Genomic DNA, 57,671 nt, shown 5'->3' on the forward strand with positions numbered 1-57,671 from the left:
CAATCGTCCAATACTTTCATAGCTCTCTTTCTCTGATAAATAAAGTTCAATCGCATTTATTTTATCGTCTAGTGTAAATTTAACCATAAAAAAACTGCACCTCCAATTGTGGTGAAATGAACCCCGAACAGTGGACACTTTAAAAAGTGAACCTATTCGGGTTTTTTCATTTATATCATAGAACTTAATTGGTAACCCAACATTTAAACGGATTTCGTTTAATATGGAGATTTTGTGAACCCTCCTACGAATAAATATTTGCACTCCGTAATGTGACATTTTCTGCCATGTCTTTTTGCTATTATACTTTTGTACGCTAACTTATCTATGAGGAGTGAAGCAATGAGGAGTGTAACGATGAAGACCGAAAAGAAAGCAGAAGAAAATAAAAATACAGGTCGGTTTTCCGGCTATGGTTTAATCGGTTTTTATTTTAAAGGGAACCAATTTAATGACCTCTTGTTAATAACACAAAAAGGGGACGGTAATCTGTCTTTAGATAAAACTCAAATGACATCGTTACCTAGTATTCAAAACGAAAAGATTCAATCTGCTAGATGGCTGGGGTTTATTAAACCAGAACAAACAGATGAGTATGTATTTTTCACGCCATCTAACTATGAGATGTTAATCCAAATTGATAATCAAATTGTCAATTTAGGAAGTAAAATAGTATTAGAAAAAGATAAAGTATATCCAATTCGCATTGAAAGTCGTTTTGAGAAAGATACAAATCATACAAAAACTTGCGAACTGTGTTGGACGTATTCTGAGAAGAAAGAAATTATTCCTGAGGTTTGTCTATTATCACCAGATTTTAAAAATACAGAATTTTATCCGAAAACTAGCTTGTTTGGTGATGTGGCTGATGATACTACTGATTCAGATCAAGATGGGATATTAGACGATTGGGAAATCAATGGCTATACGTTTGACGGCACAAATGTTGTTCAGTGGAGTCCTGATTATGAAGGAGCGTATACAAAGTATGTATCAAACCCTAAGCAAGCTAGTACAGCGGGAGATCCATATACTGATTTAGAAAAAATCACAGGAAACATGGACCGTGCTACGTCTTTAGAAGCTAGAAATCCATTAGTAGCAGCCTATCCACAGGTGGGAGTTAGTATGGAAAAACTGATTATATCTCAAAATTCTGATTTTACAACCTCTCAAGAAAATTCAACCTCCTCTAGTAAAACAGAATCAAATACGGAAAGCACTACTGCAGAAGCTGGTGCAGAGGGGAAAAAATTTATTGGTAAAATTACTGAGGGCTTCACACACACAACTTCAACAACACAAACAACTGAAGAAAGTACTGGAGAGCAAGTCCATATTAATACTGGTCAAGCTGCATATTTAAATGCGAATGTAAGATATTTTAACACTGGTACAGCTCCTATTTATCAAGTGACACCAACAAATAATTTTATCATAGAAGATGAAACAATTATGACAATTACAGCTCCACCTAGTAACATCGGTAACTCGCTTTCTCCTGGAGCAACATACCCGGATAAATCCTTACATGCTATGGCATTAACCGAGATAGAACCAGGAAAAGACTTTACAATACACTATGATAGTTTACAGAAACTGCAATCTGGTGAAAAATTCCTCATAGAAACAACCCAAATTAGTGGAAATGTAGATGATAATGATACAACTTGGGATAAATATATCACACAAATTGAATCATCTACTGCCTGTCTAATATTAGATACTGGGAATGAAGTATTGGAAAGAAGAGTAGCGGCAAAAAATTATTATGATTCACTTGATTATACGCCAGAAATTACTTTTAGAGATGCAATACAATCTGCTTTTTTAGCTATGAATGATGGAGGTAAACTGTTTTATAATGAAATTCCAATCTATGAAGAGCTCGTACAACTTATTTACGATCAACAGACAGCTGATGATTTTGAGAGCCAACTAGAAGAGAATCCAGATAAATCAATGTTCGATTTACTATTAAAACAAGGGATGAAGATTTTAATCAAAACACCTTGTGTTAGTTTTGACTGTAATGGTTCTGCAAGTGTTACAAGTAACGGAATTACCTGGACAGGTGCAACACACCAAGATAATATTGGAGTAGAAGGTGGATGTTTACAAGGAACTAGTGCTGGCGGAACATTACAAACACGATTAGACCCATATGGAAAATACGTTCTAAGCATGTATGCAAAATCTATAGATACAAATCCAACAGTAGAAATAGGAATGATGTGTTCAACAAATAGCAAGAAAAAAACTTGTGAAGTTCAACTAAATTCCGATTGGCAAAGAATAGATTTTGAATTTACCCTTCTTGATGATGCAACTATAGCTGATCAAATTTGTGTCAGTTCAGACAATGGGGATATTTATTTTGATGACATTACAATCACAAAATTTGAAACGTTAACAAGTGATATAACAGAACAAATCGTACAAAAAGCACATTCTGTTACGCGGTGGAATACATCAACGGTTCCGGGTCATTCATACGTTGATTCCGTAGAATTCAAAATTAATCCAGAGTATATATGTGATTATGAATTAGTTGTTAGCAATACAAGTCATGGAACTGCTAGTTGTGAAATAAAAGAGGATGGTACTCTAACTATAAATTTTTCTAACTACAATATTCAAGATATTGATATTGGATGTAAAATTCAAGTTAATGCTATATATAAGAATGACCCAACAGTTAAATCTATAGTAGCCTTGTGGTACAATCAACAAAATGTAGATATAAAAGGCTGGCAAAGACTTATAATGAATGGAACTATAAATTTTTATGAGGAAGGGGATCCAGGTAATGAAATAGAGCCTTATGGTTGGATTAAGTTTTATTCTACAGACTTAGAAATCCAAAAAGCCAATGAAGTTACTATATGGAGCAAGTCAGATGGTTCTAGTCAAGAACAAGCGTCTATAACGAACTTAGAGTTTTATGCACCTGGTACTGGTAATTATACTTTTTATGGAGATGTAAAAGAAGATGATAGTACAAGTAAAGATGAAGTGCTCGCAGATCCTAATAAACCAGTGAATGTTGGACCACCTGATACGACTGTTGAATTTTATGGTCCTGACGCTGGAAATGATCATGTTAATATTCAATTTTCAATAACTTACCCATAATATTTAACTTTCAAGCCTCAAAAACATCTATTTTTGAGGCTTTTTTATGTGTAAATATACTGATTTTATCAGTCTCAAAACCTATGTAATTGGCACATTGGTTTCTTATTCTTTGGATGGCTCGCCAGCTATGAAAACTGAAGTAGAGAACTTTATTGCCAAGGCTGTAAAGGATGAAATCATTCTGGAATCTCATTTGAAAGATTTACAGAATGGTGTGATGACAAGCGACTGATTGTTAGGTTTGTATATTACGATTCAAAATAACCGCTAAGCGGATAACACAGATTCGTTATCTTCAGCTTAGCGGTTTTTATATAACTACGCCCAAAGAGGTTTAAAGAAGAAATATTTATTAAGTTTAAGCTTGTAAAATTCAGTGCAGTTTGATGTGCGGCAATGATTTCGGTACTAAAACGACTCATCATCATGGTTACGGCAGAAAAAATACTGGTTTCTGCAAATAAAGATACGCCAATTGGTACACCAATCATTAAAATTTCCTTCCAGCGTAGCCATTCAAGCTTTGGCCATTCGTGAAAAATACGGAAACGTTCAAAAGGTATCCGTTTCGCCACAATCCATACTGTGAAAAAGAATATCAACCAGTAGGTAATAGCAGTAGCCACTCCAGCTCCAATACCACCAAGTTCAGGTGCGCCAAACTTACCAAAAATAAATATGTAATTGAACAAAATATTAATCGGTGTTGCGAGCAATGTGATAATCATCGTCACCCTTGTTTGCCCAAGTGCATCGATGAAACAGCGCAGTACAAAAAATAAAAATAACGGTAACAACCCAGCACACATAGCGTAAATATAGGATTTAGCAATGTGATGTACTGTTGTTTCAAGCTGCATAATGCCAAGAATCCTGTCAATGCTTGTTATTAATAAGATAGAAATAATAATGACAATCACAATGGCGACATATCAGCCTTGTTGTACGGCTTTTTTCGCATCCAATGCTTTTTTAGCACCAACAAGTTGGGAGACAATGGGCGTAATGGCTAATAAAATCCCTGAAAGTCCTGTGTAGACAGGCATCCAAATGGATGAACCGATGGAAACGCCAGCTAAATCTGTTGTACCATAGCGGCTTGACATTAAAATATGGAAGAATGAGATTAAATATATGGCCACTTGTGTTACAAAATCGGTACAATCATTTTCAGCATTAACACATATTTTGCTTTCAAGGTCGTTGTTTCGTACATAATGCATCTTCCTTTTACTTTATTCACTTGAAGATCGTGCTGTCCAATATGCCCTTTTTATAATAATCTAAAAGGTTGAATGGCAAAATCCGTCTTGGTCCGTAGGTAAGCAGCACGCCTGTGTGACGATACATTACGAGGTGATACCAGTGGATATACTGATGGGTGTTTAATCATAATGAACTAGTATAGCATATAGATAGTACAATGGAGCAAAAATTAAAGGCTTCATCTATATCTTTTCGTCCGCATATAGTAAAATAAAAGACTGTAAACGAAAAAGTAGCAATTGCTACTATGGCTTTTTAGGAATAGGAGAATTTACGTGAAACAACAAACAATCATTTTAACCGGTGGTGGGACAGCAGGCCATGTATCACTCAACCAAGCGATACTACCGTCTTTACTTGAACTAGGTTATGATGTCCACTATATTGGTTCAGAGCAAGGTATTGAAAAAGAATTAATCGGCGAGGCATTTCCTAATGTTCCGTTTTATGGGATATCAAGTGGAAAATTGCGTCGTTATTTCTCAATGAAAAATTTTACGGATCCTTTTAAAGTACTTGCTGGAATCATGCAGGCTTTTCGTATCATCAAAAAAGTAAAACCCCAGGTCATTTTTTCAAAAGGCGGCTTTGTCTCTGTGCCAGTCGTGATGGCGGCTAAAGTTGCAGGCGTTCCAGTCGTTATTCATGAATCAGATGTAACGCCCGGCTTGGCAAATAAAATTGCCCTACCATTTGCGTCACATATCTTTACTATTTTTGAAGAAACGCTTCAGCATTTACCACAAGAAAAGGCTACTTGTACAGGTTCGATTATTCGTCAAGAGCTATTTATAGGTGACAAAGCGAAGGGGCTATCGCTTTGTGGCTTTACAGCGTCAAAACCAGTACTTCTTGTAATGGGCGGGAGTCTAGGATCGGTTGTCTTAAATGATGCACTCCGTCAAAACTTGCCCGAACTATTACAAACCTTCCAAGTGATACATCTATGCGGCAAAGGAAATAACGACCAAACACTGAGTTCTCTGCCGGGCTACAAGCAATTTGAATATGTTACAACAGAATTACCTGATTTACTGCATGCGGCAGATTTTGTCGTATCGCGTGCAGGATCCAATTCGATTTTCGAATTTTTAGCACTTCATAAGCCGATGTTATTAATCCCACTTTCTGCACAAAAAAGTCGGGGTGACCAAATTTTAAACGCCAAGTTATTTAAAAAACAAGGCTATGCAGAAGTATTACAAGAAGATGAATTAACAAAGGAAACGTTTATCAAGTCCGTGCATACGTTAACAGCACGTAAATCAGCAATGACTGCAACGATGGAAAAAACCCAAAGACCGAAAACGCCAGATGAGATGGCAAAATTAATTTTGCAATATAAAAAATAGAAAAAGCTATGTGTTCTGTCTCAGCTGACAGAATACATAGCTTCTTTTCGTTGAAAGAATGAGATGTACCACTACATCGCTTGTTCTTCGCCTTCTTGCAATTGATTGGCAGTTGTCAGGTAGAACAAATCACGAGGTATTTTATATAGATCGAATTGTGCTTCTCCACCATTCACTTGTGCTAATAAAGTAGGATGACTCTCGTTAGCATTGATGACGTATGGCAATTTTAAAGCAGCTCGATGAGATTTTGTATTTTCAACTCGAATACGGAGAAACACCGTATGGAAATTATAATCAAAGAATAATTCATTCAAAAATAACATTTTAGCCTTTTGGTTATAACCTTTACCTTGATAAGGGAGTCCTATCCACGTTCCGAGAAAGCCAGCACCGTCTTCGACATCATGAATGCTAATGGTGCCGATTGGTTGACCCCAATCATCAGTTATTGTCCTAGATACAGCGAGTCCTCTCGCTTCATCTTCAATCAGTTGTTTTGTCATAAACCAATACTCATCAGCAGTTGCGGCTTTTTGACGAACAAAAGGGAAAACAGAAGGGTGTGATAATAGCTCATAAAGCTCTGTACATTCATGTAGGTCTCGATGTTTAAGCATACGAAACGCCTCCTTTACTAGGGTAGTTAAAACAATTCCGTTGAAGCATAAAGAAGAAAACTAAAATTCGTACTGGAATTAAAAACCCAAAGAACTAGACGTTATAACTATGAAATCCATAATCTCCCGCTGTCTTACTGATTTTGCGACCATACCGAAAAATGGCTAGTTTTTTTAATATAATATAACAAACCTACTGCTTAATGCAATTAATTTACTCGTTAAAACAAAAATTAAGTTTAATAATTATTTAATTCTGAAAATACTAAATATTTGATAAATTTTTTATGGGCATAAAGTACATCATAGTAATTAAATCCAATTAATTGATTAATATAACATTCCATTTGTATTATTTAATATACTTTTAAAATTGGAAATCATTAATTTTTACCCATAAAAGGATAGAAAATTTCTTTTTGAAGAAAGTTAATCTTCTGTAAATATGTTATAATAGTAACATGGATTTTTTTGTATATATCCGTTGTTTTATTGCGATTCTATAGACAACAGCGACTTATTATGGGAGGTGACAGCATGGAGTATTTTTTAAGTGAAGCGCATTTTAATCAGCTATTCATCGGCAAAGATTTTGTCTATCTCATGAAAAGAGTTGAGGACGATTATCAATATATTCGCTTAAATCAAGCAGCGCAATCACTATTATCAAAAGAAGCCATCGGGAAAATGCTTTCTGCAATCTCCTCTCGTCGTAATTTTGCCATTATTCAAGAAAATTATCATCAAGCAATCGCTCTTAATGCGCAGGTCGATTATATGGATTATGCATATTTTGACTCGGAAGTTCGAAAATACGAGACTTCTGTCCGACCAATTCAGTTCGGTAATGACCATTATATTTTAGCTATTACAAAAGAAATCTTATATGACAGAAACATTGAAGATAAGTTTTTGTTTATGCGATCAATGTTTGATCATGCATTTTTTTCAACGGTCATTTTATCAGCGGATGGTGTTATCTATGAAGCGAATGCAAGCTTCATGGAAGACTTTGAGTTAAGTAATGACACATTGAAACATCAACTGTTTATTGATTTACCAATTATTCCGCAAGAAGAAATTGAAAAAATACAACACTATTTAAAAAGAGCTGCTTTGGGTGAAAATATCGGGGAGAAGCTTATCAAGTTTCATACACTGGAAAAAAGACAACGCATGTATTTGGTGTCGCTTTCTCCAGTTATGCAGGGAGATAATTCGTTTGCGATATTTCTCATCATGCAAGATTTCACGCAATTTACTGAGCAAAAGGCGGAATTACGTTCGAAATCCCATGGACTTGAAGTCTTCAAGGCTGCCTTAAATTCGGCAACATCTATTGCGATTTTAGATATTGAAGGTAACATCGTTGAAGTAAATGAATTGTTTTTACAAGCTTCAGGATTTACAGCGAGTGAGCTTATTGGCCAACCCTATAATTTAATTGAACCGCGTTATCATACAGAAAACTTTTTACAAACGATAAACGAAACACTTGATGAAGGGGAGATTTGGCGAGGCGAGTTGTGCTACCGTACTAAATACCATGCGGATTATTGGGTAGAGGCAGCCATTGTACCGTTGAAGAATGAATTTGGCAAAGTTGAACAATATTTATCCATTAACTATGATATTACGGACAAGAAAAGAATGTTAACGGAATTAAAAAATATTGAACGAACATTTCGTCTCATCACGGAAAATACAAATGATTTAATTGTTATTACGAACGAAGATGGCATTATTATTTATGCTTCGCCGTCCTATCGAATTTACCTGGGCTACGAAATTGTGGAATTACAAGGGCAGTTTTACAGTAACATTGTCGATATGGAGAGTAAAAAGGCATGGCAAACATTTTTAAATAATTTTACTGGTCAAACAGATACACAATTAGAACTTTTATTGAAGGCAAAAGATGGTACACCTGTTTGGACAGAAGGGAATGTCACTGTCGTACATGATCCAGAGCGTGAAACGGTTTCTCAAATTATGATGGTTTCACGTGAAATCACACACCGGAAAGAACGAGAAAATGACCTGTTATATTTAGCCTATCATGATAGCTTAACGCAATTACCTAATCGCCGTTATCTAATGAAGGAATTTCCTAAAATATTAGCGGATGCGCATACAAATAATGTGTGTTTAGCCATGCTTTACATTGATGGGGACGATTTTAAAGTTGTAAATGACCAATTTGGGCATGATACGGGTGATGACTTTATTTGTAACTTTGGCCATGTCTTAATCGCATCGGTTCGTAGTCATGATTTAGTTATTCGTATCGGAGGCGATGAATTTATTATCGTTTTAACGGGGTTAACGAGAGATCATGAGGCACGAAATGCACAAATGATGCATATTATTGATCGTATTCGCAATGGATTGAAAAAGGGATGGACCATTAATCATCGTCATTTTGCGCCCACCGCCTCAATAGGCATTGCGTATTTTCCAGATCATGCCAAAACATTGGACGCGCTAATAGACTTAGCAGACCAAGCGTTATATAAAGCGAAAGAATTTGGGAAGAATAAATTATATATAACTGAAACGCACTAGAAAAAGTCTGTACGAACGAGTATTTACTTGTGGTACAGACTTTTTAGTTGGTGTTATGCTATAGCAGAGGTCATAATTGTAGCAGTTATTTTGAAATAGAAGGTGATGACATGCCTAAAAAGATATTATTAGTAGAAGATGAGAAACATATTGCGCGTTTTGTTGAGTTAGAATTACAGCATGAGGGTTACATAGTTACGGTCGCTTTTGAAGGTCGTGAAGGATTGGCACTTGCTTCGTCAGAGGATTTTGATGTGATATTACTTGATGTTATGCTTCCAGGTTTAAATGGAATTGAAATTTGCCGCCGTGTACGCACTCAATCCGCAGTGCCGATTATTTTACTAACTGCACGAGATGCTGTAATGGATCGAGTAGCTGGCTTAGATGCAGGCGCAGATGATTACATTGTCAAGCCATTTGCCATTGAAGAACTACTTGCAAGAATTCGTACAATTTTGCGACGTGTTACACCAGAAGAAAAAACAGGTGGAACATTAGATTTCCGTGATATTGCCATTGACATTGCGGCTTATGAGGTCTTTGTACAAGGTGAAAAGCTTGACTTAACAAAAACCGAATATGATTTGCTAAAGCTATTAATAGAACATAAAAACAAAGTTTGTACACGTGAACTGATTTTAACTTCTGTGTGGGGTTATGATACAGACATTGAGACGAATGTGGTTGATGTATATATCCGCCATTTACGGACAAAACTGCCGGGTGATATGAATGCCTATATCGAAACGGTCCGAGGAGTAGGGTATGTGATGCGTGAATGATGAAATTAAAAGAATACTTTCTCAACCAATCATTACAAAGAAAATGGATGTTCACTTCTAGTGCCGTCATTTTTTTTAGCTATGCCATTATTTGTATTGTGGTGTATGTATCACTTCATACATGGTTATTAAATGATGAAGAAAGTAAAGTAAGGCGGACAAGCGATGACTTAGTGTCTTTTTTAGAGTCACAGGGTCCTAATATTTCGATTCAGCAAATTCAGCAAAACACGGGGCTACTAAACTCAATTGCGGATCGCAATCAATCCGTAAGACTATTTAATATAGATGGAATTGAGATTTTGCGAATTAATGGTACTTCTCAAAAAGCACCGCTCACACCAATGCAAGAAATTATACAAATGACGGTTGATAAAAAAGATGTCTTTGTTGCCAATGAACCCGTTCGCCTTGGTTTTTTTCAAGGCTATATTCAAGTCATTCACCCGCTAACGGGCTTTGAATCACTTATGCAATACTTGCTGACAGCAATGCTTATTGCGGGTGTTGGGGCGCTGCTATTATCTGGTTCAATCGGTTTTTATCTAGCGAATCATTTAATGAAACCACTTCATGCACTACGCTCATCTATGAAGATGGTGATGGATAATGGGTTTAACGAACCTATACAACTGTCGTATACATCACATGATGAAATTGGTGATCTATTAAAAATGTACAATGCGATGATGAATGAACTACAAATTTCATTTACACAGCAGCAACAATTTGTCGCAGATGCTTCACACGAATTACGTACGCCTATTCAAGCAATTGAAGGGCATCTATCCCTGTTGAAAAGATGGGGCAAGGATGATCCAGTAATTTTAGCAGAATCCATCGATACCTCACTAACGGAAATTGCACGCATGCGTAAGATGATAGAAGAACTATTACAGCTTGCGCGACGTGAGGAAAAGGACGACATGAGTGAGGCGGATGCAATCGAAGTTTTACAAGGAGTCATTTCAGAAATAGAACTGTTACATCCACAAGCTCGAATAACGCTGTCGAATAATGGTGAAATCGGTCGTTTATTTATAACTGAAAATGCACTTAGTCAAATTGTTCGTAATATAATAGAGAATGCAATTCGTTATTGTGAAAAAATTCCTGAGGTCAATATTTCGATTTCCGCAGATGACAAAGAAGCGCATTTGCAAATAGCAGACAATGGGATTGGTATAGAGGAAGAAAACCTTCCATTTATCTTTGATCGTTTTTATCGTATTGATGAGGCTAGAAATCGTCAAATCGGCGGTACTGGCTTAGGTTTAAGTATTTCAAAATTGTTACTTGAAAAATATAACGCCTCTATAGAAGTCAAGAGCGAGAAGAATGTTGGAACCGTTTTCTTTGTGAAAATACCGCTGAAATATTAAGAAAAGTACACGCTTTATTTCATAATTCTATTCTTTGGGAAAAAAATTGCTTAATTTGCTGAAAAGAGTTGTATTTTCTGTGAAGAGTAGTAAGATTGAGATGGAAAAAACGTTCATTAAATTATGGATAAGTAGTGTCAAACATCCTTTTAATGAGCGAAGAAATATTATATAATTAATTGTAATTTAATTAATGGAACTGCCGATAGGCAAAATTTGGAGGTCATTTTTCATGTCGAACAACGTTACAACTGTAAGTTCTCCATGGTCAGCTTTCTCTGGTCCTAACCTAGGATATGTGATGGAGCAATACGACTTATTCTTACAGTCTCCTGAAGAAGTAGAACCGGAGTTAGTATCATTATTCCAACAATTTGGTGCACCAGTAGTAGCAGAGGGTGAAGGAGCTGTAGTAGGTAACTCAGCCGCTCCTGCAAGCGACTACAAAAAAGTATTAGCAGCTGTTAAATTAGCAGATACAATTCGTGCACACGGTCATTTGGCAGCAGATATCTATCCACTAAAAAACCGAGCACTTCAAACAGCTCAAATTGAAGAAAGCGCGTTCAACTTAAGCTCAGCGGATTTAGCTGAAATTCCTGCTGCTGTCTTCTTCAAAGATGTGCCAGCAGGCGTGAAAAATGGTAAGAATGCTATCGATTACTTAAAATCTGTTTATACAGATAAAGTAGCATTTGAATACGGTCACGTAATGGCTACAGAAGAACGTGAGTGGATTCAAGCACAAATTGAATCTGGTTCTTTAAAACAAACATTAGCTTCTGATGAGAAAAAAGCGTTATTAGACCGTTTAACACGCGTTGAAAACTTTGAGAAATTTATTCATAAAACATTCGTTGGTCAAAAACGTTTCTCAGGTGAAGGTCTTGATACACAAATTATCCTTTTCGATGAAATTTTAAAAACAGCAGAAACAAGCAACGTCGAGAATGTGCGTATTGGTATGGCGCACCGTGGTCGTTTAAATGTACTTACACATATTTTAAATAAACCATATGATATGATGTTCTCTGACTTTGCGCACGTTTCAAATGAATTATTTTTACCAGAACATGGTCGTCTTGAAATTACAAAAGGTTGGACTGGCGACGTGAAATACCATATGGGTGCTTCATATAATCGTGAGTCTGGTATGAATGTAAAACTTGCTTATAACCCATCTCACTTAGAAGTTGGAAACCCAGTTGTTTTAGGTTCTACACGTGCAACTCAAGATGACACTTCTAAACCAGGGCAAGCTGTTCATAACCCAGGAAAAGGATTAGGAATCCTTGTGCATGGTGATGCTGCATTCCCAGGTCAAGGGATTGTTACAGAGGTGTTAAACTATGCGAAAACAGAAGGTTTCTCAACTGGCGGAACAATTCATATCATTGCCAACAATATGATCGGATTCACTACGGAGTTACATGACTCTCGTTCGTCTGTCTATTCTTCTGACCCAGCAAAAGGTTACGAAGTACCTGTTGTGCACGTTAACGCAGATGTGCCGGAAGCGGTTGTACAAGTAGGACGTTTTGCAGCTAGCTACCGTCAAAAATTTGGGAAAGATATTATCGTCGATTTGATTGGTTACCGTCGTCATGGACATAATGAAACGGATGATCCAACAGTAACGAACCCAGAAGTATATAAACTAGTATCTAAACATGAAACTGTACGTGCTTTATATGGTACTCAATTAGTTGCTGAAGGCGTTGTTTCTAATGATGACGTAACTGCACTTGATTCAGCTATCTATGCAGAAATGCAAGCCGCTTATGACCATGTGAAAGAAATGGCAGATAAAGATGAGCATACACATTTAGAAATGCCGGAAGAATTAAAAGTAGCATTCCCTCAAATCGAAACAGCTGTAGGTGCTGATCGATTAGATAAAATTAACGAAGAGCTTTTAGTATTTGAGCAAGACTTCCAACCACAAAATAAACTTGGTAAAATTTTAGATAAACGTCGTGATGCTTTTGCATCTGCAAAAATCGACTGGGGCCATGCTGAAACTTTAGCATATGCTACAATTATTCAAGATGGCACACCTGTTCGTTTTACTGGGCAAGACGCACAACGTGGTACGTTCTCACAACGTCACTTAGTGCTACATGACAAAAACAACGGTAATGTATTCACACCACTTCACCATATTTCAGGGGCAAGTGCATCATTTACAGTGCACAACTCACCGCTTACTGAAGCTGGGGTAGTAGGATTTGAATATGGTTACAACTTAGAAAAAGGGAATGTATTATCAGTTTGGGAAGCACAATTTGGTGACTTTGCGAACATGGCGCAAGTAATGTTTGACAACTTCATTTCAGGGGCACGCTCTAAATGGGGTCAAAAATCTGGTTTCGTTATTCTTTTACCTCACGGCTATGAAGGGCAAGGTCCTGAACACTCTTCAAGTCGTATGGAACGTTACTTACAAATGTCAGCTGAAAATAACTGGTTTGTAGCAAACTGCTCGAATGCAGGTAACTACTACCACTTATTACGCCGTCAAGCAGCAATGCTTGAAACAGAAGGAGTACGTCCACTTGTAGTCGTATCGCCAAAATCATTACTGCGTCACCCATTAGCAGCAGCGAATGCTGAACAATTAGCAAATGGCTCATTCCAAGAAGTAATTGAGCAACCTGGTTTAGGTAATAAAACTAAATCTGTAGAACGTATTGTATTGGGTACTGGTAAAGTAATGATCGATTTAGCAGACCGCGTAAAAGATGGAGAAAGCTTCGATCACGTACACATTGTGCGTGTAGAACAACTTTACCCATTCCCAACAGCGCAAGTAGCTGATATTATAGCTAAGTATCCAAATGTAAAAGAGATTGCTTGGGTACAAGAAGAGCCTAAAAATCAAGGTGCTTGGAATTACGCATTAGAAACATTATATGAACTTTCTGAAGGTAAAAAGCTTCGTTATGTAGGGCGTCCTGCAATGAGCTCGACTTCAGAAGGCGATGCAGATTCTCATAAAGCAGCTCAGGCAGCAATTATTGATGAAGCGGTTGCTGAATCAGTAAAAGTAAAATAAACAGATAATGATCACTGAAAACGGGGCTATTTGCCTTAGGCGGTAGCCCTTTTATGTGCATTATGCACGTTAATCAAAGGAGGAAATGAAAGTGGCTGAAATTAAAGTCCCTGAATTAGCAGAATCGATTACAGAAGGTAGTATCGCACAGTGGGTAAAAAAAGTGGGCGACCGCATTGAAAAAGGTGAATTCATCGTTGAACTTGAAACAGATAAAGTAAACGCTGAAATCATTTCAGAAGAAGCGGGTGTGTTAACACAAATTTTAGCTGAAGAAGGCGATACTGTTCTTGTAGGTCAAGTTATTGCAGTTGTAGAAGCTGGCGAAGGTGCAGCTCCTGCTCCAGCAGCTCCAGTAGCAGCAGCGACACCTGCAGCACCACAAGCAGCTCCTGCTCCGGTAGCAGCAGCTCCAGTTGTAGAAGAAACTTCTGGTGAGCGTGTAATCGCATCTCCAGCAGCTCGTAAACTTGCGCGTGAAAAAGGCATTGACCTTGCTGCAGTATCTCCAGTAGATCCACAAGGGCGTGTACGTGTACAAGATGTTGCAGCTCATGGTACAGCACCAGTGGCAACACCACAAGCAGCTCCAGCAGCACCTAAAGCAGTAGCGGCTGTTGACGAATCACGAGTGACAGTTGAAAAAATGAGCCGTCGTCGTCAAACAATTGCAAAACGTTTACTTGAAGTTAAGCAATCAACTGCTATGTTAACAACATTTAACGAAGTAGACATGACGAACGTTATGGCATTACGTTCTCGTAAAAAAGACCAATTCTTTGAATCAACAGGCTCTAAACTTGGATTCATGTCATTCTTTACAAAAGCTGTAGTGGCAGCTCTTAAAAAATACCCATATGTCAACGCACAAATTGTTGGTGATGAAATTCACTTAAACAACTTCTACGATATCGGTGTAGCTGTATCAACTGAAGAAGGTTTAGTAGTACCAGTTGTACGCGATGCTGACCGTAAAAACTTTGCTGAAATTGAAGATTCAATTGCAGACTTAGCGAAAAAAGCACGCGACAAAAAATTAGGCTTAAGTGACCTATCTGGTGGTTCATTCACAATCACTAACGGTGGTGTATTCGGCTCATTAATGTCTACACCAATTATGAACGGTACACAAGCAGCTATCCTTGGCATGCATACGATTAAAAAACGCCCAGTTGAAGTTGATGGCGAAGTTGCAATCCGTCCAATGATGTACCTAGCATTATCTTATGACCACCGTATTATTGATGGTAAAGATTCTGTAGGCTTCCTTAAAACTGTTAAAGAATTACTTGAAAATCCAGAAGATTTATTGTTAAATTCTTAAGAAAAGTAGTAAACTCCTCCAAAGCTTTGGAGGAGTTTTTTCGTATTAGTAAATATGTGGTATTTGTTTTGGGAAAAACGGGATTTTTTAATAGAAAATTACTAAAAACCCATATTTAGAATTAAATCATTAGTCTGAAAAATGATAAAATTCGCTTGACGTATAGACTATTTTTATAGTAGTATCTAAATATCAATTAAATAAATAAACCTCACGTTCTATTGTGAGGTAGAGGCGCGATATTTATTAGTTCATTGTTGAGTTTAAGCAAGCGAGGACGCAATGAAGAAGGAAATGTCGCCGAAGCATAAAAGGAGCTCGTACTTTTATGCTGGGTCTGCAGTGAATAAGTGCAGGACTGTCCTAGTAAATATAATTCCAGTTTACTAGGTTGTGCTATCTCGGAAACATGGAAATTATAGTGAGGATTTGGGCAACTGTTAATAAAAGGTACGACCTAAGTTCTGAACTTAGGTCGTTTTTTTGTACAGTTGTTTTATTTTTTTACAGAAAAGGGGAGTTTTGGATGAAAAGAAAATGGTTGTTATTTATGTTCGCTGCAATGACTGCAATTGTATTAGCTGCATGTGGTGCTGGCGACAAAAAAGAAAAGACGACTGGAGACGTTGGTACGGACGAAGAAGGTGGCGAATTCCGTGTAGGTATGGAGGCAGGCTATCCTCCATTTAACTGGACACAGCAAGGCGATGCAAATGGTGCTGTGAAAATTGCTGATAATGCAGAGTATGCCGGCGGTTACGATGTACAAATGGCGAAAAAAATGGCTGAAGGTTTAGGGAAAGAATTAGTAATTGTGAAACTTGAATGGGACGGTCTAGTGCCAGCATTACAATCAAATAAAATTGATGCCATTGTGGCTGGCATGTCTCCTACAAAGGAACGTAAGCAAACAATTGACTTCACTGAGAATTACTACACATCAGATTTTGTTATGGTTATTAAAAAAGGTAGCAAGTTTGAAAATGCCAAATCAATCCAAGACTTTTCAGGTGCTAAAGTTACATCTCAATTAAACACTTCTAACTACAACGTAATCGATCAAATCAAAGGTGTTAACAAACAGACAGCAATGGAAAACTTCTCAGCAATGCGTGTTGCATTAGAGGCTGGTAAAATCGATGGCTATGTAGCTGAACGACCTGAAGGTATCTCAGCTGCAGCTGCAAATGAAAACTTTGCATTTGTGTCATTTGAAGAAGGCTTTGATACAGATATCTCAAATACGTCTATTGCGGTTGGTTTACGTAAAGAAGATGCTAATTTAGATAAAATCAATGAAATTCTAAAAGGCATTTCAGATGATGATCGACAAAAGATTATGGAAGATGCAATTCTTCAACAACCAGCAGCACAATAACGTGGTTGCACGGGCAACTTAGCCCGTGCAGTCTATGACGATTTTTATTCGGTGAAGCCTCATTGAATAGTAGTAATGTCTTGGGTGAAAGTCACATAATTTGAAAGAAGCATGCTCAATTCAAATGTAAGACATTTTAGGCCGAGACAAAATTGATATGAACAAGCAACAAGAAGTTGTTAGGAGGAGCATCATGAGTTTTGAATGGATTATTTCTATTATAGAAAACAACTGGCAAATGTTTTTACGGGGTGCGTATTATACGTTACTTATTTCAACGATTAGTACAATTATTGGTGCATTCATCGGATTTTTCATTGGGATTATGCATACCATTCCAACACGTAAAAAGGGCGTAAAGCATTACATTTTAAAGCTTTTTAACTTTATATTGACATGCTACGTTGAATTTTTCCGTGGTACACCAATGATTGTACAAGCTATGGTGGTCTATTACGGATTAGACATTGCATTTGGTATTGATATGCACTTTATTACAGCTGGTATTTTAGTAGTTTCTCTAAATACAGGTGCATACATGGCTGAAATCGTACGGGGTGGTATTGTTTCTATTGATAGAGGACAATATGAAGCAGCTTCTGCGATTGGTATGAATCATTTCCAAATTATGATGCATGTTGTCTTACCACAAGTGGCCCGTAACATTTTACCTGCGACAGGTAATCAATTAATTATGAATATTAAAGATACAGCGGTATTAAATGTTATTGGTGTAACGGAATTATTTTTCCAAACAAAATCTGTTGCCGGCAATAATTTCCGTTATTTTGAATCGTTCTTCGTCGCATGTGTATTGTACTTTATCATGACATTTACAGCATCACGTATTTTATTGTATGTAGAAAAAAGACTTGATGGCCCAGATGCCTATCAAAAAGAACAGAAAGAAACAGTATAGGGGGACGCACAAATGGCAGTCATTCAAATTGAACATTTAAGTAAATCATTTGGACGTAACCAAGTGTTAAAAGATGTAAATTTCCAGGTTGAAAAAGGAGAGGTTGTATGTTTAATCGGTTCTTCAGGATCTGGTAAATCAACACTACTGCGCTGTATTAATTTATTAGAAATGCCAAGTGGTGGTCAAATAATTTTCAAGGGCGAAAATATTTTAGATGAAAAACATAATATTCAAGAATATCGTACGCATTTAGGAATGGTATTCCAGCAGTTTAACTTGTTTAATAATCATGATGTTCTAAAAAATTGTACAGTTGGTCAAATCAAAGTGTTAAAACGTTCGAAAGAGGAAGCTGAGAAAACGGCTTTAAAATACCTTGAAATCGTTGGTATGGCACAATACGTTAATGCGAAGCCTCGTCAGCTATCTGGTGGTCAAAAACAGCGTGTTGCCATAGCAAGGGCATTGTCGATGAATCCCGAAGTAATGCTTTTTGATGAACCAACGTCTGCCCTAGATCCTGAGATGGTCGGGGAAGTATTAAAAGTAATGCGTCAACTAGCTGATGCAGGGAACACGATGCTCATTGTTACACATGAAATGGAGTTTGCAAAAGAAGTCGCAGATCGTGTCGTATTTATGGATAAAGGTGTGATTGTAGAAGAGGGCTCACCATCCAAAGTGTTAGTAAATCCAGAGCATGAACGAACAAAAGAGTTTTTAAAACGAACTTTGAAATAAAAAAATGCCTCATCAGTTGCTTTGCAAAAGTGACTATATATACTAGTGCCGTCTTAGGACACGGTAAAATGAAAAGCGAGCCTGTTAAATTAGGCTCACATCAGACTATAAACAAACTCAAGAATAGAGTTTGTTTATAGTCTTTTTTACAATAGAAGCGTCTATATGGACAAGTTGCTGTTCGCTATGGGCCCGGGTATGGCTTCAATCACCACGCCGCTACACGCCTACGGGGCCTTTTGCGCCTGCGTTCAATCCACTAGTGTATGTCTATAAATGATTAGGGGAATGGATAGAATGACGAAAAATAGTAAAGATGAACGCAATCCCAATTGCCATGACAAAGTCCAAAAATGGCAGACAATAGTTGCTCTTAGCGTACGACTGTCGTTAGTAAGAGCGATTTGCAACTGTTATTTCTGATAAAATTTCAAAAGGTATTCGGCATGATGACATACCAAATACCTTTTGTCGTCAATGTGAAGTGAGTCTGTTTAATCAGGCTCACTTATTTTCTGGAATTCCATTCTGAATATAAAACAAAGCAAATCACAAATGCAATTGCAATAATAAAAAACCATTGCGGTATACTACCAAAGCTCATGAACAAACACCTCTTGTTAGAATTGTATCAGGTTTGAAAGGACATGCAAACTGTCTTTACGGACAAAATATCAACTTCTATGGTTTTTTTCTCCACAAAAGTACGAAAATCGTATAAAATAAAGTGAAACATAATTGATGGGGTATTTATCAGTTCTCCAGTGATTATTCGTTGAACATCTGGTACTTCAGCTATCAGGTAGATGTCTCTACTTATACTTCGCTTTAAGTGAGACGCTGATCACTGTTTGTACACAATAAAAATAGACGTTAGCCAAGTGCTAGTAAAGAGAGGTAAAGAGATTATGTTACATTTAAAATGGAAAGATGCGCCAACACTACGCACAGTCACTTGTAAACATACAAATGCATCAAAATACTTAGTTTCAAACGTATTAACAGTTGGGAAAGAATATGAAGTGAAAAATGAAACAGAAGAATTCGTCTTCATTATCGACAATACTGGGAATATTGGCGGCTACTATAAAGATTATTTTAGTTGAGCCAAAAACAAGGGGTGTCTCAAATTTATTTTTGAGACACCCCCTTGTTGTGTTTATAACGAGTAACACTTTTAGGATTATTACAGTACACTACTATCTATCTTTTCAGTTCGGTTACATCTTGGAGCTGTTGCTTTTCTTTTTCTGTTGCCGTGTGCAGTGCAAAGACATTTTGAATAGCCGATTGAAGCTCACGTTGTGTTTCTTTAAATCTCGTTACCTGTTGTTCAAAGGTAACGTTAGTTAAGCGTTCGTTTGTACGTGCCAACCGCTCCTCAAGCTGTGCATAATGAGTGTCCATATTCATCGATAACATCATGGCCAATTGATTTTTCCAGAGCGGGATAAGCGTAACAATTGAAAATTCAATTTTTTCTGCGAGTGTTTGATTAGCTTGCTGAATCATACGTATTTGTGGAGCTGTCTGTAGGGCTACTTGTTGAGAAACCTGTAAATCATAAATTCGTTGATCGAGACGTTCAATTTCTGTAGCAAAATCGTTAAGCTGCTGGATAACAAGCGGCTGATTATTCGATTGTGCACTTGCTACTTTTTCGGGCAATTCCATTTCAATCACTTGCTTCTTCTTCATTTGCCCTGCTGCAATGGCAGTTGCTAATTCCTCAAAAAACCCATTATTATGCGCATAAAGTTGCTCAAGCATATCTACATCATCAAAGAGTTGGAGCTGAGCACGCTCAAGCTGTACGCCAATTCGCTCTACCTGTATACTGATGCGCTCAAATTCAGTTAACGTTTGCTTAATCGTAGGACCTGTTTTGCTAAACATTTTTTTAAAGAAGGACTGTTTCTTAGGTTCTAAAGCAGTGGGATCAACACGGTCTAACGTTTGCATTAAGGAATCAAGCATTTGGCCGATCTTCGTGACGTCCTTTTGTTTTACCTGTGAAAGCATACGATCAGCAAACTGAGAAAGGGCACGCTGTGAACCTTGGCCTAAAGATAATACAGATTCGAAATTAACAAGGTTAATTTTACTAGCATAAAGAAGCGCGCGGCTTTGCGCAAGAGGCGACAGCGTGTTATAAGTCGCCATCGCCTCCTCAGTTGTTGCTTCTAAATAAGTTTGCACAAGCGGTGATACACCATGTAATGTGTCTAAATGAAAAATACGATCACTATTTGCTGTCACTTATCATCGCCTCGCCATTCCAACTGTTCTTTCCGTCGACTAGTGGAACGATTAGCGAATTCAATCTCCATTTGCAGATGATCGATATCATTTGAGAGCGCATCCTTTAAGTCAATGTGAATGGTATCATTTAAATCCGTTAATGTTTCTCGTGTTTTCGACAATGTAATTTGGATTTCTTTATCCTTTACAGGTTGTCTTGAAAGCATGGTATATTTCTCGGTTAATTCTACTGCTGAAGGAAGATGCGCGTAAAAAAATTGTTCCACATTGTAAAACTTTCGAGGATCCGTCTTTACCATTTTCACAATGTTTTTTGAAATACGAGTCATTTCGAGTAATTGTTTAAAGGCAGCAACAGAACGAACGCGTAAGTAATTTTGACTTAAAGATTGAATATGCTTATTTGCTGTTGAAATTTGTGATGCGATATGTTTGTATTCTTCCTTTGAAATATCTGCTAATAGCATGACTTTCTTTTTTTGGCTATGTTTCAGCAACGTTGTACTCGTTGCATAAGTTCCAGCGAACAATAAACCACCAAGGAAGAATCCTGGATTTGCTGCAATTGTTGCGATGGAAACAGTTGATAACGATAAAAGTAAGCTAGCGGTATGTCTAGATAAAAACTGTCCGACACTAAGCATAGTTTCTTCCTCCTTGCTTTTAAATATGTCTATCTTCTTATACGAAATATTCGACATAAAGTTTCATTGAAATAACCCTTACTTAAATTTTACTTCTAATTGCCAAGTTTCACAATGATAATACGTAATATAAAATGAAGCTTCCACATGTTAACCATGATATGCTATTCAATATACTTACTTTTTTAGGTAAGTTACTGCATTGTCCCTTGATAACAATGCCTCATATGGAGAAAGAAGAAAAAAAGTAAATTTATTAATCTATAACATTTGGTTGTTGTAAATATTATTCATTTCGAAACACTAGGTTCACTTCATTGTGAACTTAGTGTTTTTTTACATAACAGTAATAGGTGAGATTACTCCTTTAATTTCAAATTTGTCATCGTGCCTAATCCACTTGTGTGTACTTTGACTTTAACTTTTATCTCTAGTTCAGGAAATATCGTTGGCCAATCATCTTTGATTTTTTTCCATGCGCTGTGATCTTCGCGATGAAGCACATCTCCAAATCCTACAATATCGGCTTGATAATTTTTTTGAATTGTCATCAGTGTTTTTTCAATTCGTGTTTTTATCAACTCTGCCGTTTTTTTATTAATGTACTTAAGTGATTTGTTTTTGGTTAAATCTATAGAACATTCAACTCCTCCAACATTTTGGTCTACCACAATTTGCACATTTATTTTGGGGACACCTTTTTCAAATGTCCCTTTAATTTTAGTTGTTGATTTTGTTATTTCTGTTGTCAATTTACCTCCCTTAGGACAAGAAATAAGTTCAACTGTACTTTTAATATTATCTTTCAAAAAATTGAAGCCTCTACTTTCTTCTTCAGTTAAAAAACCCATTAATTTATCTTCTTTAAATACAGCTAAGCCCTCATACTTTAATAGCGTGGGTGTTTTAATTCTCTCAACATTCGTTTTATCCAAGCCTAATTGTGTATCGCCTTGTATTTCAATTACAGAGAGCACGAAACTTTTTTCTTTATTACTAAGAATCGTGACTAGATCTTCTACAGTAATAGATAATGTAGTACCCCAAGCTTTTTCTGCCCCTTTGATAGAATTTGCCATTTTATTTGCAGGTATTTTTTCTACGGGAGTTAAGACGTTTAATACTTCATGAGCAGTGGACTGATGAGAAACGATGATATCATAGTCATTCCTAGTTTCAGGGTCTCTTGCTAATAAATCTATCGTTTGGACTATTCCTTCTGTAGCTAATTCTTCTCCTATTACAACAACTCGAAGATGAGCAAAATAAGCTTTTCTAGGTGTTACTGTAGTCAGTTTCCTGATTGCTTCAAATACAGATTTTCCCTTTGCATGGTAGGTTACGACTGGTGATCGCCCGCTAGAAGGTTTATTTGCAGATACTTCAGCAGGATTTACAATTTGTACAGAAATTTCGTATTCGTCATCTACTTTATCTACTCCGAGTGCCATGACAATCGCAAGTTCGTTTAATTCCCTTTTACTCCAACAACCACTTAACAATAAACAGATTGATAGTAGTAAAAATAATTTACCATATGTTTTCATCTTGGCACCTCCAGTTTAAAGATAAGGATGATTGCGATTTCAAGTAAAAGTATTAACAAGTTAAACAGGGACTAACCAATAGGTGTAATTAAAAAAAGACACGGTCAAAAGTGAAAACCCTATACTTGGAGGTAATTTATTATTTGATACAAGTTAAAAATCTATGTAGAATCCTGCGAATCGTATTTGCGACGACAGGGTGGGCGAAACGTAGAGACAGGAGTAGGGAAAGTAAAGTACATGAGACCCAACAGAGAACGCCAATGGCACGTCCTATGGCTATGTATCTGCACAAAAACGAAGGGGGAGCGACGAAGAGATAGCCACAAATGTTTTGTGTGGCGAAAGCAAGGCGTTGTAGATTTGCAATAAACTGTTAAGCGTTTTGAAAAAAACAATAACTGTTTTTAAAGCTCCCCCGTTAATTATCGAAGTGATGTTTTTTTATGTCAAATATTTAGATGGTTAAAGATTTGGAATAGCGCTAGCTTAAAACGATAATCATACTAACTAGATGTGGCCTTGCTATTGTCAGATTTGTATTATAGGCATGTTCTACCAAATAGATTATGATTAAATGAAATGGAGATGATGAAAGTGGCACAATCAAGAACTAAAATGTTGACGCGAAGATAAAGTAACTCTTGAAAACATGATAAAAATACTTTTCAACTCAGATTGTTTTAACAGCTCGTATTCTTTCTAAGAATACATAGCAAGTTACATCTAAACTAGGTATGGCTTTTTTTATAAAAAATTGTAAATAGGAGGATATCATCTTATAATAGTGTTAACTAATTCCATATATAGAGAGAGGACGAAACAGATTAGTGTTTGACAATAAAAAAGCTGATGACGGAGTACACGAAATCGAAAAAACATTATCACAATACAAAGAAAACATACAAATAATGCAACAATCACTGGAAAAAATGGAGTTGGTTGTAGCTCATTTACAAAGTGAGGGATTACTTGAAGCGAAAAAATTGGCTCATGAATTAAGTATGTTGCAGAGACTTTCAACGAGTATAGAATTTAAAGCTAAGTGTCTTATGTGTAATAATCGTGAAACTATCGAGACTTCAACACCTGAATAAAATATAGATAGCAAGTCATATCCAATGGGGGTGGCTTTTTATTATACAAAAAAAGTAAAACCCACATCAATTGTGTGGGTCATGCACTCTTACATTTTTTAATGATTTTTGTAGCAATTGAGAATAATTCACTTGATACTCAGTTGCTTTTTTATACAGATTGATTATTCATTTCATGTCGAGAAGGTGGCATCCAAACATCAACCAAAACAGTTGCTTGATTCGCTTCAGTTTGTAAAGCATTAAGTACGTAATCTATAATTAGAAGGATTAAAAAAAGATTTACAGCTATATAAATTCCTAGCTAATAAACCCGCGTCGATAAAGCGAAATTAGAAATAACCGAAGAAGAAAAAACAACATTATTAGATGATTTAGCAGCATATACAGAGCCAATCAATCTATTAGTAGATGATTTTAATGCAAAAGGTGAAGCATTATTACTGGCATACAACGATCTTATGGCAACATATGAGCCAATTGAAGAAGTTTTCGATTTAGCAGTAGAATTAATTGGTGAAGTATGTGGCGTAAAAGAAGAACGCAAAATTGTTATTAATACACCATTTATGAACCCGAAAAGCAAAAATATAAAATATAGCATATATAGAAATATATTATTCTAGTTGAAAATTATGTATATATCCCGATATTAAGAAAGTAATATCAAAGAACATTTTTTCTACTATTTACTTAACACTTAAAGGGAAGTGTGCTGTTGATATAATAAAAAATTTGGACGGTGAAATTAATACTATGATATCTATGAGAAGTACAAGCATGCACTATTTAATGAATAGAGGAGCATATAGGTACAGCAATTTTTCTGAACAAACTACGGGTAACATCAATAAAAGTAATTCTAAGGTTATTCAAGAAGCACTAAAAAATGCAAATAAAGGTTCGAAACTATCCTCAGAGCAAATTGAAGTATTCAAAAATGCCTCAAGAAATAAATCTTTGGCTCCTTTTTTGAAGGGAATGGGTCCATTGAGGATGCATAATATGCGTGAATTACAAGACACAATTAATAATGCAAAGAAAACAAACACGGCTCTTGATGGAAATAAAAGTTTAAAACTATCCTCTAATCAAATTAAAATGTTAAAAAGTGCTTCAGGAAGTGGATTATTGGCTCCTTTCTCGAAGGGAACGGAGTTTTTAGGTTCGTTTAATTCACAAGAAAGTGTAACAAATCATAAACTTATGACAACACTCAAAGCTTATAAAAAGTCAGTATAAAAATAATTTGATGAGTAATTTTTGTGTATTATTCACAACATGATTGTCTAACTTTGTATATATATGCAATGAAACAAACCCAATTAGCATTGAATTATTTAATTGTTGCAACAAGCATTAAAAATACAAGTAGAAGAGTCTTTTAAGCCATATAAACAAATGACCAGGCGCTTATTTATATAATGAGTCCTGGTCTTTTTTGTGTTTAATCAAAAATCAAATACTTTTGAAGCATTTAGGATTCGTTTAAAAACTTCAAAGTATTTAAAGAAGTAAAATTAATGAGAAATATTGATTGAAAACATTAAAGTTTTATGCAGATGAAAGAAATTACTTACATGAATATAGTTATGATTCTGATGAATATATGGACTCAGTGGTTGATCATGATGCTGGTGATAGAGATACATTTGCAAGGTTGGGGATAGAAGATGGCTCTTTTTGAAATACAAAGAGATAAGAAAAAAGAAAAGGGGTTATACCAAAAATCATTTTCCAATGACTATTGAGACAACCCCGAATTCTTTACTGGTTAATGTTGTGGAAAATATTCTTGACCGTTTATCGTTAATTTAGAAGCTGAGATAAGAATTTCTTCATTTGCTTTAATATATGGGTCTAAAATCTTGTAGAAGGCATCCCATTTTTCTTCTGCTTTTTCAAGCTCCTCTTTTTTATTAAGTGCTAAGCTTTCTTCATAAAGCTGTTTTAATTGCTTGCTATCGGCTTCACTCACTTCGAAATCAAAGTCAGCCATGTATTCCTCAAAAGTGGAAGGCTTATAGAACTGATCAAGGATTTCATAGAATTCATTCCATAGCTTATTAGACAACTCTTCATTTTCATCTTTATCTGCTTTTCGAGCGTCCTCAAAGATTGTTTTTAGTTTTGCTAAAGTTTCAGCAGGGATTTCTGATTCTAGGCCTTCTAAAGATTCTTCAAAAGTTCGTGGTGGATATAGCTCATCAACATATGGCTTAAGGATTTTGAAAAATTCTTCATATTTTTTGTTAGCCTTTTCTTCATCACCACTTTTTTCAAGCTTTACTAATTCTTCATAAATAGCTTTAAGCTGTGTTTTATCGTTTTCTTTAATAACTATGTTACTTTCACTAAATCCGTAATCTTCTATAAATTCATCAAATGATTGAGGCTGCCAATTAGCTAATACATATGGCTTTTTAATTTTATACATTTCGTCATAAATTTTATCCATTTCCTCAAATTTCTTTTCAATCTCTTCATCTGAAGCTTTTTTATCTTCATTTAGTTCCTTTTGCAGTTTCTTTATTTCACTAAACAATTTTTCTAATGTTGTTAAATCTTCCTTTGTTACTTCTTTAGGCAAGTCTTTTTTATAAGCTTCAAATGTATCGAAGTCATTATAATATTCAACAACGCTACCTTCAACAGCAATTTCCTGTCCTTCAACTAAGTTCATTTTTTCTAGTTGTTCTGCAGAAAAATTATTGAAACTGATGAAGTATTTTTTACCATCTTTTCCTTTAAGGTTCATTCCATCGAAGAAAATATTTTTAATAGTCCCTTTAATTTGTTGTTCCTTTTGAACGGATGCTTCAATTGTTTTTTCTGCTGATGCAGCTCCTGCTTGAAGTGGCGTTAGAACAGCCATTCCTATAGTAAGTGCAGAAGCAATCATCCAAGTTTTTTTGATTGGTTTTTTCATTGTAAATTTAATTCTCCTTTATATTGGTTTTGCTACCAATACTTATACGTTTTTCCATCTGTAAAAGTTTCGTTGCTTTTGAAAGGTTTTTATTTTTTAAAAATAAAGAAGAGAACTAAAATAAGACCACTCCGTGTGTGAAGGGTGGTTTTACTTATGTAGCCATCTAATTGGCTAGAATGGTAAATGGAAAAAGTTATCCAAATAAATTTTAAATGAGGTATTATTAAACTAAATGCGCAGGTTAGGGTAAGAAGACTAAGAAACAAGTTTTATGACAACATATTTAAAATAAGTGTAAAAGGAGAGAAAGCCAATGAATTTAGGCACTCCAATGGCAATAGGAAATACAGCTAAGATTTATCTTTATGAGGGTAAGATTGTCAAAGTATAAAACGACTATTTGCCTGTAACGGAATCATTGTACGAAGCAAATAAGCAAAGTCTTGCCTACTCACATGACCTTAATGTTCCTAAAGTGTTGGATGTTACAGAAATAGATGGAAAACAGGCTATAATAATGGAATATATTAAAGGGAGAACAATGGGTGAAATCCTGTCTGAAAACATGGATCAAGCAGAACATTTCATCAGTGTCTCCATTGATATCCAACAAAAAATACATATGTTAGTTAAGATAAAAAATTTTAATTGCTACTATTAGTAGTATAGAAACAATAGATGTTCCATTAATATTCATTATTAAGAAAGGAGAGTATGCATGAAACAGAAAATCAAGCAAGCTGTGCAAGAGGCTTATAATGCAATGTATAGTGCCTTAAAGGATGAACAAATCTATGCGATTGTCTTAGTGACAGATGGAGATTGTGGCAGTCTTTATTTAACAATGGGGACAGAAAAATCACTTATTAACATTGGTAAGGAATATGGGGACAACCCAGAAAATTATCGCTTTTTGAAGGATGAATATTTACACTACGATCAAACGGATATGCTAGAAAAGGTGAGTCGTGAACTATTAGATAAAATATTGTATGCCGAAGATAAAGAATTTGTTGAACATCAAGTGATGGTTCATGAAGTAATGAGTGATACGATGTATGAATTGAAACAGGAGGGCGTTATTGACGAAAACATTTTTGCTTTTATTTCGGTGACTGATGATGACATGGATGAAATATTGGAGCTAACATCAGCAAAACGTTGCAATCCGAATCATCCGACACTACCTGCATTTATACGTAATTGGCAACATTAAAAAAGTAAACAATCTCATGCTATTATTAGTTGCGATTTCTCTAATGAGAAAGAGGATGCTGACAGTATGGCGAAAAAACAAAAACACTTTCAGCTGCATTATGAGCCGAGAGTGTTTTTTTATTTTATGCTGCTTAATACCTGGCAATGATAATAGAAAACGATAGGAGTATAATCGTGAAACAGTATCTAAAATTAGAATTGTTAATAGAGCTACCGAATGATTTTGAATTTATAAAGCCATCTACAACACAAGTTGACAACAATAAAAATTATCATGTTGATAAAAAAATGACGATGTCTGTAGATGAAATAGCGGAAGAATTATACAATGGTCCGTCTAAATGAAATTCCACATAAAACAAAACCGTATTCAAAACCGTATTCATTAACGACAATACCCAAAAAGCTTGATAAACCTTGCTAAAATAACATTACAAAAATAAAGAAGCCAGACTATACAATGTCTGACTCCATACGTACATAACCTTTTAAATCATCATATAACTCTAACGTAAATGAATTGGAATCTGCCTGTGGGCTAACACCCTTTTGAACAAAGATGAGGAATTCATCCACGGCTTTTTTTGAGCCTTCTACTTCTACCTCAATTTGTTCTAGGTCATTTAGTTTACAATAGCCTTTTAAGCCAAGCTCAATTGCTTTTTGTTTAATGAAAAAGCGGTAGCCTGTCCCATACACATCTCCGAAAAATTTAATCAGCGCTCGTTTATTCACGCCATAACCTCCTACTTATTGAAGAGGGGAGAAGCCTCCCCTTGCTTATTGCATTACACGTTCTTTTTCTAAATGAGTGATTAAGTTATTAATAAAGTATAGAACGCGCTCTGAAGCCTGATTTACCTCTTGTAAATAGACTTCAGCCTTTTGAATATTACCGGCCTCATGTGCTTGTGCTGCAAGCTTCGCTGATTCATGCACACGTGCGTGATATGCATCTAAATCACGATAATCCTGTAAGTGACCGAATCGTTCGACTGTCCTCTTAGCTGTATACCATTTGCCAAGGCGACAATCTTTATGCGAAGATACCTCACTTGGACGTACATTCTCTAAGCCAAGGAACATATTGTAAATACGCCATTTCCATAAAATATGATCAGCTTTTGATAATTGTAATAGGGCGATAGAAGAGAGTTGTACATTATTGTTTGAGATAATGTCGTTGCGGAAGCGGTTAATCTCTTTACCTAATAAGTAAATATCGCTTGATGTATTGTGACTGTATTCACGAATATCATCCTGAAGACTAGAAATTTCTATCATTCTCGCCGATACCTCGTCAATTGCCGCAGCCTGTTCTTGGGAAATAGCGGCCGTATTTGTAACGTCAATATTTATCCCTTCAATTGCACCTACAATAGCATTTAGTAATGGTAACGATTCTTTCGCTTCAATGGTTGCCTCTTTTATGATAGAGGTCGTTTCTGTTATGGATTTCGATACATCATTGGAGTAACTCTTTAGATGATGCACATTCGTTGATACTTCACTCAGTGCAGATACTGTACCTTCAGCGAGTTTACGAACTTCTTGGGCTACTACTGCAAAGCCTTTACCATGTTCACCGGCACGGGCAGCTTCAATGGATGCATTTAATGCCAACAAGTTTGTTTGATCAGCGATTTGGTTAATCAAGGTTACAACATGCTCAATATCATTGACACGTTTTTGTAATTCTGTAAACGAGTCAACGATGGTAGCAAAAGTTTCTTCCGTTTTGAAGATCTCGGTTAACGCATGTTCAATAGCATTTTTCCCTTTCACAGCATGATCAACAGAGTCAGTTGTCTTCTCAGAAATGCGAGAAGACATACGCGCAACCTCATTGATTGAGGCGGCAATTTCTTCTGTCGCTGCTGTAGAGGACTGTATTTCTTCATTTTGTTTATCTAAACTGAATACTAAATCCTTCATATACATAATTTTTGCGTTTACATCCATTAATGAAGAAACCTCTGCCACTACATTTTCAATAATACGCTCAGTTAATACTTCGAAAAGTAATTCTTGGTCAACGTTGACAGCTGACTGGAAAGATTTCATGTATTCAAATGCCTTGTTTGGCTTTAAACCAAAATTATGTAAAATATACGTTGTAATATAAAAGGCAAACTGATTAAATACGACAATTAGTTTGCCAGGCTCGAATTGATTTTTTCTGAATAAATTGAAAAATTTAATCGTTTCATCCACGTATTCATCATCACGAGTTGCTAAGAAAAATTGAGTCAAGTATCGATCTATATTTTCTTCACTGATTGTGTGCTGGGAGGAAGGAGAGATTTCCCTTAAATAATTGTTAAAAATACCGTTCATAGAAGGAGTGATATCTTTTAGTTTTGTGTAGAGGGCTTTTAAATTCACTTCATCTTGTGAATTAAAATGATTAAACGCCAACGTTTTATTGAAACGGCCTGTTGCACTTAAATTTGTACCGCGCTTTAGTAATTCTTCGAGCTCTGCCTTAGGTCGAATACTTGAAAACATAAAAAAATACCTCCCAAAAGTAATAATGAATAATAAGGTAATAATAGCATATTTCAGGGTGTTTTAATAGACAATTCATGTGTGTTTGCTAAAATGAGATTATCTGATGACAACAAGGAATGGGGCAAATATGTATACAATACTTTACATGAAAGCTGATTATGAGCCTTGGTGGAAATTTGAGGGCTGGGAAGCTTTTATTCAAACACAAGAAACGTTCGAGACGAAAGAACAGTTTGAGCAAGCACTACAAGAAAAATTAAATAGCTTTAGACCAGTATATGAACACGAGGCGAGTAAAGAAGGCAAGTACTGGGCATTTTGGTCAGAAGAAGAAAGCTTTTATTGCGAAGCCTGTGATGATGATGCACAAGTTTATCATGGAATTATTGGAGTTGAAACGACAGATTTAGATTTAAACGGAAAATTGCAAATTAAATAAAAAAACTTTTTTCTTTATTTGACAAATTATTGAATGCTAGTTATACTTAGGTTAACAATTTAATTGCTTCACCGGAAACATGGATTCACATATTACAAAAAGTGATCGCGTTAGTTCGGTACTCTTTGTAATATGTGAATTTTTTCATTTCCTGAAGAAATTACATATTGTTCACTTTTATTTTTTTGGAGGTTATCTTAAATGAAACAAGGTACAGTAAAATGGTTTAACTCAGAAAAAGGTTTTGGATTCATCGAAGTTGAAGGCGAAAACGACGTATTCGTACACTTCTCAGCTATCCAAGGCGAAGGTTTCAAAACTCTTGACGAAGGTCAAAAAGTGGAATTCGAAGTTGTAGATGGCAACCGCGGACCACAAGCTGCTAACGTAACTAAACTTTAATTCTCAGTAATTAAAAATACTTTCGTTAAATTAAGGCATCCTATGTAAATAGGATGCCTTTTTTTCATTCTTTCAACATAAAAGGATTACATTTTTGTTTTTTTGGTAATAGGTATAGGGAGTAAAGGAGGAAGATAACATGGATACGTTTCAAAATATACCGAATGACAAAGAACAACGGGATTTTTATCATAAGCTGCGGACTAAATTAGTTACATTTCTTGAATCAAAGACTGGAAGGCACAATAAATTTGCAGAGTATTTGATGTTTGTACCTGATGTATTTCATTTATTAATAAAAACATTGATGGACCCTGCTATTGATACAAAAAGTCGTTCACTGATTGGTGCTACTATTGCTTATTTTATCTTCCCAATGGATTTTATGCCCGAGGGTGTTCTTGGATTTGGTGGTTTTATGGATGATCTTGTATTAGCAACTTTTGTCGTCAACACGATTATCAATAAACTGGGACCCGAAGTGATTGAGAAACATTGGACAGGGGATAATAAGCTCCTTGATGTTTTACAAAAAATTGCGGGAACGAGTGATCAAATTATTAGTAAGATACCGGTAAAATCGATGTTTACACAATATATAAGACATGAAACGAAGGGGAATAATAAATAATATTATTATGTAAACCAATTAATTATTCGTCAGTTAACATGGGCAAAGTGATCGAAAGTGAATAAATATTAAAACTTCAAACACCGTAAACCCCGTTGTTATTTTACAACGGGATTTACATACCCAATCGTTGGGACAAAAAATTGTAGTGTCAAGAGAAATTAATGCTCGATTTTAACGAAAATTTCATGGTTGCCTCGTATGAAATTACTTATGCCAATAACCGTTAGGGGAGCGATGTTGGTGAATTTTAAATAGAGGGAATCCATTGCTACAGCAAGTTCTCGATTACTTCCAAGATCCTCACGTGTGACAGCAAACTTCTCTAAAGTATTAGGGCAATGGTACCTCTGAAGTATTATTTCAGTTTCTTCTAACAGTTGATACATAGGTTCATCTCCAAAATACTGTAAACCAATTTTAATTGCCGACCAAATTTTAGGTTGCGCCATATAATAGGCACTCCACCAATAGAACTCTTCCTTTGATTCAATTGCATGATCATAGTACACATGAAAAACAAACAACGCTTTTTGTCCAATGTTTAAGTCTTTATAAAAAAGTTCTTTAACTATTGAACTATTCTCTTGTGCCATTCTCCTTTTATAATCCAAAATTAACGGTTTAAAACAGGCATGGACCAATGCGATATCACCTAAAGCATCAAACTCCACTTTTTTCATCTGTGCTATCATTCTATAATCACTCCTTACTCATTATTATAAAGTGATGTCACAATTATTGGAAAAATTCCAACTAAAATTTCTACATTATTTAATGATGAAAATTTTTTCCAACCTAAACTCACCTTAATAAGCTAGTTAAAAGTATGCGAATTTAATAAGTCTTGTAACACTTGAACCGGGACAAACAAGCCAACTCGACCAAATGGTTCCTGTTTCATTGTTGCAAAAATAACCCCGATTACCTCACCATCCGCATTAAGGACAGGGCTGCCACTGTTGCCCTTGTAAACAGGTGCTTGCATCATCATAACGGGTACCTGCCAATCTTCTAGTAAAGTTGTTTCAAGTAATGTACCTTCATTGGCGATCCCCGTAAAGGCCAGTGGATTACCAATAAAATACACATGCTCATTCTTGGCATAATGAGGATTGTCAGCGAGCGTTAAAGATGGGATGTTGTCACCAGTCACTTGCAATAGTGCTAAATCGACATCTGGGAAGCTTTGCAATAATTGCGCCTCCATTAGACCTTCTTCTGGAAACACAACCGACAATGTGATGGCATCCTCAACTACATGGGCGTTTGTTACAATAAGTCCATCGGAGGATATGGCAAAGCCTGTCCCTTTGCTAGTACCTGTAGATATTTCTACGACAGCCTTTTTATATGTTTGGATATCTTCCTGTGCAGATAATTTTGTAGATACTTTTATGAATTCAAGAGCTGGAATGGAGTAAATTTGGAATATAAGTGCAAAAGTATTGAAAAATAAAACACACGCCATACTCCATACAATCCATTTTACAATTGGCCGTTGCTTCTTTGGCTTTTTGCCTTGCAGGCGTTGTTCACGTTCTGCTGCTAATGCCTTTTGTTGTTCTTCAAGCACGAGCTCAAGAAATTCCTCTTCCGTTAATTCTTCCTCTGTAGACGACTTATGTAAATCATTCATATTATGTACCTCCTTCTCCCAAAATGAAAGACGTCCAAGCCGGACGCCTGTGAAGCCCATTATTCTATTGTTCGCAGTGTTGATGTTACGACAAATGGCTCTTCGTTATCTGTTTGCATCGTATCTTCTATACGGATGAGTCCAACATCTTTAGCGAAATATTTTTGTGTCGTCATCGTATCTTTTGTTCGTGTAAGCTGAATAACATCGTGATAAATTTTTGTTCCAGTATCGACTGTTGCAGTAGTCGACTGGATGGTCCAACCAGCAAAGCTGTTTCCGACTTCGAAAGGCAGCTGTAAAATAGGTTCGATGACTGGAAATGAATCCGCTTCTTGTGCTGTCGGAAGTGATGGAGTATTATCCACGGCCGCTTTATAGATGAGGACAATCGCAGAGTCAGTTAGTCGATAAACCTTTAACATGATGACACCGCCATTATCTTCTATTTGGGCGATATGTGTGTCATCGATATAGGTAGTTTGCAGCGAAAAGCTAGCAAATTCATTGCCTTGACCTACATAATATGCAGTTGAACCATCGGGTGGGATAAAACTAGCAAGATTTTCTGCTGTTTTTGGTTCAGCTGTTTTTTCAAATTTAGATGCTTCAGCCGTCACAGCTTGTTTTGAAAGGGTTTCTTGCTGTTCTGTAACTTTATTTGTCGTACAACCAACTAATAGTATTGCTAGAGAGAGTACAAACAAGATAGATCGCATAAGCAAGCTCCTTCTGCTATTTTCTTTAAGTATACGCGAAGTTCCTATGGTATACGAATATTATGAAAACCAGTTTTCCAAAAAGGTAATGCGTTTATTTGTTGTATCGACACGCACACGTAAGCCAAGTGGCATGGCATGAAGTGGGTGAGTATGACAGCAATCTACATCAGCTAAAATCGGTATAGTAAGTCCATCGAGCTGTTCGATTAACATATCATATGGCTGTCGATCGGTGCCTAAATCATCGTATTGCTCATGCTTGCCTAGAATAATGGCTGAAGCTTTGTCAAAAAAGCCATGCAATTTTAGCATTGCAAAGTTCTTCTCCACAACTGCGATGGTTTTCGATGTGTCTTCTAACAGTAAAATATCGCCTTTTTCAATTTGAGGGAAGTAAGGCGTTCCGATAAAACCGTACATCGTATTGACGTTGCCACCAATCAATCGCCCTTCAGCTACGCCATGCTGGACAGTAATCCAGGAATTACGATGTTGCGTTTTTTCCGCTGTTTTTTCAAGCCAATTTACGCGATCATCTGTCCAAATAGGAGGAATAGGCATTTCATAGGGGAACGTGAGAGAATCTACAAAGAGTTCTTTGAAATATTGCGCTGTATAATGAACAAAAGGTGGAAATTCACCGAATGTTGAAGCAACGGACGGGCCATAGAACACAGGGATGCCTGTCTTGGCATATAGGGCAAGTAGTATGGCTGTCACGTCAGATAATCCTACAAGTATTTTAGGGTGTTGTTGAAATGCCTCGTAATCTAGATAAGGCAGCATACTATTGGCGTTAGTTCCACCCATTGTAGGTAAAACCATTTTGATATTTGGGTCGCGCAGTAGGGTATTCAGTTCATCAGCACGTTCTTTTGGTGTACCAGAACGATAAAAATCAGTTTTACCAGTTAATGCACCTTCTTTAATGGTGAAGCCAAAAGCATGTAAACGGGCCTTGCCTCGTTCATAGCGTGCGCGTGCGATGACAGAAGCGGGCTTTGAGGGTGAGTAAATACCAATTGTATCGCCCTTTTTTAATGGGGAAAACATAAAATACCTCTTTCTAATTACATAGTTTTTGCCATTATACATGAGTTTACAATTATTTGGGGGATTATGATGATTTTATGAAAGAGCAGTAAAAATTAACTGGTTTATATTGCTGTTGTAGAAACATTTTATTTACTATAATTATATTATGTAAACAAAGGTGTTGGAAACTTGCTAGAAAGATGAGATTTTTATATGATAGAGTTAAGCCAAAAATAGGGGGCGTTTATATGTATCGTCAAGTAGAGGATTTTCTAAATGAATGGTCTAATGCATCACAAGGGACTGCTCAAGTACTACAGGCAGTGACAGATGAAAAACTAAATCAAAGTATCGTGGAAGGCCACAGTACACTCGGGTGGTTAGGATGGCATTTAGCTGGCGCGATAGGTTATTTTGGCTATTTAGCAGGCCTAAAAGTACCAATGCTTCGTCAAGAGGATCCAGTACCTGCAACGGCAGCCGAAATTGTAGCTGCATATGAAGAGGCTGCAAAAAGTGTAAAAGAAGAAGTAGCAAAGCTATCAAATGAAGATTTGCTAGAAGAAGTAAAGGGCTTTGATGGCCCAATTGCGCGAGGGGCATTATTACGAACGCTCGTGGATCATCAGACGCATCATCGTGGTCAAATGACTGTACTCCTACGTCAAGCAGATTTACCAGTACCAGGCGTGATGGGGCCGACAAAGGAAATGCAAAAATAATCAAAACGGCAGATACGTTGAGTATCCGCTCAGATTGTAGACAAACTCAAAAAATGGAGTTTGTCTACAATTTTTTTCTTTTAAAATAGAAGTTTCTATAAGAACCCGTTGACTTCCGCTACGGCGGACGCATGGCATCAGTCTCTTCGTCGCTGCGCTCCAATCAACTAGTGTACGTCTAACGGAATACATAGCATTTGCCTCGTAAATAAGTCATGACAGCACCATTTATCTTCCATTTGTCATTTTAAATGACAGGCAATTGGCACTTGATAAGGCGTTATCTCAGGTAAGAATTTTGGGTAAATAAAAAACTCCCCCAAACAAGTGGGGGAGAATGAACGTAACCGATATGAAAGTAGAAAATTCACTGGTTGAATGGAAAACAGCTTAGCTTAAACCTTGGCTATCTTTCCATTCAAGGAATTCATCATACGTTAATAATTTATCTAGAATTGTGCCGTCTTCACGGATTTCGATGACGCGGTTCGCAATTGTTTGGATGAACTGGTGGTCATGAGATGTGAAGATCATCGCACCTTTGAAGCGGATTAAGCCTTCATTAAGTGCTTGGATTGACTCAAGGTCAAGATGGTTCGTAGGCTCATCTAGTAAAATAACGTTTGCAGTGGCAAGCATCATTTTAGAAAGCATACAACGTACTTTTTCGCCCCCTGATAATACAGAAGGAGATTTTTTCACTTCTTCACCAGAGAATAGCATACGACCTAAGAAGCCGCGTAAGAAGCTTTCTGTTTCATCATCAGGTGAATATTGGCGTAGCCATTCTACTAATGATTTCTCTGAACCCTCGAAGTATTTATCGTGATCGTTCTCAAAGTAGCTTTGAGATGTTGTCACACCCCATTTGAATGTACCAGCATCTGCTTGTCTTTCTTCCATTAGAATATCAAGAAGCGCTGTTTTTGCCATTGGGTTACCAAGTAAAATGATTTTATCATCTTTGTTCATCGAGAAGCGAATATCATTCAGTAATGTTTCGCCTTCATTACTTGCTGTAAGACCTTCAACCGTTAACACATCATTACCGATTTCACGACCCGTTTGGAAGTTGATGAATGGATATTTACGGCTAGATGGTTTAATGTCATCAAGCTCGATTTTATCAAGCATTTTCTTACGAGAAGTAGCTTGGCTTGATTTCGAAGCGTTCGCAGAGAAACGCGCAACGAATGCTTGTAATTCTTTAATCTTTTCTTCTTTCTTCTTGTTTTGGTCTGCCATCATTTTTTGTGCTAATTGGCTAGACTCATACCAGAAGTCATAGTTCCCAACGTATAATTGGATTTTAGAGAAATCAAGGTCAGCAATATGTGTACATACCTTGTTTAAGAAGTGACGGTCATGGGATACAACAATTACCGTATTTTCAAAGTTAATTAGGAATTCTTCTAACCATTGGATTGCTTTTAAGTCAAGGTGGTTGGTAGGCTCATCCAGTAATAGAACATCTGGTTTACCAAATAGCGCTTGTGCTAATAAGACTTTGACTTTGTCAGAACCTTCTAGGTCAGTCATTAGCATATAATGTAGCTCGTCGCCAATTCCTAAGCCATTTAATAATGTTGCTGCTTCTGATTCAGCTTCCCAACCATTGAGGTCAGCGAATTCACCCTCTAATTCAGCAGCACGCATACCATCTTCATCAGAAAATTCTTCTTTTGCATAGATTGCGTCTTTTTCAGCTTTTACTTCCCAAAGACGTTTGTTGCCCATAACCACGGTATCTAATACATTGAATTCATCGTATTCGAAGTGGTTTTGTTTAAGGACTGATAAGCGTTCGTCCTTACCCATTGAGACATTTCCTTCTTGCGCTTCAATTTCACCAGAAAGAATTTTTAGGAATGTTGATTTACCAGCTCCGTTTGCTCCGATTAAACCGTAGCAATTCCCTGGTGTGAATTTTATATTTACGTCTTCAAATAGTTTACGATCGCCATAGCGAAGACCTACATTACTTACTTGAATCATGCAAGTTCCTCCTTTTTTCACAATGGCTCTAGTATATCATGAAATATGTTCCATAGTCTATAAACATTATTAAATCAAGGTTTATAGTCATGGGGTTTCAGGTATTTGGTTGAATAGGAGCGTGGGGATAATCGAGTTGGGAAAAAAAGTAAGGTTTTTAATCGTTTCTAGGGAAAAGAACAGGTAAGTAAATGAAATTGATTTATCCCTAATTTATTACCTTTTAATATTTCATTGAAAGGAAGATGCTAAATGTCTAGAAAAGTAAAAGAATTGAGAATGGATGATGTTGTTTTTAAGCCTAGCTTACAACCTAAACAATCCGGAGATAATACCACCAAACGTAAACCCGATTCAATCCCAATAGGTCAAGTACTTGAAACAGTAAACCGACAAATGCAATTACAAGGACTAAGACATAAGACTTTGTTGACTTATAACCAGACGATGCAAAAATTTGTAGAGTTTTTAAATATTGAAACGGTGGATGATATTAATAAAGAAGGGTTTATGGAGTGGTTAGAATCACTCAGTCATTTAGACAAGACAACTCAAGCTAATAGATTTAGATTTGTATCAGCTATATTAACGAGATTTTATGATAACGGTTGGATTCAAGGTAATAAATTTTGGAAGGACGTTAAAATTAAAGTTGATAAAAAAGTAAAAAAAGCAGCAGACGAAAGAGAGTTAGAAATATTACTATCGGTGATCGACACTACCACATGGCTTGGTTGGCGTGACGTAACAGTTTTACTTCTACTATATAGGACTGGCATACGTATTCACACTTTAACAAGCCTAAAAGAGGAACATATCGATTTTAATGAAAAAATGTTGGTTTTATCTGGCGATATAATGAAGAATGGGCAAGTTTTGAAGATTCCTTTAGAAGATGAATTATTAATGTTGCTAGAACGCTTAATTAAGCAAAATCATGAGGTTAGGAAACGTTATAAAGAGAAAAATGATTATGTTTTCATTACGAAGAGTGGAAAGCCAACTTTGAATGACTATTCCCATAATAATGCTATATCAAAGCGTATAAACGCTTACTCAAAAAAATATGGGCTTTCAATATCACCGCACAAAATACGTAGGTTATATGCAACTAATCTTGTACGTAAAAAAGTACCTTTAGCAATTATATCGAAGGCACTTGGTCATAGTTCGTATGAAGTCACACAGCGTTATATCGAAATGGATGTAGATGAAGTGGCTGATACTTTACGTAAGTATTTATGATGAATTAACAACAATAAAAAAGAAAAAGAGAGTTACCTATTTGCGGTAGCCGACTCTCAACACTCAATTAGCAGTACACCAATACAACTAAATATGAGCGAATATAGCCTTCATTTTACTTGAAAAAAAGTGAAAATGCAAAGGTCTAGTTTCCTATTGTCTTTTTTAGATGATAGCAGCTCTTTGGTGGTTGTCAATAACACCAATTGAAATTAAACTGGTCAGGTTTGTCGTACCGATGCACAAAAGCGACTAGGACACAATACGGCATTCCCTTGTTTGTGCTAGTGTCTGAATGTGGTTGACGCACATAATCGGTCAGGAGTGGAAGGTCTGAATGATTACGGTCATGCAGAATACACGATACATTGTAATTGTTGCTGAGTTCCTCATAACAGTAGGATAAGCATTTACGATACATGCAGAGGTGTGTAGGGGGATTACAAGACGTTTCGAGGGCAGAAGTAGAAACTACGTGTATTGATTCGAAAGGATCACGATTAAACAGGGGCATACAATACGGATACCTTGATTGAGGATTCATGGAATCGGCTGTCTATGTTAGTTGATTCTTTTTTGAGTCGCTAACGTAGGCAACCGAAATCAGCACCAAGCCGTTTTCCTTATCTCGGCTTCATGATGGGGACGGTAAACAAGCTTGTCAATAAAAAATCTTTAATATTTCATAATATTTCTTTTAATAGAAAATATTTCTTGTAGTATAATAGGAGTAGATTTATTGAACTACTTTATAGTTGAAAGTTGGGATATTGTTGATAAAAGAAATAATCGAAAAGATGGACACCTTAATACCAATATTGACTTTGATATTTGGCGGTATTAGTCTTCGCAGTGTATTCATATCGTTTTATACATCTCTATCTTACGATTCATTTGATATGAGATTATTACAAAGAGATAAGTTTGCAATGATCAAATTTAAAAAAAATATAAGTATATTTCTGATTATTATTCCTGTATATTGTGCATTAGCATTCTTATTAGCATATGAAGCAATAATTTTCCCAGAATTTATTTCGATATTTAGTATTGCTTTCCTTGTTTCTACTGTAGGCATAATACTTCGCTATTTAGTATCTTTTTTAGAGTTTATCTTTATAAAAAGTGTTAACATTAGATGGTTACATTGGGTAAAAATCCTCTTAGGTAAACTTTCTTTTATTTATAAAGTGAATGTTAAAACAAAAATTTATATGACATTAGCTTTCTTGCTTTTTTCTCTAACAATGCTTGCTTATGGGTATATTGCTGGTGTAGAAACGGTATTTACTAGCCTAACAGATTATTTAATAACAATGATAGGGATTTCATTTTTATTAATATATTCGTTAAAACCAGATACTAAATCTATTGATTACATCTTTAAAGAAGAAAATGATAATTTAATCAACTTGTTAGAAAAGTATGAGATTACAGAAGATCTAAGATTAGAGTACTTTTTGACTGATTCAATAGCTGTACTTTCAACTGAAGATAGAGTATTCAGAGTAATTAAACGAATATCGGAATCTAAAAGTACATACGAGATATATAAAATTAATGAGTAAAGTTCACTGAAATAAAGAGTTATTTGGAGGAAAAAGAATTGAAGGACTATTTAAAAACTATAAATTATGATTTACATGGATTAAAAAAACTAATATTAGAAGGAAGTAATTCTCTAAATTTTAGCTCTGGACCAGTATTCTCTATCTTTCGTGATATTTGTATAGCTCTTTATGAAACTAACAAAGTATTAAAAAAAGACAGTGTTATACTTTCTGATTTGCCCCAAATAGAAGTAATTGAAGAAATTAGAAATAAGGTAAAGACAAATCAAGGTTTTCAAAATAGGGAAATTTTCAATAAGCTCCTTGATGGACATAAAAGTATTTTTGGAGATGATATTGATAACTTGGGATTCTATATAGATAATAATACATTGGCTAGTAGTACTTTATTCCCAACTTTTGTTTTCGCTAATACACATTATTTAAATACTTTGTTTAATGAATATGATAGTAACGATCACACAAACCTTGACACTACTATTGCTTCATTGATACAAGTAATTTTAGCTTTGATAAATCAACCGATACATTTAGACTCTAAACCATTTAAAAATATTAATGAGAAAGAGTATGTACTTAAAGATGTTTGGGATAAAAGGTTTTACACCGAAGATATAATTTATAATGTACTTTTTACAAGACTTCTTCTTATTCAAAATGAACTAACTACCTGTACTTGGCTAGAAAATCATCTGGATTATCAATCACCTAAATTTAATTTAGATAAATACATTCTATTACGTTTAACCTCCATTAAGTTATTTGAAACAATGAGGAATCTATTGGATATGAGGGACAGAGCTGAACTCCAAGAATATTGGATTGATCTCAATTTGAATAGTTTGGACTATTTGCTTGATGAATATGAAAATACATTTGGAGAAGAGATGAAAACATTAAGAAATATGCTTCATTATAATAATATGGGAATTAATTTTTATGATTACCTTCAGCAACAAATTCAAAAAGATAATGAGTACCCAGATAAATTATTAAAAGTTATATTTAAATACACTTATGAGATTAGAAGAAGTATCTCAGATACTATCAACATCCAATCATATAAAAGTATGAGCGACCTTGAAAAAATATCTTGTATAATTAATAGTAGTACTTAAATATTTTTTAACAACAATCAAATTAAAACAGTTTCTTTTTGCAACTAGTATCTACTACTATGGATAATTTGACATTCATTATTCAATAAATTACTATTATAGTAATTGAATAGATAATATTAACAATAGGTACTACATTTTGTAGTTTAAATTGGGAAGTCGGAGTAGATTAATCTTATTCTTAAAGCCGACGCTGTTTACGCAACTGTGAATGCTGATAAAGCAAGCCAGGAGACCAGCCAAACACAATTATTATTACTCTTCGGAGTAAAGTGTTTGCTAGTTCATGCGTATTTTTAAACAGCATTTCAAGCCACTTTACTGAGGAGCTATTCAATAATTCTTGGTAAAGAGGTGATTAAAATGGAAATGCTAAACATTTTTCTTTCTATTGCTACTTTTATATGTTTATTGATTTTTGGTTTAGTAAACATAGTATTAAAAATAATTGAGTTAAACAAATGATCTTAGAGCGCAGCCATTTGATTGGTTTGCGCTTTTTTTATTTTTATTCAACTTAGATTTAAATAGTATAAAAAGGACTAGCTATGTGCTAATCCTCTAATATCAGTTAAACTTTTTATTTGCTAATTGTTTAGCTAATAGTATGGTGTTTTCTACAGAGGCTATCAATAATTCCTTCTCTGCCTCGTCTAACTCGTTTATTATTTCATGTAGCTTTTTGTCAGCATCACTCTTGTCGTTAGGTTTAGGAACAAAATAATTTTTCTGATCACTACGTCCTAACAGGTAATCAATAGATGTATCAAAATAATTTGCTATAGTAATTAGTTTATCAATGCCAGGAGTAGAGGTGTCCCATTTTCTAATTTGACCATTGGAAATCCCATTTTTTCTCTCTAACTCAGCAATTGTTATCTTTTTTTCTTTACAGAGTGTTTTTATTCTTTCAACCAAACTCATTCGTCATATCAACCTTTCTAGTGTTTATAGAAAAAATATCAAATAAGTTAATGATATAGTTTGACAATTAGTTTATTTGATAATATACTGTGTTCATAAGCAAAGTTATTACTAAAAAAAGAGTATAAAAAAGACAACCTACAAACACATTTATTTCGTTGGGGAACGGGTAAAGTGTAGATTTCACAGGCTTTTTTAAAGTCTTATTTAGCTATGCATAAATAATATCATATAAGATAATTTGTGTAAATGAATATTATCTAAAAAGCTAATTGATTAACTTATATTTAAATATGATTAAACTTAAACACAAAGAGGAGAGATTATATGAGCAGCCTATATAGCGTTTTACACCCGAATTATAGAGGGACAAAAAAGTACAGTGTTTTGGTATCTACACAGATTTTAGTGGTATCCGATTTTACCGAATATAAAGGAAATAAATTATTAAATCGTAATGCGTATTTAAAATATGGAGATAAATTTAATAGGGTAATGGTGCAGCTAAGTGGAGAAAAAACATTAGTTGAGGTCAAAGAGGCTTCTTACACAGTGCGAAAAAAGAATTATTATAACACTGTAATTGATGTTCTGCTTGCATTTGACGTGTTTGCAAATAGCGCTGAAGAAGCTGTCAAAAAGATGAGAAGAACACTAGAAGGGGATATAGTAATCAACAACTTTATATTAATCGATGCGGATACATCAAGAATGGATTTTGATTGTGAAGTCTTATCATATCAGTTCGATGATAGTTATCTAATTAAAGAGATCACGATATATGATGAAATGCCTAAGAAATATGAGCAACTTGCGTCACTAAAAGTATTTGTGAAGGGTGATATACCTAAATTAATAGAGGGCATTATTCCAGAAGAAGTACCAGAATGCTTTGGAGAGTGGATTGTTCCGTATAAATCGGATGATTTATCAAATGATGATATTTACAAATTTGAGGGATTTAAACTGACTATCGAAGGTTTAAAAAAGATAGATTATAAATTACTCCCTATATCCTTTAACGTGATAGGAGAGGGGGTAGCAGAATTCTATTTTGCTTTTAATTTCAATGTATATGGTTATAGTCCTGATCATGTAAGCGACTTATTTGAACAAATTTTCAATCAAGAAAATATAAAAATAGATGATTTCATATTTATAGATGATGAAAATTTTATCACAACAAAACTAGAAGTCATTAAAATCTATGACACTATAGTTGAAGAGGTTGCACAAGAATATGGACGATAAACTAAGAGATGTCGAACAATGTTACTCAGGTTATTTGGAAATAGAAAACAAACAAGAGTTTGAGAAAGTCATAAGTGAGTTGTTATGTGATTTGGGGTCACTAGACGCTTATAACCTTCTCACATAACTGAAACTATGTTAGATAAAACGACCTTCTTCTAAGCCCTACCAAAAGCCAAAGAAGAAAAGTCGCAAGTAGTCGGAGGGGATTTATTCCCCTTCCCTATTGATAATAATATTATTTACTAATTTACGCAAATTTTGACTTCGACTAGCTACTTGCAAAAGTTACTATTATTTTTGGATGAGTTTAAGATCAGCTAATAAAAATTTGCATTTAGTGTTAGAGGGGATACTAAAAAAGTTTTAAGGCTCGACTGTCACTTCTCGAACTTTTACATTATAATATTAATAAATACATAGAAAATTAACGAAACGCAAATAAACACTTACAAACTAATTGTAAATGTGTTGATTTTGTTCTACCTATATTTAGAATGGTGGTAGATTAATATGTGTAAGGTTGCTATTTAGAAAATTATAACATGAAGGGAGAACGAGTGTAAATAGATTTCGGTAATATAATACACATTATTTTACCTATACATCCCTTTAAAAGGTAAAAGAAAGGAGAACGCAGATGCAAGAAACTAAGTACTATACGATTTTTAATAAAAATTTAGCTTGTGCATTGTCATACTTGACTGGTCAAAAATTTTATACGTTTGATTCGTTTGAGGATGCAAATAAAAAAGTGTACAGCTTTGAACGAACAGATAGATTAAACAAGGCGATGACACAAATTCAGCAATTGAAAAATTCAAACTAAAATAGGAGAGTACATTATATGAGCGAACAAGTAAATAACAATTATTTTGAAGAGATATTTAATAGTATAGAGATGTTACCAGAGCAACCAAGAAAGAAATATCGAATCGTAATACAAATACCCAACAGCGTCATCAAAAATAGGGATATCACTGTAAATGCATTTGCACTTTATATCTATTTAAAGCGCGAGTCCTTCAAGAAACGTGACAGTAAATTACAGCTAGATCACAAAAGGGTGCGTCACAAACTAGGAATGAAGGATAATCGACCATTATTAGCAGCGTTTCAGAATCTACATAGTCAAGGATTAATAGAAGAAGAGATTTTAAAGATGCCTATACATAGTCCACTAATCATTACACTATTAGAGGTTGCTACAGAGCCTTTTACGCAACTACCAATTGAGTTACTCGACAAGGTTAATATAATAAAGCCTTGCGGTCTAAGACTTTTATATTATTACGAATCCTTTATTAATCGTAAGCAGATATTGAGACTATTCGCTTTCCCTTGTTTTGAAACAATCAAGGATGACACTGGAATAAGTCATAACGCTATCATTAAATACAATAACCTATTGGTTAAAAATAAAATGTTAAAGATAGATAAGCACAAAGCTGAACAAGGTGAATACGGATTCGAGAAATGGAATAATCACTATTCCGTACTATGGGATAAGATAATTAGTTAGATAAATACATAATTTATATTTAATAGTCTACATATAATAATAGAAGAAGATAGAAGTAGTCGTACATAATTTAGTAGAAGAAGAGAGAAGAAGAAAATTTGAATCAGATGAGCAATGAACATTGCGCAGATGAAATACTGTATCTTAATTATCTTAATTATATTTACTTCTTGTTACACTCCTTTTTATGCAAGGTAAGGTAGTGAAAAAAGGAATCAGAGGTTGCAGAAAAAGGAATCAGAGGTAGTGAAAAAAGGAGTTAGGTAAAAGTGATAAAAAAATAAGGTGATTTTGATGTTATTTTGATATCAATTAAATCAATAAAAAAGGAAGAGGGAATTTAATAATATGGCGAAAAATAATAATCGAGGAATTTACATTCAATCAGTTGAAGCTTCTAAAATTTACAATCATGAATTCAGAGGGGCTCATTTAAAGAATGAGTATTTGGGAATGTTGCCATATTCATTAATGAGCATCAAATTGCAAAATTTAAAAGGATTTAAAGTGAAGGAAAATGAAAGTAAAACAAAGTACATAACTGATGATATTATCAATGTTTCATTCAATTACAATGCAGAAGCTAATGCAGATAATACAATTGAATATCTATCTAGTATTTACAATAGAAATTTATCTAAGTTAGATGAGGTGAAAACTGATAAAGCCAAAAATAATGCATTAAATAAACTAGAATCGTTACAAGAGTATATAGATAAGATAAAAGCTGATAAAGATAAAGATGTATGGAAGTTAAAACTAAAAATGAATTACGGAAATTATTGTATGAGGAAGGCTTTACAATTACTAATGATAAGGGTAAACCAATCAAATACTTACAGTTTCAACGTTCAAGTAGTAAAAGTCGTAAGGCTGAATGTTTATTCATAAAAGAGACGTTATACAATGAAATGATAAAGTGGTCTCGTATGCAATTATCATTTATTAAAGATGAAAAAGTAGACTTAATATCGTTACGTGCATATGAGAGCTTAGTTGGTTCTAGCATCATTAATACTTTGCAAATTAATCCGGAAAATATTTTAGTCATTAAAGATGTAAAGTCAACATTTAAACAGGATGTTAAACTGATTCAGGCAACTAAAGAAAAAGGAAAGGACAAATTAACTCTAAATAATAAAGAAAATTATGATATTACCAATGACATTTTTGATGGGGAGAGTCTTCTTGATAATAGTGTCTTTGCAGAACACGGGGTAGCCGATAAAGGTTTTGCGTTGTTACGACAACACTTCTTTAAATCAGCAGCGTTTAATACTAATATTCAAGATTTCCTTAAAGATAATACACCAGATGAAATTGAATATGATGATTGGGAAATTACAAATATGTTTGGTGAACCTATGTTTGCTAAAAATGTAGATATGATATGCACACCTAATAGTCTCAAATTCATGAAATTCGCATACAAAATGAATAAAAATACTGATTTTGAAAATCAAAAAGCAATGTGGGGATTCTGGAAAGCGATAGTTGGAAATGAGAATAATGTTTTTGGGGTATGTAAGCATGAATCAGCTTCACATGCAGGTGTAGATGAAAATGGTTTCATGGTACAGCGGATGAGTTATCAGATGTTAAATGCAAGTGGTGCTAGTTATGGTGATATTAAGCAATTATCACAATTTGAGTTAAATTACATAGAAAAATTAAAAAATGATGTCATGACATTTATCCAGCATCTAGAAATGACAAAAAGTGAGCAAAATGTAAATCAATTATACATTGACTTATATAATCGAAATCAAAACATAGTGTATACAAAGTTTTTTAAAGATTTTAGATCGTCAATAGTAAATCGCTACATCAATAAATTAAAACGTGGAAATATTAGAGTGCGCGCTGATAATTTAGTGTTGTGTAGTAATCCGATAGAGATGTTATACGCTGCCATTGGTAAGTTGACTAAAATAGAGCCTATTACATTATCTTGCAATCAAGTGTATACGACACAATTTGAATTTAGCGAAGAAATAGTACTTCATCGCAATCCAACAACTAGCCCGTCTAATATGCTTTTAGCGAAAAATACATACAATGAAAAAATTAAGAAATACATAAATGTAACGAAAAATATTTTAGTGGTAAATAGTATTAAGCATGATATAATGACACGTTTATCAGGCTGTGATTACGATAGCGACTTTGTACATACAAGTAATGATAAAACACTATTTAAACTAGCTACATACGCAAAAGAAAACTACACTCTTTGTGTGGATGATGTCGAAGAGGACAGTAAAACAACATACTCATTAAATGACGATGACATGGCACTAGCTGATGACAATATAGGAGTTAGTGGTAAATTGATCGGTGAGATCGTTAATCTTGGTCAGTTATGTATGAGCGTACATTATCATTTGGTGAATAATAACAAGTACGATGACGCAAAAGATGTAATGCACTTAGTTGATTTAGTAACTTGTATATCAACTCTTGTAATTGATATGGCTAAAAAGTCATTTGTAGTCAATATCAAAGGTGAAATTGCATCTATTAGAGGTAAAATTAAAAAATATGTCAGAACTAATAATAAAACAACTACATGGATATGCAAAGAGAAGGATCATACAGTAAAGCCGTTATTTTTTGAAATGGTTGAGAGCAAGAAGGATAAAGTCGTCTATGAGCAATATAAATGTCCTATGGATTTTTTACAGTCAATCTTGAAAGAAGAATCTAAAAGGGCAACCGAAACAAAGACTATTGAATTGACTGATTTACTTAATACATATGATAAAGATAAAGCTAATCGAAATCAGCTTGATGAATTGATTAAGATTGGCAATGAGTTAAATACATATTTCAAAAAAATACATACCAAGTCATTACCTAAAGAAAAGAAAACGAATGCAATAAATGACTTTATGCGAAAAATGAAAACTAAAATAATTAAATTGAAAATGAAGGAAGATACAGTGTACGCCTTATTGCTTAATATTTTTGATGAAAAATCAAGAGTTAAACTAGATACAAAACATACTAGATTGTTAAAATTAATTGCGGAAACACATACTGACACATTTGTAAATGTTTTTTGTGAAAATTTTAACGGAAGTAGTATTGAAAATAGCTTGAAAACCGCATGAATACTAGGTTTGTGGGCTGTTAAATAGTTTATCTATATGGAAGAGATAACACATTTCTTTCATTCCTCTTTAATAAATTCCTCCTTTTTAGGACTGTTACTTGACTACGACTAGGTGGTAACAGTCCGACCTTTTTTATAAAGGTGATAGAGGGATATTTTTTAAACTTAATTTTTAAACGAAAATGAATAAAATTATCCATAATAAATATAACCCGTGAAAATATAAATAGCAATGTAATAAATTAAGAGAAAAGTGGTGAAAAGGTAGAAATGACGTTTGAAGAAAAATGTGAACTATATAAAACGATGCGCCTTAAAAAAATCAAGGCAAAAGAACTTGCGAAAATTTGTGAGTGCAGTAGTAGCTGGATCAGCCAAGTTTTTAGCAAGGAAGAAGTGCAACTTAGTCAAGATATGCAGGATAAAGTAATTAGTTATATCAATAGCAAGTAAATGCAAGACAGAGATAAATAGTTGTAGTGAGATACGCAGCAAAAAGGAAAAGGTGGAAATTATATTGGATAATATTTATGAGGAGTTAGTAGCAGGATTAGATTTAGATGAGTTAAAGGAATTAAAAGGTTTTAATGGACGTTATTTAATTGATATTAAAAACGGACGTGTATTGGATACTAAGTTAGATGAATACAAGAAAAACACAGTTAACGACAAGGGGTACATTTACCATCGTTTAGCAAATGTAGATGGAGAGGATGAAGTTATTTCTTTACATCGGATTGTAATGCGTGCTGCTTTAGAAGTCGACCATGACATTTGGCGTAAGCTTAATTTAGTAGTTGATCATCGTAATAACTTGTCATATGATTGTAGATTTGAGAATCTTCAACTTTTAACACAAAGCGAAAATTTAAAGAAACGTAGAGCGTTAAAAAATAGGAAGAGATTTACTCAAGAAGAAATTGCTAAATTAAATGCAGAATTTGAGCAGTTGGAAGAAAAGCACGGAGAACTACATTCTATTTATAAGAGATTAAGTAAAAAGTATAAATGTTCAGTTATCACTATACAGAATCGATATTTAGCATATAAAAAAGAAAATTAATACATAATAGCAAACTGATTTCAGACGAATCTAGCAATACAGTTATACATAAAAGTAAAGCTCGATTCGTCTCACAGAGGTACATACATAAATTTACAAATTAAAAATTACAAAGAGGAAAAGGGGAAATTATTATTATGACAAAAATTATTGAATTATTAAATGAAAATGGACAAGTATTTGCAACGAGTAAACAAGTGGCTGAGGATTTTGGGAAGCAACATGGTCATGTCCTACGTGATATAGAGAATCTGAAAAAAGATGTATCCAATTTTGGAGAGATGTTTACTGAGACTAAAATACTTGATAAATACAATCGTGAGCAACCTGCATACAATCTAAATAAAGATGGATTCACATTATTAGCATTCGGATTTAATGGTAAAAAGGCTATGCAGTTTAAACTTGATTATATTAATGCATTCAACAATATGGAAGCACAATTGAAAGAGTTAGATACTGTAAAAGCTACTTCTCCAGTATTCGATCTAGAATACTATGATGTTAAATTTAAAACAACTCAACGAGTTAAGAAATATTTTAAAGATGAAGCAGAAGATTTAACTGTTGCATATGATAACTTTGTAAAGTGGTCACGCAAACGATTAAATGTTAAGCAGCGCATCCGACAACTGGAGCATATCTTAGTTGCTGTAGATTTAAAATGTAAAGAAAATGGAAGTATTAATAATTCAAATTACTATCGTATACGAGAAGATGTTATTGCATTGCGTGAGCGTATTTTACGTGATATAGATGAAATTAATAATCGGTCATACGGTCAAAAAGTATCACAGGCTAAAAAAGCAATCTAATACATAATGGTAACAATATTTTATACATAACATTGAGGGATACACTAATGTGTGTCTCTCACTTTTCTAATATACAAATTATTCCTGAAATACCCTATAATATTTATTGGGAGGGATAAAGATTGAGAGATAAACTAAAGAAACACCTAAATAAAGATATGTCTTTTTACGCTAAGTTTAAAAATTATGGGATAAGAAATATCCAAATGGAAACTAAAAAAAGAAATTTAAAAGTTTCGAAAGTTGAAAGAGTGTTGCTGCATGACTTATACGATATCGATGGTGATTTTATGTGTGATCATATATGGGTAAGTAACTCTTCTCTATTTAAAGATCAAAATGTAAAAGACGGTGATATCGTACAATTTAAAGCGATTGTTGATAGTTATATAAAGGGGTATCTTGGAAAAAAAGATGATAAAAATACTGTCATAAAATTAGATTACGGTCTTAATCATGTAAGGGAAGTTAAAATCTATCAAGGTAACTTAAATATTGATTAAATATAAAGGAAATTATCGTCAATCAAATACATACCCTAAAGGCTGTGAAATTGCAATACATACATCAAAAAATCAAGACCTTCGAGTTTCCTCCTAGTTTTTAATTAGGGGGTTTTTATTATGTCTGGTACATGGTGAACCAGAACTAGAAAAAACGATAGTTCAATACGAACCAGCGACTTTTACTTTGAAAACTGCATCAAACAGCTAAAGCACTTAGTGATGAGAGGGCCGAGTTTGGTGTGGTTTTGAGAGCAAAAAGTTATTACAAATATTTCATCTCCTGGTTTATGATTGGGTAGATAGGAGGTGAAAATATGTATAGTATCCAAAACTTTAAAAAAATGGCTGAATTACAAGAGGAATTTAATAGATTAAAGGAACAAAACGATAATATCTATCACTCAACTATTCTTCCAACCATAAAAACTGAAGTTTCTAATTTATTTAATGCTTTAAAAGACTTTTTTGCATCGAATGAGTTGGAAATAGCTGATATATCTAATAATAAATATCAAGCTATACACATTAATTCAATAATCGAAGTGGAAAAAGTCGGTCAAGAGATTAAGTTGAAAATTGATTCGGAGGAAATAGATGTAATAAGACCATACATTAGTCCAGTTAAATACAGTGCTCCTCAAGAGATTGTAAAACCAGATAAATTAGAACGCAGCATTAATGGGTTACAAGAGCGTCTATTAGCAGAAAAAGGTGTAGCAAAAAGTTATAGTGATCTAAGAATAAAGTTCATAAATAAAAATAATGCTCTTTTTCAAGATAAAGAAGAAGTAATCAAAAGACTTTTTGGTAATTAACTTTAAGGCACATTTTTGTGCCTTTTTTTATTTTACAAAGCAACTAGCATAATGGGGTAATTACGAAACAAACAAATGACGGTGGAGGTGGTGGTTATGAGATATGGCTAGACCGAGAAATCCGAAGCGTGATGAAGCGTTTCAAATGTGGCTTGAAAGCAAAGGGCAAATGCTCTTGAAGGATATTGCCGAGCAATTAGAGTTATCAGATTCACAAATTCGTAAGTGGAAGAACCAAGATAAATGGGATGACCATTTGATAGGTAACGTTACTAAATCCAATGGTAACGTTACTAAACGAAGTCGAGGAGCTCCAACTGGCAATAACAACGCTAAGGGCCATGGTGCACCTAAGCAAAATCAGAACGCAACTACTCATGGTTTTTTCGCTAAGTTCTTACCCGTAGAAACACTCGAAATCATGGAAGCGATGAACGAGTGTTCTCCAGCCGATTTAATCTGGGATCAAATACAGATACAGTATGCTGCTATCATTCGTGCTCAACGTATAATGCATGTTACTGATAAAGGTGAAATGATTAAGGAGCTTAAGAAAGCAAAATACGAATACTATCCACGTTCTAAAGAAGATGGCGGAGGGGTGGAACAAGCTACAACTGAAGAAGAATACAACTTCCAATTCCCATGGGAACGACAAGCGCAACTACTCACTGCTCAATCGAGAGCAATTGGGGAGTTGCGTTCTTCTATTCGCCAGTTTGTTGAGATGGCAGACCAGGATGATGAACGCAGGCTGAAACTTGAGCAGTTGCAGTTGAACATTGATAAGACCAAGGCGGAGATTGAAAACATTAAAGGTGAAGATGAAACTTCAGAGCCAATTGAAATAAAAATCGTTAGAAAAACATCGAGATAATTTTATGCATGAAATGTTGGGAAATAAGAAAAAGAGACACTTGAAAATGCTGTTAAATCAACGATGTATAAAATCTTGCATAATGGATAAAAAGAGACAGTTTGAGAACTTTGAAGTAACAACGTTTGGGAAAATATTAACTTCCTAAAACTATTATTATGTAAACAAGAAGTGAATGTTTAATACAGTAAAATGTATGGATGTGTTGGAATAATGAAGATAGAAAAAGAAGTAAATCCACACTTTGAAGATTTTCTTTTTGACTGGAATCAAAAGTTTCAATTTCTGGTTGGTGGTTATGGTTCGAGTAAGTCGTATCATGTAGCGCTAAAACTCATATTAAAGGCTATAACGGAAAAACGGAAGATTCTTGTGATGCGTGAGGTCTACGAAACACATAAAGACAGTACAGTTTCTCTCTTTAGAGACATACTGGAAAGTCTAGATATGCTAGATGATACTGGACGTAAGAAAGTCGCTAAAGGAAAGGCAAGAGTGAAAGAAAGCCCTTATGAAATCCTTTTTAGCAATGGTTCAAAGATCATTTTCAAAGGTATGGATAAACCAGCGAAGTTGAAGTCGATTCATGATATATCAATTATTTGGGTGGAAGAATGTTCAGAAGTTAAATACGAGGGCTTTAAAGAGCTTATGCTTCGTTTACGACATCGTACATTGTCATTGCATATGATTCTTTCTACTAATCCAATCGGTAAGGATAATTGGACTTTTAAACATTTCTTCAACGATGAATTAGAAGAGTATCATGTATTAGATGATAAAGACCTGTATGAGCAAAAGACAATGGTTGTTGGTGACACATATTATCATCATTCTACTGCAGACGATAATCTTTTCTTACCACAAGAATACATTGATGAACTAGATGGAATGAAAGTATACGATCCTGACTTGCATCGAATTGCAAGATTAGGGCATTTTGGTGTAAATGGATTAAAAGTATTGCCTCAATTTGAGACCTTAGAGCATGAACAAGTTCTCGAAGCTATAAAGAACATCGCTGATCCAGTAAAACGTGTGGGCATGGACTTTGGTTTCGAGGATTCTTACAATGCGGTACTACGTATGGTTGTTGACCACGATAATAAGTGGCTCTATATTTATTGGGAATACTACCGTAATAAAATGACTGATGACGAAACGGCAGAAGCATTGAAAGAGTTCAAGGAAACGCGTGAAAGAATTTATGCTGATTCAGCAGAGCCTAAAACAATTGCTTATTTTAAGAAGCAAGGTTTTTACATCAAAGGTGCAAAAAAGTTCCAAGGTTCACGATTGGCTTACACAAAAAAGATGAAACGATTTAAGAAAATCATTTGTTCAAAAGAATGTAAAAACACAATACGAGAATGGCAGCATCTAACATATAAAAAAGACCGTAGTGGTGCTATCATCTATGATGATTTTAATATTGATCCTCATACATTTTCAGCAGCTTGGTACGGATTAGATGGATACGAAGTTACCAATGTAAAAGGTGGCATGAGCGTATTGATGTAAGGGAGGTAAAATATGTTTCAAACAACACATACAGATGAATTAATTGCATTTATTGAAGCAAATAAACCAGCACCAACAGCTGTTATTAAAGAAATATATAATGCTTTTGATACATCAAAAATGATTGAAGGTATTCGCTATTATAACGGCGAGAGTGCTATTACTATACGTAAGATTTACAAGTACGAGAATGGCGTTAAAATAGCTGATGATGATGCAAGAAATGAAAAGATAGTGTCTGGATTCCATAAAATCCTTGTTGACCAAAAGACTGCATATCTTGTAGGTGAACCGATGTCATTTGGAAGTAAATCGGACAATCAGATACAATTAGAATTTCTTGAAGAAATTATCGGTGAAAAATGGGAAGATACAATTCCAGAACTAATAAAAAATGCGAGCAATAAAGGAAAGGAATGGCTTCATCCGTTTGTAAATGAAACAGGTGATTTTTCTTACATGATCATTCCGGCTGAAAACTTCATACCAATTTATGATAAAAAGACACATGCGCTCGCTGCAGGTGTTTATTTTTATGCCATTGATTCAACTACAATGAAAATGGAAGTATGGACAGATGAAGATGTGACCTATTTTGAAATGATTGAAGGAGAGGTTTACATTGATGCAAGCGAGGAAGTAAATCCTGCACCGCATTTCACCAATGCAGAGGGTAACGAGTGGAGGAAGTGGGGCAAAGTACCGTTTATCAAATTTGCGAACAATCAAGAAGAATTAGGTGACCTACATTATTACAAGTCCATCATTGATACCTACGACGAATTATTAAGTGATGCGCAGAATACTTTGCTGGATATGCAGTCAGTTATTTATGCGTTGATAGGATATGAAGGAGAGAGCCTGAAAGAGTTCACTGAAAACATGAAGCGTTATAAAGCTGTAAATCTTGATGAGAATGGTGATATGAAAATTGTTCGTGCTGAAGTACCAGTAGATGCCTACAAGAACCAACAAGCATTGCTGAAAGAAAATATTTATGCGTTTGGACAAGGGGTTAATCCTAGCCCTGACGTTATTGGAGATGCGCCTAGTGGTGTAGCATTAGAAAATTTATATTCGCTATTGGACATGAAAGCATCTATTCTCGAACGAAAATTCACACTCGCTTTACGTGATTTTATGTGGTTTATCAGCGAGTATTGTGACCAGGCCAAAAAAGGTGATTTTGATTATCGTGATGTTACATTTAACTTCAATAAGATGCTACTAACAAATGAGGCTGAGATTGTACAGATGGCTAGAGACAGCAACGGTATCATTTCTACGACAACGATTCTTGAGAATCATCCATGGGTGAGAAACGTGGCGCAGGAACAAATCCGATTGGATCAAGACGCTAAATTGTACGGCAGGGATTTAGAGCCATTAGATGATAAGTAAGACAAAGAATAGTCTACTTCCCATACGTTAAACGAATTTAATAAATAGACAAGTAAATAGACAGATTCAAAGACGCAAAACGTTATATCGTGAGCGTTATTATTTTGTCTTTAAAACGGTGGTTTTATAGATAGGAGGCGAGGCAAAGTGAACCAACAAGAAATCAATAAGATCCTTGATGGAATGATGATGAACACTGAAAAGGATATTGAAGTTGTCTTCGCTAAACGCCTTAAATCAATACTCGCTCAAACGTTAGAAATGCACAAAAAGTTTGGTAAGAATGGTCAAGCTACATGGACAGATGTTAACAAGTACAATCGATTCAATCAGGAAATGAAATTGATTGCACAACAGCTAAATACTGATTACAAAGCAGTTATTAAGCTGATACGTGAATCAGAAGAACGACTTTACATCGAGAGATACTTAATGATGGCCTATCTGCTTGAACAGTCCACTGGTGAGGAAATGGGCTTTAAGATTCCGTCAGTTGAAACCATTCAAGCTGCACTCGATAATCCAGTTGAGTTTCTGACGTTACCAAAAGTATTTGAGGCCCACAGGAACGATATTATCAGGCGTTTGAATATCGAGATAGCACAGAGTTTACAAGCTGGTGAAAGCTATACGGACATGGCTATTAGGATTGAGAACGCTATGGGATGGACAAAAAATAAGGCAATCTTAGTGGCACGAACAGAAGGTGGTCGAGTTAGATCGCAGGTTGACCTAGCCATCGAAGAACAGGCAAGCAAAACAGCGAGGTTAACAAAAGTGTGGATGTCCTCACTTGATACCAGGGTTCGCAAGTCTCATAGAAAGCTAGACGGCCAGAAAGCTGATAAAGACGGTTATTATCACTATGGGAAGTGGAAATCGAAAGCTCCGAGGCTTTGGGGTGTTGCATCGATGGATATTCAGTGTCGCTGTCATACGATTTACATGGTTAATGGCAAGTTACCAGAGTACCGCAGAGGAAGAGACTACATGGACGATACGTACCAAAAGAAATTGGCTGCTCTAATTGATGCCTATATGGAGGACCTAGGGTTGACGTACAAACAAGCATTTAACAAAGCATACAAAGAGGTAAAGCCTCCTAATGTTACGATGCTTTATGTAAGTTATTACGAGTGGAAAAAGAAATTTAGCGGAGAGGGTTGATAGCTTATGGCGAATAACAAAGGCACAGTAGAAATTTCTATCATATATAAAAATGGTGTTCGGGATAGCTTTAGTATCCCAGCCAATGAAGCTCATGCACAAAAATTAGTGGGTATTGGAGCAGAAATAGGTGGACACGAAGGCGAGTCAAGCTTTATTGCACTGACAAATAAAGATACGGATGAGTGCCTTTTTGTTAATTTGGGCGAGGTACGTTCTGTTCACTTGAAAACTGTAGTCACTGAATAAGTGGCTTTTTATTATGCTTAAAAGCCGTCTTTTTGCTTTGCAGACGTTAAAGATTCAAAGCCAAAACCTATCGTGCGTACTACGATAATGCGAAATAGGAGGATTAACACATGAAAAAAGAAGATTTAATTGCATTAGGTTTAACGGAGGAACAAGCACAACAGGTTTTAGATGGTTTTGGCACTAT

At 35.0% G+C, this 57,671-nt stretch carries 53 protein-coding genes, 2 pseudogenes and 2 riboswitches (1 of these 57 cut by a window edge); of the genes and pseudogenes, 41 read left to right on the forward strand and 14 right to left on the reverse strand.

Features of this window, described 5'->3' with window-relative positions:
* Positions 1 to 357: 357 nt before the first annotated feature.
* Positions 358 to 3,135, forward strand: a complete 2,778-nt coding sequence (locus H131_RS23115; RefSeq protein ID WP_010859241.1) for a binary toxin-like calcium binding domain-containing protein — start codon at positions 358 to 360, stop codon at positions 3,133 to 3,135.
* A gap of 46 nt (positions 3,136 to 3,181) precedes the next feature.
* Entirely contained in the window at positions 3,182 to 3,370 is a 189-nt protein-coding gene (locus H131_RS11160; RefSeq protein WP_010859242.1) for a hypothetical protein, read from the forward strand.
* Positions 3,371 to 3,497: 127 nt separating this feature from the next.
* Here H131_RS11160 and H131_RS11165 read toward each other — a convergent pair.
* Positions 3,498 to 4,354, reverse strand: a pseudogene (locus H131_RS11165) (MATE family efflux transporter); the annotation flags it as partial.
* A gap of 325 nt (positions 4,355 to 4,679) precedes the next feature.
* On the opposite strand from H131_RS11165, the gene H131_RS11170 reads away from it, so the two are divergent.
* Positions 4,680 to 5,756, forward strand: coding sequence for an undecaprenyldiphospho-muramoylpentapeptide beta-N-acetylglucosaminyltransferase (locus H131_RS11170; protein ID WP_010859245.1), 1,077 nt, complete (start codon positions 4,680 to 4,682; stop codon positions 5,754 to 5,756).
* 71 nt (positions 5,757 to 5,827) lie between these two features.
* Here H131_RS11170 and H131_RS11175 read toward each other — a convergent pair whose 3' ends face one another.
* On the reverse strand, positions 5,828 to 6,376 hold the full coding sequence (locus H131_RS11175; protein ID WP_010859246.1) for a GNAT family N-acetyltransferase: 549 nt from the start codon (positions 6,374 to 6,376) through the stop codon (positions 5,828 to 5,830).
* A 537-nt stretch (positions 6,377 to 6,913) separates the two neighbouring features.
* Here H131_RS11175 and H131_RS11180 point away from each other — a divergent pair.
* From H131_RS11180 to H131_RS11220, 9 genes are all read left to right on the forward strand, one after another.
* On the forward strand, positions 6,914 to 8,941 hold the full coding sequence (locus H131_RS11180; protein WP_010859247.1) for a diguanylate cyclase domain-containing protein: 2,028 nt from the start codon (positions 6,914 to 6,916) through the stop codon (positions 8,939 to 8,941).
* 110 nt (positions 8,942 to 9,051) lie between these two features.
* Positions 9,052 to 9,726: a response regulator transcription factor gene (locus tag H131_RS11185; RefSeq protein ID WP_010859248.1), complete on the forward strand. Its 675-nt coding sequence runs from the start codon at positions 9,052 to 9,054 to the stop codon at positions 9,724 to 9,726.
* Positions 9,723 to 11,108: a sensor histidine kinase gene (locus tag H131_RS11190; protein WP_036130142.1), complete on the forward strand. Its 1,386-nt coding sequence runs from the start codon at positions 9,723 to 9,725 to the stop codon at positions 11,106 to 11,108. The genes H131_RS11185 and H131_RS11190 overlap by 4 nt, the downstream gene beginning before the upstream one ends.
* Before the next feature lie 232 nt (positions 11,109 to 11,340).
* Complete coding sequence (locus H131_RS11195) at positions 11,341 to 14,163, forward strand: 2-oxoglutarate dehydrogenase E1 component (RefSeq protein WP_010859250.1); 2,823 nt, start codon at positions 11,341 to 11,343, stop codon at positions 14,161 to 14,163.
* Positions 14,164 to 14,254: 91 nt separating this feature from the next.
* A complete protein-coding gene (odhB, locus tag H131_RS11200) occupies positions 14,255 to 15,487 on the forward strand; it encodes a 2-oxoglutarate dehydrogenase complex dihydrolipoyllysine-residue succinyltransferase (RefSeq protein ID WP_010859251.1) in 1,233 nt (410 codons plus the stop codon).
* A 221-nt stretch (positions 15,488 to 15,708) separates the two neighbouring features.
* A riboswitch (Lysine riboswitch) is annotated at positions 15,709 to 15,894 on the forward strand.
* 119 nt (positions 15,895 to 16,013) lie between these two features.
* Entirely contained in the window at positions 16,014 to 16,865 is an 852-nt protein-coding gene (locus tag H131_RS11205) for a transporter substrate-binding domain-containing protein (RefSeq protein ID WP_010859252.1), read from the forward strand.
* 193 nt (positions 16,866 to 17,058) lie between these two features.
* Positions 17,059 to 17,784: an amino acid ABC transporter permease gene (locus H131_RS11210; RefSeq protein WP_010859253.1), complete on the forward strand. Its 726-nt coding sequence runs from the start codon at positions 17,059 to 17,061 to the stop codon at positions 17,782 to 17,784.
* Between the two features lie 12 nt (positions 17,785 to 17,796).
* Positions 17,797 to 18,528: an amino acid ABC transporter ATP-binding protein gene (locus H131_RS11215; RefSeq protein ID WP_010859254.1), complete on the forward strand. Its 732-nt coding sequence runs from the start codon at positions 17,797 to 17,799 to the stop codon at positions 18,526 to 18,528.
* 908 nt (positions 18,529 to 19,436) lie between these two features.
* Positions 19,437 to 19,634, forward strand: a complete 198-nt coding sequence (locus H131_RS11220; protein ID WP_010859255.1) for a DUF6501 family protein — start codon at positions 19,437 to 19,439, stop codon at positions 19,632 to 19,634.
* A 97-nt stretch (positions 19,635 to 19,731) separates the two neighbouring features.
* On the opposite strand, the gene H131_RS11225 is transcribed toward H131_RS11220, so the two are convergent.
* The 3 genes from H131_RS11225 to H131_RS11235 form a co-directional block, all read right to left on the reverse strand.
* On the reverse strand, positions 19,732 to 20,787 hold the full coding sequence (locus H131_RS11225; RefSeq protein ID WP_010859256.1) for a toxic anion resistance protein: 1,056 nt from the start codon (positions 20,785 to 20,787) through the stop codon (positions 19,732 to 19,734).
* A complete protein-coding gene (locus H131_RS11230) occupies positions 20,784 to 21,434 on the reverse strand; it encodes a 5-bromo-4-chloroindolyl phosphate hydrolysis family protein (RefSeq protein WP_010859257.1) in 651 nt (216 codons plus the stop codon). The genes H131_RS11225 and H131_RS11230 overlap by 4 nt, the downstream gene beginning before the upstream one ends.
* Positions 21,435 to 21,793: 359 nt before the next feature.
* Entirely contained in the window at positions 21,794 to 22,981 is a 1,188-nt protein-coding gene (locus H131_RS11235; RefSeq protein WP_010859258.1) for a Ger(x)C family spore germination protein, read from the reverse strand.
* 830 nt (positions 22,982 to 23,811) lie between these two features.
* Between H131_RS11235 and H131_RS11245 the strand changes: the two genes are divergently transcribed.
* The 3 genes from H131_RS11245 (at position 23,812) to H131_RS24400 (ending at position 25,765) form a co-directional block, all read left to right on the forward strand.
* Positions 23,812 to 24,078 (forward strand): hypothetical protein, encoded by a 267-nt coding sequence (locus H131_RS11245; RefSeq protein WP_010859259.1) that lies wholly within the window; start codon positions 23,812 to 23,814, stop codon positions 24,076 to 24,078.
* Between the two features lie 780 nt (positions 24,079 to 24,858).
* A complete protein-coding gene (locus H131_RS23120) occupies positions 24,859 to 25,320 on the forward strand; it encodes a hypothetical protein (RefSeq protein ID WP_010859260.1) in 462 nt (153 codons plus the stop codon).
* Between the two features lie 295 nt (positions 25,321 to 25,615).
* Positions 25,616 to 25,765: a hypothetical protein gene (locus H131_RS24400; RefSeq protein ID WP_155242412.1), complete on the forward strand. Its 150-nt coding sequence runs from the start codon at positions 25,616 to 25,618 to the stop codon at positions 25,763 to 25,765.
* Between the two features lie 87 nt (positions 25,766 to 25,852).
* Here the strand turns inward: H131_RS24400 and H131_RS11255 are convergent, their stop codons facing one another.
* On the reverse strand, positions 25,853 to 27,007 hold the full coding sequence (locus H131_RS11255) for a hypothetical protein (protein ID WP_010859261.1): 1,155 nt from the start codon (positions 27,005 to 27,007) through the stop codon (positions 25,853 to 25,855).
* A 316-nt stretch (positions 27,008 to 27,323) separates the two neighbouring features.
* Between H131_RS11255 and H131_RS25360 the strand changes: the two are divergent.
* The 3 genes and pseudogenes from H131_RS25360 to H131_RS24405 form a co-directional block, all read left to right on the forward strand.
* Positions 27,324 to 27,638, forward strand: a pseudogene (locus H131_RS25360) (aminoglycoside phosphotransferase family protein); the annotation flags it as partial.
* A 90-nt stretch (positions 27,639 to 27,728) separates the two neighbouring features.
* Positions 27,729 to 28,226: a DUF4303 domain-containing protein gene (locus H131_RS11265; RefSeq protein WP_010859263.1), complete on the forward strand. Its 498-nt coding sequence runs from the start codon at positions 27,729 to 27,731 to the stop codon at positions 28,224 to 28,226.
* A gap of 176 nt (positions 28,227 to 28,402) precedes the next feature.
* A complete protein-coding gene (locus H131_RS24405; protein WP_155242413.1) occupies positions 28,403 to 28,573 on the forward strand; it encodes a hypothetical protein in 171 nt (56 codons plus the stop codon).
* A 108-nt stretch (positions 28,574 to 28,681) separates the two neighbouring features.
* Here the strand turns inward: H131_RS24405 and H131_RS11270 are convergent, their stop codons facing one another.
* On the reverse strand, positions 28,682 to 28,963 hold the full coding sequence (locus tag H131_RS11270) for an acylphosphatase (protein WP_010859264.1): 282 nt from the start codon (positions 28,961 to 28,963) through the stop codon (positions 28,682 to 28,684).
* A 45-nt stretch (positions 28,964 to 29,008) separates the two neighbouring features.
* Positions 29,009 to 30,736: a globin-coupled sensor protein gene (locus H131_RS11275; RefSeq protein WP_010859265.1), complete on the reverse strand. Its 1,728-nt coding sequence runs from the start codon at positions 30,734 to 30,736 to the stop codon at positions 29,009 to 29,011.
* A gap of 106 nt (positions 30,737 to 30,842) precedes the next feature.
* Here H131_RS11275 and H131_RS11280 point away from each other — a divergent pair, with 106 nt between their 5' ends.
* The 3 genes from H131_RS11280 (at position 30,843) to H131_RS11290 (ending at position 32,211) form a co-directional block, all read left to right on the forward strand.
* The gene (locus H131_RS11280) at positions 30,843 to 31,178 is read left to right on the forward strand and encodes a DUF1033 family protein (protein ID WP_230491842.1); all 336 of its coding nucleotides are present in this window, start codon (positions 30,843 to 30,845) and stop codon (positions 31,176 to 31,178) included.
* 201 nt (positions 31,179 to 31,379) lie between these two features.
* Entirely contained in the window at positions 31,380 to 31,580 is a 201-nt protein-coding gene (locus tag H131_RS11285) for a cold-shock protein (protein ID WP_004230088.1), read from the forward strand.
* A gap of 139 nt (positions 31,581 to 31,719) precedes the next feature.
* Positions 31,720 to 32,211, forward strand: a complete 492-nt coding sequence (locus H131_RS11290; protein ID WP_010859267.1) for a YkvA family protein — start codon at positions 31,720 to 31,722, stop codon at positions 32,209 to 32,211.
* Positions 32,212 to 32,372: 161 nt separating this feature from the next.
* On the opposite strand, the gene H131_RS23125 is transcribed toward H131_RS11290, so the two are convergent.
* From H131_RS23125 to H131_RS11310, 4 genes are all read right to left on the reverse strand, one after another.
* Complete coding sequence (locus H131_RS23125) at positions 32,373 to 32,906, reverse strand: hypothetical protein (protein WP_010859268.1); 534 nt, start codon at positions 32,904 to 32,906, stop codon at positions 32,373 to 32,375.
* Positions 32,907 to 33,028: 122 nt separating this feature from the next.
* Positions 33,029 to 33,850 carry a S1 family peptidase gene (locus H131_RS11300; RefSeq protein ID WP_010859269.1) on the reverse strand — a complete coding sequence of 274 codons (822 nt, stop codon included), beginning with the start codon at positions 33,848 to 33,850 and terminating at the stop codon, positions 33,029 to 33,031.
* Between the two features lie 59 nt (positions 33,851 to 33,909).
* Positions 33,910 to 34,569, reverse strand: a complete 660-nt coding sequence (locus H131_RS11305) for a hypothetical protein (protein ID WP_010859270.1) — start codon at positions 34,567 to 34,569, stop codon at positions 33,910 to 33,912.
* A 60-nt stretch (positions 34,570 to 34,629) separates the two neighbouring features.
* Positions 34,630 to 35,625 (reverse strand): S66 family peptidase, encoded by a 996-nt coding sequence (locus H131_RS11310; protein WP_010859271.1) that lies wholly within the window; start codon positions 35,623 to 35,625, stop codon positions 34,630 to 34,632.
* 230 nt (positions 35,626 to 35,855) lie between these two features.
* Here H131_RS11310 and H131_RS11315 point away from each other — a divergent pair, with 230 nt between their 5' ends.
* On the forward strand, positions 35,856 to 36,329 hold the full coding sequence (locus H131_RS11315; RefSeq protein ID WP_010859272.1) for a DinB family protein: 474 nt from the start codon (positions 35,856 to 35,858) through the stop codon (positions 36,327 to 36,329).
* Between the two features lie 390 nt (positions 36,330 to 36,719).
* Here the strand turns inward: H131_RS11315 and H131_RS11320 are convergent, their stop codons facing one another.
* Positions 36,720 to 38,324 (reverse strand): ABC-F family ATP-binding cassette domain-containing protein, encoded by a 1,605-nt coding sequence (locus H131_RS11320; protein WP_010859273.1) that lies wholly within the window; start codon positions 38,322 to 38,324, stop codon positions 36,720 to 36,722.
* A gap of 252 nt (positions 38,325 to 38,576) precedes the next feature.
* On the opposite strand from H131_RS11320, the gene H131_RS11325 reads away from it, so the two are divergent.
* The 3 genes from H131_RS11325 (at position 38,577) to H131_RS11335 (ending at position 42,258) form a co-directional block, all read left to right on the forward strand.
* Positions 38,577 to 39,569 (forward strand): tyrosine-type recombinase/integrase, encoded by a 993-nt coding sequence (locus tag H131_RS11325; RefSeq protein WP_010859274.1) that lies wholly within the window; start codon positions 38,577 to 38,579, stop codon positions 39,567 to 39,569.
* Positions 39,570 to 40,468: 899 nt separating this feature from the next.
* Positions 40,469 to 41,137, forward strand: coding sequence for a hypothetical protein (locus H131_RS11330; protein ID WP_155242414.1), 669 nt, complete (start codon positions 40,469 to 40,471; stop codon positions 41,135 to 41,137).
* Positions 41,138 to 41,175: 38 nt separating this feature from the next.
* The gene (locus H131_RS11335) at positions 41,176 to 42,258 is read left to right on the forward strand and encodes a hypothetical protein (RefSeq protein WP_010859276.1); all 1,083 of its coding nucleotides are present in this window, start codon (positions 41,176 to 41,178) and stop codon (positions 42,256 to 42,258) included.
* Between the two features lie 110 nt (positions 42,259 to 42,368).
* A riboswitch (cobalamin riboswitch) is annotated at positions 42,369 to 42,516 on the forward strand.
* Positions 42,517 to 42,825: 309 nt separating this feature from the next.
* Here H131_RS11335 and H131_RS11340 read toward each other — a convergent pair.
* On the reverse strand, positions 42,826 to 43,182 hold the full coding sequence (locus tag H131_RS11340) for a helix-turn-helix domain-containing protein (RefSeq protein WP_010859277.1): 357 nt from the start codon (positions 43,180 to 43,182) through the stop codon (positions 42,826 to 42,828).
* 327 nt (positions 43,183 to 43,509) lie between these two features.
* Here H131_RS11340 and H131_RS11345 point away from each other — a divergent pair, with 327 nt between their 5' ends.
* From H131_RS11345 to H131_RS11420, 16 genes are all read left to right on the forward strand, one after another.
* Positions 43,510 to 44,433 carry a hypothetical protein gene (locus H131_RS11345; protein WP_010859278.1) on the forward strand — a complete coding sequence of 308 codons (924 nt, stop codon included), beginning with the start codon at positions 43,510 to 43,512 and terminating at the stop codon, positions 44,431 to 44,433.
* Between the two features lie 640 nt (positions 44,434 to 45,073).
* On the forward strand, positions 45,074 to 45,262 hold the full coding sequence (locus H131_RS11350; RefSeq protein WP_010859279.1) for a DUF5659 domain-containing protein: 189 nt from the start codon (positions 45,074 to 45,076) through the stop codon (positions 45,260 to 45,262).
* 18 nt (positions 45,263 to 45,280) lie between these two features.
* Positions 45,281 to 45,955: a hypothetical protein gene (locus H131_RS11355; RefSeq protein WP_010859280.1), complete on the forward strand. Its 675-nt coding sequence runs from the start codon at positions 45,281 to 45,283 to the stop codon at positions 45,953 to 45,955.
* Positions 45,956 to 46,303: 348 nt separating this feature from the next.
* Positions 46,304 to 46,846 carry a hypothetical protein gene (locus H131_RS11360; RefSeq protein WP_036130153.1) on the forward strand — a complete coding sequence of 181 codons (543 nt, stop codon included), beginning with the start codon at positions 46,304 to 46,306 and terminating at the stop codon, positions 46,844 to 46,846.
* A gap of 38 nt (positions 46,847 to 46,884) precedes the next feature.
* A complete protein-coding gene (locus H131_RS11365; RefSeq protein ID WP_036130155.1) occupies positions 46,885 to 49,068 on the forward strand; it encodes a hypothetical protein in 2,184 nt (727 codons plus the stop codon).
* Positions 49,069 to 49,340: 272 nt separating this feature from the next.
* Positions 49,341 to 49,523, forward strand: coding sequence for a hypothetical protein (locus tag H131_RS11370; RefSeq protein WP_010859281.1), 183 nt, complete (start codon positions 49,341 to 49,343; stop codon positions 49,521 to 49,523).
* Between the two features lie 64 nt (positions 49,524 to 49,587).
* Positions 49,588 to 50,133, forward strand: coding sequence for an HNH endonuclease (locus H131_RS11375; RefSeq protein ID WP_010859282.1), 546 nt, complete (start codon positions 49,588 to 49,590; stop codon positions 50,131 to 50,133).
* Between the two features lie 137 nt (positions 50,134 to 50,270).
* Positions 50,271 to 50,948: a Rha family transcriptional regulator gene (locus H131_RS23130; protein WP_010859283.1), complete on the forward strand. Its 678-nt coding sequence runs from the start codon at positions 50,271 to 50,273 to the stop codon at positions 50,946 to 50,948.
* A 122-nt stretch (positions 50,949 to 51,070) separates the two neighbouring features.
* Positions 51,071 to 51,451: a hypothetical protein gene (locus H131_RS11385; RefSeq protein WP_010859284.1), complete on the forward strand. Its 381-nt coding sequence runs from the start codon at positions 51,071 to 51,073 to the stop codon at positions 51,449 to 51,451.
* 317 nt (positions 51,452 to 51,768) lie between these two features.
* Positions 51,769 to 52,269: a hypothetical protein gene (locus H131_RS11390; RefSeq protein ID WP_010859285.1), complete on the forward strand. Its 501-nt coding sequence runs from the start codon at positions 51,769 to 51,771 to the stop codon at positions 52,267 to 52,269.
* Between the two features lie 103 nt (positions 52,270 to 52,372).
* Complete coding sequence (gene terS / locus H131_RS11395) at positions 52,373 to 53,146, forward strand: phage terminase small subunit (RefSeq protein WP_010859286.1); 774 nt, start codon at positions 52,373 to 52,375, stop codon at positions 53,144 to 53,146.
* A 213-nt stretch (positions 53,147 to 53,359) separates the two neighbouring features.
* The gene (locus H131_RS11400; RefSeq protein WP_010859287.1) at positions 53,360 to 54,667 is read left to right on the forward strand and encodes a PBSX family phage terminase large subunit; all 1,308 of its coding nucleotides are present in this window, start codon (positions 53,360 to 53,362) and stop codon (positions 54,665 to 54,667) included.
* Between the two features lie 12 nt (positions 54,668 to 54,679).
* Complete coding sequence (locus tag H131_RS11405) at positions 54,680 to 56,068, forward strand: phage portal protein (protein ID WP_010859288.1); 1,389 nt, start codon at positions 54,680 to 54,682, stop codon at positions 56,066 to 56,068.
* Between the two features lie 147 nt (positions 56,069 to 56,215).
* Complete coding sequence (locus H131_RS11410) at positions 56,216 to 57,235, forward strand: phage head morphogenesis protein (protein ID WP_010859289.1); 1,020 nt, start codon at positions 56,216 to 56,218, stop codon at positions 57,233 to 57,235.
* A 6-nt stretch (positions 57,236 to 57,241) separates the two neighbouring features.
* On the forward strand, positions 57,242 to 57,484 hold the full coding sequence (locus H131_RS11415) for a hypothetical protein (protein ID WP_010859290.1): 243 nt from the start codon (positions 57,242 to 57,244) through the stop codon (positions 57,482 to 57,484).
* A 110-nt stretch (positions 57,485 to 57,594) separates the two neighbouring features.
* Positions 57,595 to 57,671: the 5' end (the start) of a phage scaffolding protein gene (locus H131_RS11420; RefSeq protein WP_010859291.1), read on the forward strand. The gene runs 520 nt beyond the window's last position; 77 of the gene's 597 nt are visible here — the first part of the coding sequence; the start codon lies at positions 57,595 to 57,597; the stop codon falls past the right edge of the window.

Origin of the sequence: Lysinibacillus sphaericus OT4b.31, assembly GCF_000392615.1 — a bacterium.
Taxonomy (GTDB): Bacteria; Bacillota; Bacilli; order Bacillales_A; family Planococcaceae; genus Lysinibacillus; species Lysinibacillus sphaericus_B.

Bases quoted from the DNA above. Each gene is read 5' to 3' on its own strand.
- H131_RS11195 (WP_010859250.1), top strand. From the start codon at position 11,341: ATGTCGAACAACGTTACAACTGTAAGTTCTCCATGGTCAGCTTTCTCT.
- H131_RS11360 (WP_036130153.1), top strand. From the start codon at position 46,304: ATGGCGAAAAATAATAATCGAGGAATTTACATTCAATCAGTTGAAGCT.
- H131_RS11180 (WP_010859247.1), top strand. From the start codon at position 6,914: ATGGAGTATTTTTTAAGTGAAGCGCATTTTAATCAGCTATTCATCGGC.
- H131_RS11185 (WP_010859248.1), top strand. From the start codon at position 9,052: ATGCCTAAAAAGATATTATTAGTAGAAGATGAGAAACATATTGCGCGT.
- H131_RS23125 (WP_010859268.1), bottom strand. From the start codon at position 32,906: ATGATAGCACAGATGAAAAAAGTGGAGTTTGATGCTTTAGGTGATATC.
- H131_RS11210 (WP_010859253.1), top strand. From the start codon at position 17,059: ATGAGTTTTGAATGGATTATTTCTATTATAGAAAACAACTGGCAAATG.
- H131_RS11255 (WP_010859261.1), bottom strand. From the start codon at position 27,007: ATGAAAAAACCAATCAAAAAAACTTGGATGATTGCTTCTGCACTTACT.
- H131_RS23115 (WP_010859241.1), top strand. From the start codon at position 358: ATGAAGACCGAAAAGAAAGCAGAAGAAAATAAAAATACAGGTCGGTTT.
- H131_RS11285 (WP_004230088.1), top strand. From the start codon at position 31,380: ATGAAACAAGGTACAGTAAAATGGTTTAACTCAGAAAAAGGTTTTGGA.
- H131_RS11345 (WP_010859278.1), top strand. From the start codon at position 43,510: ATGAGCAGCCTATATAGCGTTTTACACCCGAATTATAGAGGGACAAAA.
- H131_RS11330 (WP_155242414.1), top strand. From the start codon at position 40,469: ATGAGATTATTACAAAGAGATAAGTTTGCAATGATCAAATTTAAAAAA.
- H131_RS11275 (WP_010859265.1), bottom strand. From the start codon at position 30,736: ATGTTTTCAAGTATTCGACCTAAGGCAGAGCTCGAAGAATTACTAAAG.
- H131_RS11390 (WP_010859285.1), top strand. From the start codon at position 51,769: ATGTATAGTATCCAAAACTTTAAAAAAATGGCTGAATTACAAGAGGAA.
- H131_RS11230 (WP_010859257.1), bottom strand. From the start codon at position 21,434: ATGCTTAGTGTCGGACAGTTTTTATCTAGACATACCGCTAGCTTACTT.
- H131_RS11370 (WP_010859281.1), top strand. From the start codon at position 49,341: ATGACGTTTGAAGAAAAATGTGAACTATATAAAACGATGCGCCTTAAA.
- H131_RS11190 (WP_036130142.1), top strand. From the start codon at position 9,723: ATGATGAAATTAAAAGAATACTTTCTCAACCAATCATTACAAAGAAAA.
- H131_RS11325 (WP_010859274.1), top strand. From the start codon at position 38,577: ATGTCTAGAAAAGTAAAAGAATTGAGAATGGATGATGTTGTTTTTAAG.
- H131_RS11340 (WP_010859277.1), bottom strand. From the start codon at position 43,182: ATGAGTTTGGTTGAAAGAATAAAAACACTCTGTAAAGAAAAAAAGATA.
- H131_RS11175 (WP_010859246.1), bottom strand. From the start codon at position 6,376: ATGCTTAAACATCGAGACCTACATGAATGTACAGAGCTTTATGAGCTA.
- H131_RS11405 (WP_010859288.1), top strand. From the start codon at position 54,680: ATGTTTCAAACAACACATACAGATGAATTAATTGCATTTATTGAAGCA.
- H131_RS11350 (WP_010859279.1), top strand. From the start codon at position 45,074: ATGCAAGAAACTAAGTACTATACGATTTTTAATAAAAATTTAGCTTGT.
- terS (WP_010859286.1), top strand. From the start codon at position 52,373: ATGGCTAGACCGAGAAATCCGAAGCGTGATGAAGCGTTTCAAATGTGG.
- H131_RS23130 (WP_010859283.1), top strand. From the start codon at position 50,271: ATGACAAAAATTATTGAATTATTAAATGAAAATGGACAAGTATTTGCA.
- H131_RS11355 (WP_010859280.1), top strand. From the start codon at position 45,281: ATGAGCGAACAAGTAAATAACAATTATTTTGAAGAGATATTTAATAGT.
- H131_RS11310 (WP_010859271.1), bottom strand. From the start codon at position 35,625: ATGTTTTCCCCATTAAAAAAGGGCGATACAATTGGTATTTACTCACCC.
- H131_RS23120 (WP_010859260.1), top strand. From the start codon at position 24,859: ATGCACTATTTAATGAATAGAGGAGCATATAGGTACAGCAATTTTTCT.
- H131_RS11160 (WP_010859242.1), top strand. From the start codon at position 3,182: ATGTGTAAATATACTGATTTTATCAGTCTCAAAACCTATGTAATTGGC.
- H131_RS11415 (WP_010859290.1), top strand. From the start codon at position 57,242: ATGGCGAATAACAAAGGCACAGTAGAAATTTCTATCATATATAAAAAT.
- H131_RS11265 (WP_010859263.1), top strand. From the start codon at position 27,729: ATGAAACAGAAAATCAAGCAAGCTGTGCAAGAGGCTTATAATGCAATG.
- H131_RS11320 (WP_010859273.1), bottom strand. From the start codon at position 38,324: ATGATTCAAGTAAGTAATGTAGGTCTTCGCTATGGCGATCGTAAACTA.
- H131_RS11400 (WP_010859287.1), top strand. From the start codon at position 53,360: ATGAAGATAGAAAAAGAAGTAAATCCACACTTTGAAGATTTTCTTTTT.
- H131_RS11300 (WP_010859269.1), bottom strand. From the start codon at position 33,850: ATGAATGATTTACATAAGTCGTCTACAGAGGAAGAATTAACGGAAGAG.
- H131_RS11220 (WP_010859255.1), top strand. From the start codon at position 19,437: ATGTTACATTTAAAATGGAAAGATGCGCCAACACTACGCACAGTCACT.
- H131_RS11290 (WP_010859267.1), top strand. From the start codon at position 31,720: ATGGATACGTTTCAAAATATACCGAATGACAAAGAACAACGGGATTTT.
- H131_RS11280 (WP_230491842.1), top strand. From the start codon at position 30,843: ATGACAACAAGGAATGGGGCAAATATGTATACAATACTTTACATGAAA.
- H131_RS11305 (WP_010859270.1), bottom strand. From the start codon at position 34,569: ATGCGATCTATCTTGTTTGTACTCTCTCTAGCAATACTATTAGTTGGT.
- H131_RS11215 (WP_010859254.1), top strand. From the start codon at position 17,797: ATGGCAGTCATTCAAATTGAACATTTAAGTAAATCATTTGGACGTAAC.
- H131_RS11315 (WP_010859272.1), top strand. From the start codon at position 35,856: ATGTATCGTCAAGTAGAGGATTTTCTAAATGAATGGTCTAATGCATCA.
- H131_RS11365 (WP_036130155.1), top strand. From the start codon at position 46,885: ATGCAATTATCATTTATTAAAGATGAAAAAGTAGACTTAATATCGTTA.
- H131_RS11205 (WP_010859252.1), top strand. From the start codon at position 16,014: ATGAAAAGAAAATGGTTGTTATTTATGTTCGCTGCAATGACTGCAATT.
- H131_RS11235 (WP_010859258.1), bottom strand. From the start codon at position 22,981: ATGAAAACATATGGTAAATTATTTTTACTACTATCAATCTGTTTATTG.